Source organism: Xanthobacter tagetidis, assembly GCF_003667445.1.
GTDB lineage: Bacteria > Pseudomonadota > Alphaproteobacteria > Rhizobiales > Xanthobacteraceae > Xanthobacter > Xanthobacter tagetidis.
Genome location: NZ_RCTF01000009.1, coordinates 1 through 56,412 on the forward strand (window position 1 = coordinate 1; position 56,412 = coordinate 56,412).

The window sequence follows — 56,412 nt, forward strand, 5'->3', positions numbered from 1 at the left end:
GACTTCACCGTGTCGCCCTCCTTCTTCACCCACTTGGAGAGGTTGCCCTTCTCCATGGTGGGGGAGAGCGCCGGCATCAGGATGTCGATGGGCATTTTACTCACCCTCAGAATGATTAGGGCCCGGCCGGGCAGGGGACGCGCGTGTTCGCCTCGCCGCTCGCGCGCCGCCTCGCCAAGGAGAAGGGCATCGACATCGCCGCCGTGGCGGGCTCCGGCCCCCATGGGCGCATCATCGCCCGCGACCTCGACGGCGCCCGCGCCCAGCCGGTCCCGGCCGCGCCGGCCGCCGCGCCCGCGGCTCCGGCGCCACAGGCCGCCGCCCCCGCCGCCGCGCCGAAGCCGGCGCTCGCCACGGCGCCCGGCGCCGAGCAGGTGAAGGCCCTGTTCGAGGCGGGCACCTTTGAGGAAGTGCCGCTCGACGGCATGCGCAAGACCATCGCCCGCCGGCTCGTGGAGAGCGAGCAGGTGACGCCCATCTTCTTCCTCACGGTGGACTGCGACCTCGACGACCTCATGGCCCTGCGCGAGCAGGTGAACGCCGCCGCCGCCAAGGACAAGGACGGCAAGCCCGCTTATCGCGTCTCTGTGAACGACTTCGTCATCAAGGCCATGGCGCTGGCGCTCCAGAAGGTGCCGGGCGCCAACGCGGTGTGGGCCGAGGACCGCATCCTGCGCATGAAGCATTCGGACGTGGGCGTCGCGGTGGCCATCGACGGCGGCCTCTATGCGCCGATCGTCAAGAAGGCCGAGCTGAAGTCGCTGTCCGCCATCTCCAACGAGATGCGCGACCTGGCCTTGCGGGCCCGCAACAAGAAGCTGAAGCCGGAGGAATATTCCGGCGGCTCCACCTCGGTGTCCAACCTTGGCATGATGGGGATGCGCAACTTCACCGCCATCATCAACGCGCCGCAGTCCTCCATCCTCGCGGTGGGCGCCTCCGAGCAGCGCGCCGTGGTGCGCGGCGGCGAGGTGAAGGTCGTCACCCAGATGACCACGACGCTGACCTGCGATCACCGGGTGATGGACGGCGCGCTCGGCGCCGAGCTGCTCAGCGCGTTCAAGGGCTTCATCGAGAAGCCCATGTCCATGCTGGTGTGACGGCCGCCGGCCGGACGGCGATGCGGGCCGGGGCGGGGCAGATCAAATCGCGCCGCCCGCCCTTCGTGTAGCAGCAGCGTCATGGCGCCTTGAGGCGCCCGAACGCCAAAGCGAAGAGACAGACATGAGCCACACGCCCCACGAGCTTGCCGCCGACTTCCCGGAATATGCGGAGAAGATCAGCGCTCTCAAGCAGTCCGACGCGCACTTCGCCAAGCTCCATGACGAGTATCACGAGGTGAACCGAAAGGTGCACCGCGCCGAGACCGACGTGGAGCCCACCGGCGACGAGGAGATCGAGGCCATGCGCCGCGAGCGCGTGAAGCTGAAGGACGAGCTTTACGCCATCCTGGTGAAGTGAGGAGACCCCGGGGGCGCCGCAGGCGTGGCGCTCCCGGCCAAGGCGGCGCGAGCGAAAGGGCGCAAAGGCAGAAGACCGCATGAAGCTCTATCTGGCCGGCCCGGAAGTGTTCCTCGACGACGCCCGCGAGATCGGCCGGCGCAAGGTGGCGCTGTGCGCCCGGCTCGGGTTCGACGGCCTGTTTCCGCTGGACGGCGACCCGACCCTCGACGCGGCCGCCGGCGCCCATGCACGCGCCATCTTCGAGGCCAATCTCGCGCTCATGCGCGCTTGCGACGCGGTGCTGGCGAACCTCACCCCGTTCCGCGGCATCAGCGCCGATCCCGGCACCGCCTTCGAGGTGGGCTACGCGTTTGCGCTCGGCAAGCCCGTGGCGGCCTATTCCAACCTGCCGGGCGAACTGAAGCACCGCGCGCACGGCGCCATCGGCCCGGCAGCGCAGGGGCCGGCGAGCCTGATGGCGGACGGCCTCCACGTGGAGGATTTCGGCCATTTCGACAATCTCATGCTGGCGGAGGCGCTGGAGGCGTCCGGCCTGCCGGTGATCCAGGCGGCGGGCGCTGCCGCCGACCCGTTCCGCGACCTCGCGCTGTTCGAGCGCGCCTTGGCGGCGCTCGCCGACGCGCGCGATGCCGGCCGCCTCGCGCGGCCCCCCTTCCATCTGGAGCCCGCCGGACACACGCGCGGCGAGGAGACCTTCCATGGCTGACACCTACGACATCATCGTCATCGGCGGCGGGCCGGGCGGCTATGTGGCCGCCATCCGCGCGGCGCAGCTCGGCTTCAAGACCGCGGTGGTGGAGAAGAGCCACCTCGGCGGCATCTGCCTCAACTGGGGCTGCATCCCCACCAAGGCGCTGCTGCGCTCCGCCGAGATCTACCACTACATGGAGCACGCCAAGGATTACGGCCTCTCCGCCGAGAAGATCGGCTTCGATGCGGCCGCCGTGGTGAAGCGCTCGCGCGGCGTGTCCTCCCAGCTCGCCACCGGCGTGGGCTTCCTGCTCAACAAGAACAAGGTCGACGTGATCTGGGGCAAGGCCACCTTCACCGCCCCCGGCAAGCTGAAGGTCGAGGCGGCGCAGAACCCGCCGAAGAACGCCAAGGGCGGCGGCGACTACAGCGCCAAGCACATCATCGTCGCCACCGGGGCCCGCCCGCGCGCGCTGCCGGGCCTCGAGCCCGACAAGAAGCTGATCTGGACCTATTTCGAGGCCATGGTGCCGGAGAAGATGCCCAAGTCCCTGCTGGTCATGGGCTCGGGGGCCATCGGCATCGAGTTCGCCTCCTTCTACCGCACCATGGGCGTGGACGTGACCGTGGTGGAGGTGCTGCCGCAGATCCTGCCCGTGGAGGACGAGGAGATCGCCGCCATCGCCCGCAAGCGCTTCGAGAAGCTGGGCATGAAGATCATGTCCGGCGCGAAGGTCTCGGGCGTCACCAAGCATGCCGACAGCATCACCGCCCACATCGAGGACGCCAAGGGCGCCAAGCACGACATCACGGTGGACCGCATGATCTCCGCCGTCGGCGTGGTGGGAAATGTGGAGGGCCTCGGGCTTGAGGCCATGGGCGTGAAGATCGAACGCGGCATCGTCGTCACCGACGGGCTCGGGCGCACCAATGTGCCGGGCGTCTATGCCATCGGTGACATCGCCGGCCCGCCCATGCTGGCGCACAAGGCCGAGCATGAGGGCGTGATCTGCGTCGAGACCATCAAGGGCCTCCACACCCACCCCATGGACAAGAACAAGATCCCTGGCTGCACCTATTGCACGCCGCAGATCGCCTCCGTGGGCCTCACCGAGAAGAAGGCCAAGGAGGCCGGTCGCGAGATCAAGGTCGGCCGCTTCCCCTTCATCGGCAACGGCAAGGCCATCGCGCTCGGCGAGCCGGACGGCCTCGTGAAGACCATCTTCGACGCCAAGACCGGCGAACTGCTGGGCGCGCACATGGTGGGCGCGGAAGTGACCGAGCTGATCCAGGGCTTCGTCATCGCCATGAATCTCGAGACCACCGAGGAAGAGCTGATCCATGCGGTGTTCCCGCACCCGACGCTGTCGGAGATGATGCACGAGAGCGTCATGGCGGCCTACGGGCGCGCGATCCACGTCTGAGCGCGGGTGAGGGCAGGGGGCATCGCCCCCCGTGCTCACGTCTCCCGGTGCACCGCCGGGGGATCGCTGGCGGGGAAGCTCTCCTCCAGCGCCTCGTCGAGGCGGCCCGCCATCTCCTTCTGCGCCTCGGCCTCGGCCTGGTCGCGCTTCAGGGCGATGATCTGCGTCAGCAGGACGTCGCGCTGCGCCGCGAGTTCGGCGATGGAGCGGCCCGCCGCCGCCTCGATCACGCCGCGCACCAGTTCGGCCTGGAGTTCCGGCGTCATCTGCGGCGAGCCGAGGTCGGCCCACCAGCCTTCCACCGCCGGCAGCAGGTGCTCCAGGAAGTGGGCGAGGCCGCCTTGGCCGCCGCCAAGGTGGAAGGTCATGTGCTGGCCCATCAGCGCCCAGCGCAGGCCCGGACCTTCCGAGACCGCCGCGTCGATATCCTCCAGCGAGGCGACGCCCTCGGCGACCAGATGGATGGCCTCGCGCCACAACGCCGCCTGGAGGCGGTTCGCCACGTGGCCCTTCACCTCCTTGCGGATCTCGATCGGGCGCTTGCCGATGGCGGCGTAGAAGGCCATGGCGGTGTCCACCGCCGCCCGTCCCGCCGGCCCGTTGCCGAGAACCTCCACCAGCGGGATCAGATGCGGCGGGTTGAAGGGATGGCCGATGACGCAACGCTCCGGACGGGCGCACTGTTCGCTCATCCGGCTCAGCAGCAGGCCCGACGTGCTGGAGGCGATCACCGCATGGGGCGCCAGCACCGCGTCGAGGCGCCGGAGCAGAGGCTGCTTGATCTCGTAGCGCTCGGGCGCGTTCTCCTGCACGAAGTCGGCCCCGGCCGCGGCCTCCTCGGGGTCGGCGGAGAAGCGCCAGGCTGTGGGATCGGCGGTGGGCAGGGCGCCGAGCTGCTTGAGCGTCGGCCATGCCGTGTCGATGAAGCGCTGCGTCGCCGCCTTGGCGCTCGGGGCGGGATCGCTCACCGTCACCTCAAGGCCGCGGGACAGGAACAGCGCCGCCCAGCTGGCGCCGATGGTGCCGGAGCCGATGACGCAGACGCGGCGGATGTCGGAGGCGGGGAACATGGCAAACTCCTTGCGGCGCGGCCGCCGGTTCAGCGCGGGACCTGGGCGAGAAGCTCGCGCATGCCGAGCCAGGCGATCTCGACGCCGATGGCGAACAGGATGAAGGCGAACAGCCGCACCAGCACGTTGGTGCCGTTCTTGCCCAGCACCCGCTCCAAGGTCGGCGCCTCGCGGAACGCGAAATAGACGATCAGCGCCACCGCGATCAGCCCGGCCAGCGCGCCGATGAGACTGGAGAGCGATTCGACCAGGTCCACCTGCCATGTGGGCTTGTGGGTGGCCGAGAGCGCGATCGTGGTGGCGATGGAGCCGGGCCCCACCGTCAAGGGCAGGGTGAGGGGATAGAAGGCCTCGTTCTGCGCCTGCGTCTCGCTGAGCTCCTGGCTCGCGGTCCGGTCGGCCGGCTCGTCGCCCTGGTGCAGGATGCTCCAGCCGACCGCCATCACCACCGCGCCGCCGGCGACCCGCAGCACCGGCAGGCTGACGCCGAAGAACAGGAGAATCTGCGCCCCGAACAGCAGCGAGCCGAGCAGCAGGACGAAGCCGTAGATGGCCACCTGTCGCGCCACCTGCTCGCGCACCGTGGGCGAGCACTTGCGCACGAAGTTCAGGAAGATGGGCGCGCTGCCCAGCGGATTGACCACCGGGAACAGGGCCGCGAACACCATGACGAAGATGTTGATGGCGTTGGACACGTAGCTCACTTCGGGCCCCTCCCGAGCGCGCGCCTCAGGCACGCTTGCCCCACCCGGCGTCCTTGGTAGCCCGGCCGCGCGCGCGGCGCGAGCCCCAGGCCTCAGGCCTCAAGCCTCAAGCCTCCACCCGCTCCCAGCCCTGGGGCGAGAGGCGCTCCTGCGGCAGGAAGCGGCGCTTGTAGTCCATCTTCCTCGAACCCTGCACCCAATAGCCGAGATAGACGAAGGGCAGCTTCATCTCCCGCGCGCGCGCCACATGGTCGAGAATCAGGAAGGTGCCGAGCGAGCGGTGCGCCACGTTCGGATTGTAGAAGGAATAGACCATGGAGAGCCCGTCGGAGAGCACGTCCGTCAGGGCGACCGCCATCAGGTCGCCCGTGCCGCGGCCGAGGATACGGCTGTCGGGGCCGGCCTTGCGGTATTCCACGAGGCGGGTCTCCACATGGGTGTCCTCCACCATCATGGCGTAGTCGAGCACGCTCATGTCCGCCATGCCGCCGGAGCCGTGGCGGGCGGTGACATAGGAGCGGAACAGGCCGTACTGCTCGGAGGTGGGGGTCGGCGCCTTCATGGCGCCGACGAGGTCGGCATTGTCCGCCAGCACCCGCCTGAAGGACCGCCCCTCGACGAAATCGTCGACGCAGATGCGCACCGAGACGCAGGCGCGGCACCCTTCGCAGGCGGGGCGGTAGGCGATGGACTGGCTGCGGCGGAAGCCGCCCTGGGTGAGCACGTCATTGAGCGCGCCCGCCCGTTCGCCCACGAGGTGGGTGAACACCTTGCGCTCCTCCCGCCCCGGCAGATAGGGGCAGGGGGAGGGCGCGGTGAGGTAGAATTGCGGTGTATCGCGCGGATGTTCGCTCACGGTCCTACGCCTCGAACCGGTACAGCATCGCCGGAGCTTGCGGTCCGGTCAAAGGCGAAGGCGGGATTGCACGCAATTTTCAGCGGCGGCGGCGCAGCGTGGCGGCGCGGCTCTCGTTGTTCACCACCACGGTGCCGACCAGGAAATCGTGCAGCAGCCGGCGCCGGTCGTTGAACAGCGCCACCAGCAGCACCAGCGGCGTGGCGACCGAGATGGACACCCAGAAGCAGACCGCATGCACGGCGCCGAGCAGCGAGTAGCACGGCGCGCCGTACCAGGTGCGCATTTCGAGGTCCATGAGTCGCATGCCGAGCGTCGCCGAGGCTGGGGAGCCGAGCGTGATGGCGTTGTAGAGCACGGCCCAGATCACGAAGGCCGGCCCGAGCAGCGGGAACAGCATCCAGCCCAGACTCAGCGTGACGATGCCGAACACGAAGATGAAGATGGCGAGCAGCACGATCGGCCCGACGATCATCAGCGCATCGACGCAGAACGCCACGAGCCGGCGTGACAGCACGCCATCGAAATATTCCGGCTGCGTCACGGGATCGTAGGCGTGCGGGCGCGCCCCGTCGGACACGCCGATGCGGGGCGGTTCGCGGGTCTGGCTCGACGGGTCGCTCATGGCGCCAAGGCTCCTCGGCCCAGAATGGGCCATAACGGGAACGTGGGGAGCCGCGCCTGCGAGCGCAAGGGCTCGCGGCAAGGGCTCGCGGCAAGGGCGAGGGGCAATGGCGGGCGGCCAAGCGGGCGGGCGTGCCTACCAGTCGATGCCGCCGGCGCCGAGCCGCTGCACCGGCAGGCCCTCCGCCTCCAGCGCCGCCTCGATCGCCTGGGCGTGGGCCTGGTCGCGCGTCTCCACCGTGAGGTCGAGCCGCGTCCCTTTGGCCGGCACGTCGAGGAAGGTGCGGCGGTGGTGCACCTCCAGGATGTTTGCGCCGAGCTTGCCGAGCAGCGTCGCGATGCGCCCCAGCATGCCCGGCCGGTCGAGGATGGTGAGGCGGAAGGAGACGATACGCTCCTCGCGCTCCAGTTCGCGCAGGATGATGCCGGCGAGCATGCGCGGATCGATGTTGCCGCCGCACAGGATCAGGCCGACCGTGCGGCCGGCGAAGCGCTCGGGCTCGGTGAGCAGGGCGGCGAGGCCGGCGGCGCCGGCGCCCTCGGCGAGGGTCTTCTGGTTGGTGAGGAAGGCATTCACCGCCCGCTCCAGCGCCGTCTCGTCCACCAGCACGATGCTGGGCACCAATGCGCGGATGATGGTCCGGGTCAGCGCGCCCACATTGTGGACCGCGATGCCCTCGGCCAGCGTCGGGCCGCCGCAGGGGCGGGCGATGCCGGTCAGCGCGCTCCACATGGCCGGGTAGAGCGCGGCCTCGACGCCGACGATCTCGGTCTGCGGCGAGCGGCCGGCGAAGGCGAGCGCGACGCCGGAGGCGAGCCCGCCGCCGCCGATGGGCGCCAGCACCGCGTCGAACTGCGGTCCGTCCTCGATCATCTCCAGGCCGATGGAGCCCTGGCCGGCGATCACGTCCCGATCGTCATAGGGATGGACGAAAACACGGCCCTCCTCGCGCGAGATGCGCTCGGCCTCGCCCTGGGCGTCGGCAACCGTGTCGCCGTGGAGCACCACGTGGGCGCCGAACGCCTCCGTCGCCATCACCTTCACCTGCGGCGTGGTCTCCGGCATGACGATGGTGGTGGAGATGCCGAGCCTTGTGCCGTGGCAGGCCACCGCCTGGGCGTGATTGCCGGCCGACATGGCGACCACGCCGCGCCGCGCCTCCTCGGGCGACAGGCGGGCGAGCTTCACCAGAGCGCCGCGCTCCTTGAACGAGGCGGTGACCTGGAAGTTCTCGTACTTCACCCACACGTCCGCGCCGGTGAGGGCGGATAGGCGCGGCGCGCGGAGCGTCGGGGTGCGCAGGATGGCGCCGGCGAGCAGCGGCCGGGCCGCCTCCACGTCCGCGAGGGTGACCGGTAGGCCGGCTTCGGCGGCGACTTTCACGGACATGGCGCTTCCTTCGATGCCGCATCGGCGGCGGGCGGCCATCTGAAGGGAAAAGCGTTGCGATTGTCCATATGGCGCGGGCCGTATGGCCGCTGCATCGCGCACATTGGAGCGGCTCCGGACGGCATCCGGAAACGCGAAGGGGCGCGGCCCGGCGGCCGCGCCCCTTCCTTCCCATACGGCAGAAGCCCGTCGCGCGCTCAGCGGCGCTTGGACATGGCGGTGTAGTCGCGCTGGGTGGCGCCGGTATAGAGCTGGCGGGGACGGCCGATGCGCTGGCTCGGGTCCTCGATCATCTCCTTCCACTGGCCGATCCAGCCGACCGTGCGGGCGAGCGCGAACAGCACGGTGAACATGGTGGTGGGGAAGCCCATCGCCTTGAGCGTGATGCCCGAGTAGAAGTCGATGTTCGGATAGAGCTTCTTCTCGACGAAATAGTCGTCCGAGAGCGCGATGCGCTCCAGCTCCACCGCCACGTCGAGCAGCGGGTCGTCCTTGATGCCCAGCTCCGCCAGCACTTCGTGGCAGGTGCGCTGCATGATCTTGGCGCGCGGATCGTAGTTCTTGTAGACCCGGTGGCCGAAGCCCATGAGCCGGAACGGGTCGTTCTTGTCCTTGGCGCGGTTGATGAATTCCGGAATGCGGTCCACGTGGCCGATCTCGGAGAGCATCTTCAGCGCCGCCTCGTTGGCGCCGCCATGGGCCGGGCCCCACAGGCAGGCGATGCCGGCGGCGATGCAGGCGAAGGGGTTGGCGCCCGACGAGCCGGCGAGGCGCACCGTGGAGGTGGACGCGTTCTGCTCATGGTCGGCGTGGAGGATGAAGATCTTGTCCATCGCCTTGGAGAGCACCGGGCTCACCTTGTAATCCTCGCACGGCACAGCGAAGCACATGCGCAGGAAGTTCGAGGTGTAGTCCAGGTCGTTCTTCGGATACACGAAGGGCTGGCCGATGGAATACTTGTAGGCCATGGCAGCCAGCGTCGGCATCTTCGCGATCATGCGGATCGAGGCGATGAGGCGCTGCTGCGGGTCGGAGATGTCGGTCGAGTCGTGGTAGAAGGCCGAGAGCGCGCCGACCGACGCCACCATGATGGCCATCGGGTGGGCGTCGCGGCGGAAGCCCTGGAAGAAGCGCGTCATCTGCTCGTGAACCATCGTGTGACGGGTCACGGAATAGTCGAAGTCCGCCTTCTGCGCGGCGGTGGGCAGCTCCCCGTAGAGCAGGAGATAGCAGGTCTCCAGGAAGTCGCCGTTCTCGGCCAGCTGCTCGATGGGATAGCCGCGATAGAGCAGCACGCCCTCGTCGCCGTCGATATAGGTGATCTTGCTCTCGCACGACGCGGTGGAGGTGAAGCCGGGATCGTACGTGAACATCCCGGTCTGCCCATAGAGCTTGGCGATGTCCACCACGTCCGGACCGATGGTCCCCGGGTGGATCGGAAGATCCCAGCTCTTGTCCCCCACGGTCAGCTTTGCTGCCTTGGCCCCGGTATTGGTGGCGTCCATGGCTTCCTCATCCTTAGGGCGGACTGGCGCCCTTGTGTGAGCCCCGCGGCGGCGTTCGCGTGTGCGAAGTCGCCTCACCGCAGTCCTAAACCCTCCCCATTCCTGCCGCAAGCGTGACCATGGTTCAGGAGTGGGCAGAGAGGCGGGATCGAGCGATTTCAAGCTCTTGGGGGGAGTTCACATTGTAGAACGGGTCGTTTCCTCGGTCCGGCCAGGCGATTGCTGCGCCGCCGAGCAGTTCGATCACGAAGCCGACCCTGCGTTCGCCCCCCTCCAGCAGAAGGCGAAGCCGATCGCGCAGCGCAGCCGGCCACAGCGCGATCACCGGATGGCGCCGTCCTGCCGAGGCGGCGCAGGCCGGGCCGCCGCCCTCCGGCAGGCCGGCGAGGAGGCGTGCGGCGAGGTCCGCCGGCAGGAAGGGCGCGTCCGCGGGGGCGGTCAGCAGCAGGGCGCCGGGGGCCTGCGACGCGATCAGATCGAGCCCCGCCAGGACCCCGGCGAGCGGGCCGGGGCGGCCGGGCAGGGGGTCGGGCAGCACCGGCAGGCCGAGGGGGGCGAGCGCTTCGGCGTCATTGCCGCTCGCATAGAGCCGGGCGACCTGCGGGGCGAGGCGCTCCGCCACGTGCGCCGCAAGGGGGCGGCCGCCCAGCAGCACCATGGGCTTGGTCGCGGCACCGAGCGCCGGCGCGCCCATGCGGCTGCCGTGCCCGCCGGCGAGGATCAGGCCGATCACCGGGGTGCCGGCCGGCGCGGCGCCGGGCGAAGCCGCGTCAGAGGGATAAGGGGGAGCGGTCGGACCGGCCATGGCCCACCATAGCAGAACGCCCGGCGCGAGGGCCGGGCGTTCGAGGGGAGGGAGGCGGTGGGCGCGCCGCCTCGGCCTTCAGGCGCGGATCATTCCGCCACGGCGGGCGGCACCGGCCCGGCGGCCGGCAGGCCAAGCCGGCGCGGCAGCGCCGCGACCTTGGTGCGGAACGCCCGCAGGGTGGCGAAGTCGTTCAGCTTCGAGGGCTCGAAGGCGCCGATCAGCGCCGCCGCAACGAACGGCAGGCTCTGCACCATCAAAGCGATGCCGTAGAAGTTGATCTCGCGGATGTGGCGCCAGTCGTTCTTGGTCAGCGCCACGCCGGGCATGTTGTTGAGCAGCAGCAGGGCGATGCCGGCGAGCAGCAGCAGCGAGCCGATGACCAGCTCCGGCAGCGCCGGGAACGAGCGGGCCGCGCCGGCAAGCCAGTTGTTGCCCTTGGCCGTGCGGGCGAAGGCGAGGTCCTTGTAGCGGAACCCGTCCAGCACCGCCTTGGCCACCGTAAACTGCACCGCGCTCGCCGCGATGGCGGCACCCACCATGCGCATGGGCGTGGTGGCGACGCGCATCTTATAGAGGCTCACGAAGTGCAGCGCATAGACCAGGAAGGTGGCGACGATGGGCAGGGTCAGCACATAGGCCGGCACCGACACGCCGAACAGCAGCACGAACGGCACGAAGCAGAGCGAGGCGAGGGCCATGAACGCACCCACCGATTCCGAGCCCAGCCACGAGATCCAGCCGAGCACGAAGTGGCGCTTCTGGGCGGTGGTCAGGCGCGAATTGTTGGGCAGGAACCGGCGCCAGTGCTTCTTGATGATCTGGAAGCCGCCATAGGCCCAGCGGTGGCGCTGCTTCTTGAACGCCTCGAAGGTGTCCGGCAGCAGGCCATAGCCGTAGCGCTTGCGGGTGTAGTGGGTCTTCCAGCCGTTCTCGGCGATCGACAGGCCGAGGTCGGTGTCCTCGCAGATGGTGTCGGACGACCAGTTGCCGGCCTCCACCATGGCCGCGCGGCGGACCAGGCACATGGTGCCATGGACCACGATGGCGTCGTCCTCGTTGCGCTGGACCATGCCGATGTCGAAGAAGCCGGCATATTCGGCATTCATCGCCTCGTGCAGCGGGCTGCGGAAGCCGTCGCGGTGATCCTGGGGCGCCTGGACGAGGCCGACGGTCGGGTCGTCGAACACCGGCACGAGGTCCTTGAGCCAATCGGGCGTCACCGCATAGTCGGCATCGATCACGCCGATGATCTCGGCGTCGGGCGCGGTAGCGTCGAGCGCGATGCGCAGGGCGCCGGCCTTGAAGCCCGCCACCTTCTCGGCATTGATGAACTTGAAGCGCTCGCCGAGCAGCTCGCAATGGGCGCGCACCGGCTCCACCATCGCCGGGTCCGGCGTGTTGTTGACGATGATGATCGCCTCGAAGTTCGGATATTCCAGCCGGGCGAGGGCGTCGATGGTCTGCTTGAGCATCTCCGGCGGCTCGCGATAGGCGGGCACGTGGATGGAGACCTTCGGGAAGCGCGACGGGGTGGCGGGCTTCTGCGCCTCCACGAGGCGCGCCGGGCTGCGGCCGAACACCACCGCGGCCAGTTCCTCGATGCGGTAGAGCAGCACGAACACCAGCGGCACCAGCATCACCACGCTCAGCGCCAGGGTGATGTAGTCGCCGCCCATGACGTAGTGGTTCATCCAATAGTCCACCACCAGCGCCAGCCACGCGGCGACGCCGTTGCCCGCGCCCGCCAGAACGAGGCCCTGCGACACGGTGAGGTCGCGCATGCGCAGCAGCGGCAGGGTGAACAGCACGCCGAGCAGCAGAGCCAGGATGGCGGTCTGGTTGTAGGTGGCCTCGAAGATCGGGCCGGTCAGCGGGAACTTCAGGTTCCGGTCGGCGTCGAACACGCCCCAGTACTGGCCCACCGAGCCTTCGTTCTGCTTCTTGGGCAGGTCGAACGCCTCGATGATGTTGTACTCGATGCCGAGCGCGTCGGCCCGGGCCACGAAATCGCGGATGATCTTGGCCTGCCACATGGGATCGGGCACCGAGGCGCCGCGATTGTAGCCGTGGGAGGGCCAGCCGAACTCGCCGACGACGATGCGCTTGCCGGGATAGGCGGCGCGCAGCCGGTCGTAGGCGGCGATGGTGTAGTCCACCACCTGGTCCGCCGGCACGTCCTCCCAGTAGGGCAGGATATGGGCGTAGATGAAGTCCACCGACGAGGCGAGCTCCGGCGTCTCGAGCCACGTGTTCCAGATCTCGCCCGTGGTCACGGGCACGTTGACCTGGCGCTTGACCTTGCGGACCAGCTCGGCGAGCTCGCCTTCCTTCATGTCGCCGCGCAGCATGGTCTCGTTGCCGACCACCACCGCGTCCACGTTGCGGTTGCGGCGCGCCACCTCGATGACGTTGGCGATTTCCTTGTCGTTGCCCGCCTTGGCCTTCCGGTCGAGCTCGCCCTGCTTGTCGGTCTCGCGGTTGAGCCAGGCGCCCGCGGTCACGCGGATGCCCTGCTCGCCGGCGATCGAGGCGATCAGTTCCTTGCCGTGGGTCGAGGAATAGGTGCGGATGGCGCGGGTATAGGGCGCGACCGCCTTGACGTCGGACCGCACCTGGTCGGGATTGGTCGGCGCCTCGCCTTCCGGGCTCATGTGGCGGCTGAACGGAGCGAAGGACAGGCTCCGGAAGCGATCCGTGAGGTTCGCAGCGTCCGCTTCAGGACGCAGGGAAAGCCACATCGCGGCTTGGAACGAGGTCACAACCGCAATGATCGCTGCCGCAGCAGCAAGTCCGGGACGCATGGCGATGCCCACCCAAGAAGGGAAAGTTAGAACCTAAACGCTGGCTTAAGGCGCAGGTTCCGAAAGATGTATTGGGGCACCGTTTCGACCTGCCCCCGCAGTCGGCCGCGCACTTTTTTCGTTGCACCGCACCGAGAGACTAACACTCTCGAATAAGGAGATAAATGGGGAGTGTGGCAGCCGTTCGACAAGCGTGCGTCCGCCGCATGATGTCATTGCTGCGCAGGTGCGGCAATGAAATCAGGGTTAACCCAGCACTGGTGGACCCGGCTGTTGAGGTTGGCCTGGGCCTTCTGGTCGAGGTTTCCCTGCCGCACCAGGCATCGGAAAGCGAGCTTCAGGTGCTCGGTCGGGCAGCCGAAGCGCTCGTAGATCTCGATGTGGCGCTTGGCGGTGTCCACGTCGTCGCGCCACAGCAGCGCGGCGATGCGGCGGCCGGTCCACACGCATTCGGGCAGGCCCGCGGTGCCGGGCAGCTTGGCCGCCTCGTTGAATTCCTCCACCGAGCGGCGCTGGGCCTCCTGGGCCGCCTTCTGCTCGGCAGTCATCTCTTGGGCGGGCTTCTGGTCGTTGCCCTGGGTCTGGGCGGCGACGGGGGAGAGGCAGGCGAGAAGGACTGCGCCCGTAAGGAGCGAAAGGCGAAATCTGTGCATGTCGGCCATTTTCATCGGAAGGGAGCGGCGGTCCGCGGCAACACCCTAGGAGATGAGGGGGATTTTGTCAGCATGAGGACCGCGCCTTCCGTACGGAATGGATGACGCCCCGTCTTGCGCTTCACACCGGCAGGCGAAACCTCTATGTGGCACATCTGGTCCCGCCCCGGGAGAATTCCCCTTGTCCCTGCGAATGCCGATCGCTTCCGCTCTGGTCGTCAGCGCGCTGGTTGCCGCGCTGTGGACATTCGTCGGGCAGAAGGTGGAGATGCCGCCGTCCCCGCTCGCGGCGGGGGAGAAGCTGCCCTGCGTCTCCTACGCGCCGTTCCGCGACGGCCAGTCGCCGTTCGACCGGCCGCTGGCCATTCCCGAGGCGCAGATCGACGAGGATTTCGCCCGCCTCTCCACCCTCACGGCCTGCGTGCGCACCTATTCCATCGAGGCCGGGCTCGACAAGGCGCCGGCGCTGGCGCGCAAGCATAAGCTCGATCTGCTGATGGGGGTCTGGCTGAGCGCCGATCCCGAGCGTAACCGGCAGGAGCTGGAAGAGAGCATCCGCATCGCCAACGAGAACCGCGACGTCATCAAGGGCCTCGTGGTGGGCAACGAGGTGCTGCTGCGCGGCGAGATGTCGCCGATGGAGCTGTCGGACACGCTGAAATACGTGCGCGCCAAGGTGGCGCCGATCCCCGTCACCTATGCCGACGTGTGGGAGTTCTGGGAGCGCAACAAGGGCCTTTCTGCGGACGTGGACTTCGTCACCATCCACATCCTTCCGTATTGGGAGGACCTGCCGGTCTCCGCCGCCGAGGCCGGGCCGCACGTGGACCAGATCCGCCACGAAATGGCCGATGCCTTCCCCGGCAAGGAGATCCTGATCGGCGAGACCGGCTGGCCGAGCGCCGGGCGCATGCGCGAGGAGGCGCTGCCGTCGCCCGCGAACCAGGCGCTGGTGCTGCACGACCTCATGGCGCTCGCCAAGCGGCAGAAGTACCGGGTGAACTTCATCGAGGCGTTCGACCAGCCCTGGAAGCGGCGCAGCGAGGGCACGGTGGGCGGCCATTGGGGCCTGCTCGACGCCTATGCCCGCGCGCCCAAGTTCGCCTGGGGCCAGCCGGTGTCCAATTTCCCCGCCTGGCCGGTGAACATTCTCATCGGCGTCCTGGTGGCGGCCGCGGCGCATGCCGCCGCCGTGCACGGCGCGCGCGGCGGCGAGCGGTCGGCCCCCATGGGGACGCGCGAGTGGGCCGCGGTCGGGGCACTGGCGCTCGCCAGCGGTGCCACGCTCGGCCAGGCGGCGGCCAACCTGCCGCTGGAGAGCCTCGGCATGTTCGGCTGGCTGCGCAACGGGGCCTATTTCGTGCTGGCGATCGCCTGTGCACTGGCGCTGCCGTGGCTGGTGGGCCGCGGGCAGGGGCTGGTGCCGGTCTCCCACCTGCTCGATCCGGCGCGCCGCGGACGCGGCCGGGCGCCCGCCATGGTGGCGGCCCTGGTGCTCGCCGCCACCGTCACGGCGGTGGGCGTCGCCGCGCTCGAACTGGTGTTCAACCCGCGCTACAAGGATTTTCCGGACTTCGCGCTGACCGGTCCGGCACTCGGCGTGCTGCTGCTGGCGCTGGTCCTGCGGCCGGCCCGCACCGGCCTGTCGGCGACCGAGGAGATCGCGCGCTTCGCCTTCCTCGCCGCGGCGATCTACATTCCGCTCAACGAGACGCTCGCCAACTGGCAGGCCTTGTGGTTCGGCGGGCTGTGCCTCGCCGTCTCGCTCACGGTGTGGCGGGTCCTGGCCGTGCAAAGGACAGCATGAGCACCATGGCGGCGAGGGCGCCCGCCAGCTCGTTGTGGAACACCAGCGCAAGCCCGGCGAAGGCGAGGCCCACGGCGAACGCCGGAAGGCTCGGGCGGATGAGCTGCACCGCCGCCGACGCGAGGGCGATGGCACCGAACACGTCCCAATTGTAGAGCGCGAGCACTGCCGTGCGGGTGTAGCACTGGGCGCTTTCCAGCCCCGCCTCGCAGGCGAGCCGCACGAGCGCCGGCTCCAGCACCAGGTAGCGCACATAGAGCGCCCAGCCCACCGCGCCCATGCCGAGCGGGATCAGCCAGTTGAGGCTGCGCGGGCCGGGGCGGAACAGGGTGCTCCCGCCGGCCTCGATCCGTCCCTGGTCCGTGGTGCCGATGTCGCTCATGGTCCGTCCGCTGGTCCGTCCGCTGGTCCGGTGCGCCGCGCGGGGCGCCCCTGCCTCTTACGACGCCCGCTTGTGACGGTCCAGGCCCGGGGCGCAGCGTCCGCCGATGGGATGCTTTCCCAAACGCGCGGCGCGCACTAAGGGATTGTCGTCGGCACAATCGCTCGCGCCGTGATTCTGCGCCCCGCGCCGGGCGCGCCGGTCGAACAAGGTGGTCCGGCCAGGGGGCCAAGGGGGCCAGGGGGAATGCTCATGGGTGATCGCAGCCTGCTCGTCGTCGTGCTCGCCGCCGGTGAGGGCACGCGCATGGCCTCCAAGACGCCCAAGGTGCTGCACAAGGTGGCCGGGCGCACCATGCTGCACCACGTGCTCGCGGCCACCGCCGCGGCCGGCGCCACGCGCACGGCCGTCGTGATCGGCCCCGACCGCGACGACGTCGCCGCCGAGGCGCATCGGGTGGCGCCTGAGGCGCAGGTGTTCGTGCAGCGCGACCGGCTCGGCACCGCCCATGCGGTGCTTGCCGCCCGCGCGGCGCTGGAACACGGCGCGGACGACGTGCTCGTGCTCTATGCCGACACGCCCTTGGTGCGCGCCGAGACGCTCGCCCGCCTGCGCGCGCCGCTCGCCGCGGGGGCCGGGGTGGCGGTGCTTGGCTTCCGTCCCGACGATCCGACCGGCTATGGCCGGCTCGTCACCGAGGGCGACGCGCTGGTCGCGATCCGCGAGGAGAAGGACGCGAGCGCGGCGGAGCGCGCCATCACGTTCTGCAATGCCGGCCTGATGGCGCTGTCGGGCCGCGAGGCGCTCGCTTTGCTAGAGCGCATCGGCAACGCCAATGCCAAGGGCGAATACTATCTCACCGACGCGGTCGAACTCGCCCGCGCGGACGGCCGGGCGGCGGTCGCCATCGAGGCGCCGGTGGAAGAGGTGGCGGGCGTCAACAGCCGGGTCCAGCTCGCCGAGGCGGAGGCGATCCTCCAGGCGCGCCTGCGCCACGTCGCCATGATCGGCGGGGCGACGCTGATCGCGCCGGAGACCGTGTTCTTCTCTGCCGACACGACGCTCGGCCGCGACGTGCTGGTGGAGCCCCACGTGGTGTTCGGGCCGGGCGTGCGCGTCGGCGACGACGTGGTGATCCATTCCTTCTGCCACCTGGAGGGCGCGGTGCTGGAGGCCGGCGTCACCATCGGCCCCTATGCGCGCCTGCGGCCCGGAACGCGGCTCGACACCGGCGTGCGCATCGGCAACTTCGTGGAGACCAAGGCGTCCCACATTGAAAGCGGCGCCAAGGTGAACCACCTCTCTTATGTGGGCGACGCCCATGTGGGGGCCGGGGCCAATCTCGGCGCGGGCACCATCACCTGCAACTATGACGGCTTCGCCAAATACCGCACGGAGATCGGGGAGGGGGCGTTCATCGGCGTGAACTCCGCGCTCGTCGCACCGGTGCGGATCGGCAAGGGCGCCTATGTGGGCACGGGCGCGGTCATCACCTCGGACGTGCCCGAGGATGCGCTCGCGGTCGCCCGCGCGCGGCAGGTGGTGAAGGACGGCTGGGCCAAGGCCTTCCGCGCGCGCCGTGCCAAGCCCGGATCGTGACAGGAACCGAAAGGCGAAGTGATGTCCGCTCGGCATGGCTTCGCGCTAGAGAAGCATCGGTTCAGGTTTGCGTTGCATCATGAGGGGTGAGGCCTGCGGGGCGGCGGGCGCTTTCGATCATTGGGGGAGCGGGACGGCATGTGCGGCATCGTCGGCATTCTGGGCAAGAGCGCGGTCGCGGAGAAGGTGGTGGAGTCGCTGCGCCGCCTGGAATATCGCGGCTACGACTCGGCCGGCGTCGCGACCCTGGAGCACGGCCGCCTGGAGGTGTGCCGCGCCGAGGGCAAGCTCAAGAACCTTGAGCACAAGCTCGACAAGCATCCCATGGGCGGGCATTCCGGCATCGGCCACACCCGCTGGGCGACCCACGGCAAGCCCTCCGAGCGCAACGCCCATCCCCACGCCACCAAGCGCGTCGCGGTGGTGCACAACGGCATCATCGAGAATTTCCGCGAGCTGAAGACCGAGCTTGAAGCCGAGGGCGTGGTGTTCCGCAGCGACACCGACACCGAGGTGGTGGCCCAGCTGGTCGACCGGCAGATGCTGGCCGGCAAGAGCCCGGTTGCGGCCGTGGCCGAGGTTCTGCCGCGCCTCAAGGGCGCGTTCGCGCTCGCCTTCCTGTTCGACCGCGAGGCCGATCTGATGATCGCCGCCCGGCGCGGCTCGCCGCTCGCCATCGGCTATGGCGACGGCGAGATGTTCCTCGGCTCGGACGCCATCGCCCTCGGCCCGTTCACCGACCGCATCTCCTACCTGGAGGAGGGCGACTGGGCGGTGCTGACCCGCGAGGGCGTCGAGGTGCGCGACGAGAGCGGGCGCATCGTTGAGCGGCCGATCCAGAAGGTGCCGGCCGGCGCGCTGCTGGTGGACAAGGGCAACCACCGCCACTTCATGGCCAAGGAGATCTACGAGCAGCCGGAGGTGATCGCCCACACCTTCTCGCACTATCTCGACCTGTCCGCCGAGACCGTGGCGCTGCCCGATTTGCCGTTCGATCTCGCCGAGATCCAGCACATCTCCATCACGGCCTGCGGCACGGCGCTCTATGCGGGCGCGGTCGCGGAATACTGGCTGGAGCGCTTCGCGCGCGTTCCGGTCTCCACCGATATCGCCTCCGAGTTCCGCTACCGCGAGACGCCCCTGACGCCGGGTGGGCTGACCATCGTCATCTCCCAGTCGGGCGAGACGGCGGACACCCTCGCCTCGCTGCGCTACGCCAAGGAGTGCGGACAGAAGGTGCTGGCGGTGGTGAACGTGCCCACCTCCACCATCGCCCGCGAGGCGGACGCGGTGCTGCCGATCCTCGCCGGGCCGGAGATCGGCGTCGCCTCCACCAAGGCGTTCACCTGCCAGCTCGCGACGCTCGCCTGCCTGTCGGTCGCCATCGGCCGCGCCAAGGGCCTGCTCTCGCAGGAGGACGAGCACCGGCTGGTGCGCGCCTTCATGGAGGTGCCGCGCCTGATGACCGAGGCGCTCAAGCTTTCGCCCGAGATCGAGGTGCTCTCGCGCACCCTCGCCAAGGCGCGGGACGTGCTCTATCTCGGCCGCGGCACCAATTTCCCGCTGGCGCTGGAAGGCGCGCTGAAGCTGAAGGAAATCTCCTACATCCACGCCGAAGGCTACGCCGGCGGCGAGCTCAAGCACGGCCCGATCGCGCTGATCGACGAGACCATGCCCGTGGTGGTCATCGCCCCCCACGACCGCATCTTCGACAAGACCGTCTCCAACATGGAGGAGGTGGCGGCGCGCGGCGGCAAGATCATCCTCGTCACCGACCCGAAGGGCGCGGCGCAGGCCCATGTGGATGCGGTGCAGAAGCTGATCCTGCCGGAGATGCCGGCCACCGTCTGCCCCATGGTCTATTCCATCCCGGTGCAGCTCATCGCCTACCACACGGCCGTCATCATGGGCACGGACGTGGACCAGCCGCGCAACCTCGCGAAGTCGGTCACGGTGGAGTAGCCGCCCGTCGTCCCAGGAGCCGAGGCCCCGCCATGGCTGCCGCAACGCTGCCCATCGTCATGAACATCGCCCTCGCGGCGCTGTTCGCGATGAGCTACGTCGCGATCGCCGTGCTCCATCCCACGCAGCGCGCGGCGGCATGGTTCGCGGCCAGCTACTTCGTCGGCATGCTGACCCCGATCGGCATGCTGGGGCTTTCCTACACCAACCTGGTGCGTCCCTACGGCACCATGGTTTTCTTCGGCTTCGCCGGCGGCCTGCTGCTGATGGTGCCGGGACTCGCGGTGTTCTATCGCCAGCGGATTCCCTGGCGCGTGATCGCCGCGATCACGGCCGTGACGTTCGCTGCCGGCTATGCGCTGAACCAGATCGACCGCAACACGCTCCAGTACACCATGACCTACCAGCTCCCCTTCATGCTGGCGGCCGCGGCGAGCACCTGGATGGTCCTCAAGGGCAGCCCGCGCCAGGGCATCGACCTGGTGCTGGCGGCGCTGTTCGCGCTCATCACCCTGCATTTTCCCGTCAAGGCGGTGGTGGCCGCGATGCTCGGCACCGGGCCGACGCCCGCCCACTACATCCGCTCCACCTATGCGCTGCTGTCGCAGGTCAGCACGGCGATCCTGCTGGTGGCGACGGGCCTCACGCTGCTCATCAACGCCACGCTCGTCGTGCTGCGCGACAGCCAGATTGCGGCCGAGACCGACGCGCTTACCGGCATCCTCAACCGGCGCGGCTTCGAGGCGCGCGCGGCCCGGCTGCTGGAGCAGGCGCGCCGCAAGGCCATGCCGGCGGCTCTGCTTCTGGTGGACATCGACCATTTCAAGCGGGTCAACGACACGCTCGGCCATGCCGCCGGCGACCGGGCGATCCAGGCCCTGGCCGCCACCCTGCGCGATGTGACGCCCCAGTCGGCGGTGGTGGGACGCGTCGGCGGCGAGGAATTCGCAATCCTGCTCGACCGCGCGGGCTGGGAAATGGCGCGCCACCAGGCCGAGGCGGTGCGCGAGGCGGTGCTTTCGAGCCGGGAGGCTGGCATGCCCGCCCTCACGGTCAGCGTCGGCGTCACGGCGGTCGGCGTGGGCGACCAGCTTCTGACGGCGCTGGAGCACGCGGACGCCGCGCTCTACGAGGCCAAGCGCTCCGGCCGGAATCGGGTCTGCATCTTCCGTGAGGCGCCCGTGATCGTCGCGGGCCAGGACCTCGCGGCGCGCGGAGGCGAGGGCGGGTAGCCGCACGGCCGGCGAAAGCGGTATGAACGGGTGACCCTGTCACCCGAATCGGGCGCCATGACCGCCACACCGGACAAGCCGCATTTCGCGCGGGAGCTGTGCCTGCTGCTCCTCCTCGCCACCCTGTGGGGCGCCGCCTTCACCTTCATCAAGGTGGGGGTCCAGACCATCCCGCCGGTGACGCTGATCGCCGCCCGCACGCTGATCGCCGGCGCCATCCTCCTGGCGCTTCTCAACTGGCGCGGCATCGCCATGCCGCGCGACGGCGCCATGTGGGGCCGCTTCATGCTCCAGGCCTGCATCAACAGCGTCATCCCCTACGCGCTGATCGCCTATGCCGAGCAGACCACGGATGCCGGCCTCGCCGCGATCCTGAACTCCACCTCGCCCATCTTCGCCTTCCTGCTGACCGCCTTCGTGACGCGCCACGAGGTGGTGACGGGGCGCAAGCTGTTCGGCGTGGCGGCGGGGCTCGCGGGCACGACCCTCGTGATCGGCATGGGCGCGCTCAAGGGCATCGGCATCCAGTTCTGGAGCGAGCTGGCGCTGGTGGCCGCCGCCGCCTGCTACGGCGTCTCCGCCATCTTCGGCAAGGGCTTCCGCGGGCTGGATTCCATGGTCCCCGCCGCCGGCTCCATGATCTGCGGCGCGGTGGTTCTGGTGCCGGCGAGCCTGCTCATCGACCATCCCTGGACACTGTCGCCGTCGCGCGATTCGGTGCTGGCGCTCCTTGCGCTGTCGGTGTTCTCCACCGCGATCGCCTTCGTGATCTATTTCCGCCTGCTGCGCACGCTGGGCTCGGTCGGCGCCACGGCGCAGGCCTATCTGCGCGTGCCGATCGGCGTCGCGGTCGGCGTCGTCTTCCTGGGCGAGAGCCTGTCGGCCACAGCCTGGATCGGCCTTGCCTGCGTCATCGTCGGGGTGGCGGCCATGACGCTGCCGCAGAAGATCAGCGGTTCGGCCGCGAAAGCATGAACACCGCCAGCGCCGCGAACAGGGTGGCGAGCACGATCAGCAGCAGGCGCGGGGCATCGAAATACCAGGCGCCGGTCAGCGTGCCGACGAAGCTCATCATGGCGAACGCCTTCGCCACCGGCGGGACGGCGCCGGTGGCCTTCCAGCGGGCGACGCTCGGCCCGAGATAGGGATGGGCGAGCAGCCACGCCTCGAAGCGCGGCGAAGAGCGGGCGAAGCACCAGGCGGCCAGGATCAGGAACACCGTGCCCGGCAGCATGGGCACCACCATGCCGATGGCCCCCACCACCAGGAACAGGCACCCGGCGGCGTACAGCGCCCGGCGATAGAGCGCCTCGCGCGCGAACCAGCGGCGGATGGAACTTACGGGCGGAGCCGGATCGGCTTGCCGCGGGCCGGCGCGCATGTCCTCATTACGCATCGTCACGTTCGCTCTCGCCTCATCCCGCGCCCAGCAGGCGCATGGCCGCGTCGCGCTCATGCAGATAGAGCAGCGTGCGCAGCCTGTCCGCAACCGGCGTGGCCAAACCGGGATCCTGCCGCACCAAGGTGGCGGCGAGACGACGGGCGGTCTCCATGTCGGCGGAATGGACATCGAGCCGCGCCACCCGGAAGCCCGGCATGCCGCTCTGGCGCGTGCCGAGCACGTCGCCCTCGCCGCGCAGCCTCAGGTCTTCCTCGGCGATGCGGAAGCCGTCCTGGCTCTCGCGCAGGATGGCGAGGCGCGCCTTGGCGGTCTCGCCCAGGGGCGCACGGTAGAGCAGGAGGCAGGTGGACGGCTTGTCGCCGCGCCCCACGCGGCCGCGCAGCTGGTGCAGCTGGGCAAGGCCGAAGCGCTCGGCGTGCTCGATCACCATGATGGTGGCCTCGGGCACGTTGACGCCCACCTCCACCACGGTGGTGGCGACGAGAAGCTGGCACTCCCCGGCGGCGAAGCGGGCCATGGCGGCATCCTTCGCGGTGCCGGACATGCGGCCGTGGACGAGATCCACCCTCTCGCCGAAGCGCGCTTTCAGCGCCTCGAAGCGCTCGGTGGCGGCGGCGAGGTCCGAAGTATCGGTCTCCTCCACCAGAGGGCAGATCCAATAGGCGCGGGCGCCCGCCGCCATGGCGCGGCCGACCGCCTCCACCACCTCGTCGAGCCGGTCGAGGGGCACGGCCCGGGTGTCGATCTCCTGCCGGCCCGGCGGCTTCTCGCGCAATTCGCTCGCTTCCATGTCGCCGAACAAGGTGAGCACGAGGGTGCGCGGAATGGGGGTGGCGGTCATCACCAGCATGTCGACGGCCGCGCCCTTGCGGGCGAGCGCGAGGCGCTGCTCGACGCCGAACCGGTGCTGCTCGTCCACCACGGCGAGCGCGAGGTCGCGGAAGGCGACGTCGTCCTGGATCAGCGCATGGGTGCCGACCACGAGCCCGGTGCGCCCCTCCGCGAGCCCGGCGAGGATGTCGGCGCGGGCGCGCCCCTTCTCGCGGCCGGTGAGCAGCACGACTTCGATGCCGGCGGCCTGTGCCAGCGGGGCGATGGTCTCCAGATGCTGGCGCGCCAGGATCTCGGTGGGCGCCATGATGGCCGCCTGCCGCCCGGCCTCCAGTGCGACGGCGGCGGCGAGCAGCGCCACCACCGTCTTGCCCGAGCCGACATCGCCCTGCATCAGGCGCAGCATGCGGGTCGGGGCGGCGAGGTCGGCGGCGATGGCCGCGAGCGCCTGTTCCTGCGCGCCGGTGAGGGCGAAGGGCAGAGCCGCACGCAGGCGCGCCGCAATCCGGCCGTCGCCGCTCGTTTCCCGGCCGCCGGCCTTGATGTCGCGCGCGCGGGCGAGCGCGAGGCTCACCTGGTGCGCCAGGAGCTCGTCGAGGGCGAGGCGCCGCCAGGGCATGCCGGTCGGCTGCGCGTCCGCGGGGGTCTGCGGCCGGTGCAGGCGCTCCAGCGCCTCCCGGAAGGAGGGCAGGGCACTGCCCGGCGAGACGCTGGGCAGCCATTCCGCGAGGTCCGGCACCCGCCCGAGCGCCGACGCCAAGGCACGGCGCAGGTGTCCGGCATGGAGGCCCTCCACCAGGGGGTAGACCTGTTCCACCGGCGGCAGGCGCGCGAGGCCCGCGGCATCCAGCACCCGGTCGGGATGCACCATCTGGCGCAGCCCGTCATAGCGCTCGATGCGCCCGCACAGCCAGCGCGTCGCGCCCTCGGGCAGCATGTGGGCCATGCGCGCGGAATCGGCCTTGAAATGCACCACCACCATGTCGCCGGTGGCATCGGAGACGAAGGTGCGGTGCGGCGCGCGGCTGCCCGGCGGCGGGGCCTGATGCCCGTCGACGCGCACCTCCAGCGTCACGTCCTCGCCCTCGCGCGCCTCGGCGATGGTGGGGCGGGCGCGACGGTCTACGAAGCCGGAGGGCATGTGGAACAGCAGGTCCACCACCCGCGGCGTCTCCCGGCCGAGCAGGCGCGCGAACGGGCGGACGGTCTTCGGGCCGATGCCGTCGAGGCTGGTGAGCGGGGCGAACAGGGGATCGAGGGCGGCCGGGCGCATGGCCGCGGGAGGGTGGCCGAGCCGGGCCGTTGACGCAAGCGCCGGCGCGGCCATTGGACGGACGGTCGCGTGCCGAACCTCCGGTGGAACTTGAACCGGGGGTAAATCTGTTATGTTTTCCGCCGGTCATTGGTGCGTATGAGCAAGCATGATGAATCACATGGAGCCGGAAGGCGCGGTGGTGGATGGCGAGAAGGCCGAACGGATGGGCTTCATCCTCGGCCTGCGCCAGCGCGGCCTGCGCGACGTGGCGGTGCTGCGCGCCCTGGAACTGGTGCCGCGCCCGCTGTTCGTCGACCCGGCGCTGCGCCGCCACGCCTATGACGACGTGGCGCTGCCGATCGCCTGCGGCCAGACCATGTCGCAGCCGAGCCTTGTGGCGGCCATGACCGAGGCGCTCGGCGTGACGGCGGACCATACGGTACTGGAAGTGGGCACCGGCTCCGGCTACCAGGCCGCGGTGCTGGGGCACCTTGCGGCGCGGGTGGTGACGGTGGACCGCTATCGCTCGCTTGTGGCGGAGGCGCAGACGCGGTTCGAGGTGCTGGGCCTGAAGAACGTCACCGCTTATGTGGGCGACGGCATGCTGGGGATGCCCGCGCGCGCGCCGTTCGACCGCATCATGGTGACGGCGTCGGCCCCCGACATCCCCATGGCCTTGGTGGACCAGCTGAAGCTCGGCGGCGTCATCGTCATGCCGGTGGGCGCGCCGGACGAGCCCCAGTCTTTGGTGCGCTACGTGAAGGAGCAGGCGGGCCGCACCCGCACCGAATTCATGAAGGCGCGCTTCGTGCCGCTCGTCCCTGGCGCTGCGGCCACACTCTGACACAACTTTCGGTTCGCTGGTGCCGGGGTAGCTAGGCCCCTTGGCAAGGCCCGACCGCTCCACTATCCACCGGCCGGAAGTCCGGTCCGGAGTGGAAGGTGCGCATCTTGCGCCGTTGGCGTTCTCTCATCGCATGCGTGCTGATCGCGGGCCTTGCCGCCGGCTGCGCCAGCCGGCCCGTGGGCGTGCTGATCCCGGTTCCCGATACGGTCGCCGGTACCGGCCGCGTGAACATGGTGGTCGCCACGGTGCGCAAGCGCGTGGATACGCCGGACATCTTCTCGGGCGAGCGGGGCTGGAATCCCTCTTACGCCGAGGTGACGGTCTCGATCCCGCCGGACGGCGCCCGCAAGGTGGGCGACGTGCAGTGGCCGCGCTCGGTGCCGGGCAACCCGGCCACCGACTTCGTCACCACCAAGCTCGATGAGCTGACCCAGGCGCAGGCGGTTTCCTGGTTTCACGACCGCATCAAGAAAACGCCCGGCCGGCAGGCGCTGGTGTTCGTGCACGGCTTCAACCAGCGCTTCGACGACGCCGTGTTCCGCTTCGCGCAGATCGTCCACGATTCCGGGGCGGACGTGACGCCGGTGCTGTTCACCTGGCCCTCGCGCGGCTCCCTCCTGGCCTATGGCTACGACCGGGAGAGCACCTCCTATTCGCGCGACAGCCTGGAACGCCTGCTCACCTTCATGGCGAAGGACCCGAACGTGGGCGAGATTTCCATCCTCGCGCACTCCATGGGCAACGTGGTGACGCTGGAGGCGCTCCGGCAGATGGCGATCCGCAACGGCCGCATCCTGCCCAAGATCAAGTATGTGATGCTCGCCGCGCCGGACGTGGACGTGGACGTCTTCCACACCATCCTGCGCGAGCTGGGCGAGCCCCGGCCGCAATTCACGCTGTTCGTGTCGCAGGACGACAAGGCGCTGGCGGTGTCCAAGCGGGTGTGGGGCGACGTGCCGCGCATCGGCCAGGTCAACCCCGAGGTCGAGCCCTACCGCACCGAGTTCGAGCGCTACAAGATCAACGTGCTCGATTTGACCAAGCTGAAGACCGACGACCCGCTCGCCCACGGCAAGTTCGCGGCGAGCCCGCAGGTGGTCCAGGCCATCGGCGCCCGGCTCGCCGAGGGGCAGACCATGACCGACAGCCGGGTGGGGGTGGGCGAGCACATCGTCGAGTTCACCACCAACGCCGCCTCCACGGTGGGGCAGGCGGCGGGCCTCGTGATCGCCGCGCCGGTGGCGGTGGTGGACCCGACCACCCGCGAGAACTACGGCCGGCACATGGAGAATCTGGGCAACGTCGCCTCCGACACGGCGAGTTCCGGCAAGCACGTGATGACCACCGCCCCCGGCCAGTGAGGCCGGGGGCGGTGGTCATCTGATCCCGACATCCGGGAAACCTGCCGTTGATCGAAGTTCATGCGATCTTGTAGCCAATTTCGCGAACATATTGTTTTATTGTAATAAAATCAGCCCCCGCGGCGGATCTGACCGAAAACGACCGGGGCGTTCCTGCGGTGCCGCGGCAAATATAGCGCGGCCCATGTCACACCGGCGACCGCCGCCTCGTCTTGTCCGCGTGATCCACGAGGACGGAGACCAACATGACCACGCCGCGAATCGCCAATTCCTATTCGCTCGCTCCCGAGACCATCAAGGCCATGATGGGCGTGGAGGCGACCCTCGTCGCCAGCGGCCTCGACCACACCCTGCTCGAACTGGTGAAGCTGCGCGCCTCGCAGATCAACGGCTGCGCCTTCTGCATCCACATGCACGCCACCGACCTGCGCAAGCACGGCGAGAGCGAGATGCGGCTCTACATGCTCGACGCCTGGCGTGAATCGAGCCTCTATTCCGAACGCGAGCGCGCCGCGCTCGGCTGGACCGAGGCCCTGACGCGCCTTGCGGAAACCGGCGCGCCGGACGAGGATTTCGCCCGCGTCCATGCGGTTTTCACGGAGAGCGAAGTGGTGCGGCTGACCCTGGCCATCGGCGCCATCAATGTCTGGAACCGGCTGCAGGTCGGGCTCAGGGCCGCCCATCCGGTCGATCCGGGCCATGCCGGCTGACGCGGCCGCGCGGTCGTTCGAGGCGCACCGGCCTGGATTGGTGCGCCTCGCTTACCGCATGCTCGGCTCCATGGCGGAGGCGGAGGACGTGGTCCAGGAAGCCTGGCTGCGCTGGAGCCGCGCCGAGCGGGATGAGGTGCGCGAGCCCAAGGCCTGGCTGCGCCGCACCGTGACGCGGCTTTGCCTCGACGTGCTGAAGTCCGCCAAGGCGCGCCGCGAGAGCTATGTAGGCAGCTGGCTGCCCGAGCCGGTGATCGAGCCGGAGGACGAGGCCCTGCGCGCCGACGAGATCACGCTGACGCTGATGCTGGCGCTAGAGCGCCTCTCGCCGCTGGAGCGGGCGGCCTTCCTGCTGCACGACGTGTTCGCGGTGCCGCTCGACGAGGTGGCGCAGACCCTGGAGCGCCAGCCCGCCAGCGTGCGGCAGCTCGCGGTGCGGGCGCGGGCGCACGTGCGGGCCGCCGCGCCCCGCTATCCGGTGGACAAGGCGGAGGGCGAGCGCATCGCCAAGGCCTTCTTCGCGGCGTCCACCACCGGCGATGTGGCGGCGCTGCGCGCCATGCTCGCCGAGGGCGTGGTGCTGCGGGCGGACGGGGGCGGCAAGGTGATGGCGTTCCTCAATCCCATCCACGGCCTCGCGCGGGTGCTGCGCCTGTTCGCCGGTCTCCACCGCAAGCACGCGCACGAGCCGGCGCGGTTCGTGCGCGCCGCCGTCATCGACGGACTGCCCGGATATGTCAGCCGCGAGCGCAACGGCCTGCTCCAGACCACCGCGCTTGAGCTGGAGGCAGGGCGGATCGTCGCGATCTACATCACGCGCAACCCCGACAAGCTTGCGCGGGTGGCGCAGGCGGTGGCGGCGGACGGGACGCCGCGCGGGCCCTGAGAGCCGCGCCGCCCGAGCGGACACGCCGCGCCTTGGCGATGATAGAGTGCGGCCAACGACGTGATTCATCGAGGTCGCGTTCGGACCCGCACTGCCGCTTAGGGGCCGCCTATGATTTCCCGCCGCCGTCTCCTCCACACCCTTCTCGCCGCCGCTGTGCCGGCGTCGGCCGCCGCGGCGCTGACCGGCCGGGCGGAGGCGCAGCAGTGGCGCCCGCCGAGCCAGCGTTCCAACGCACCCTCGCTCACGCCGCCGCCGCTGCCGCGCTACGAGCGCCTGCCGCAGCCCCGGCCCGGCTATGTCTGGGTGTCGGGGCACTGGATCTGGAGCAGCCGCCAACGGCGCTATGTCTGGGTGGACGGGCGCTGGGCGCGCAACCGGCCGGGCTTCCGCTATGCCGGGTCGCGCTGGGTGTTCCGCAACGGCGAATGGCACTTCATCCCCGGGCAGTGGGTGCGGTAGGGCTCAGACCTCCAGCTCAGACCTCGAGGAACCGCGTCGCGCGGGTCGGGTCGGCGTTCAGCTCCGCGGTGGTGCCGGTCCAGGCGGGCCGGCCGCCCTCGATCACCACATGCCGGTCGGCAATGCGCAGCAGCGCCTTCAGGTTCTTGTCCACCACCAGGATGGCGAGGCCGTCCGCGCGCAGCGCCGCGAGGGCGGACCAGATCTCGGCGCGGATCACCGGGGCGAGGCCCTCGGTCGCCTCGTCGAGCACGAGAAGGTCGGGGTTGGTCATCAGCGCGCGGGCGATCGCGAGCATCTGCTGCTCGCCCCCGGACAATTGGGTGCCGAGATTGCCGCGCCGCTCCTTCAGCCGCGGGAACAGGGCGTAGGCGCGCTGAAGGGTCCAGCCCTGCGGCCGGGCGCGCGCGGTGGCGCGGAGATTTTCCTCCACGGTCAGGCGCGGGAAGATCTGCCGCCCCTCGGGCACATAGCCGAGCCCCGCGCCGGCGACGCGGTGCGGCGCCGCGCCGGTCAGGTCGCGGCCCTTCACGCGGATCGCGCCGGCCTTCGGCTTCAGCAGGCCGAACAGCGCCTTGAGCGTCGTGGTCTTGCCCATGCCGTTGCGGCCCATGAGCGTCACCACCTCGCCCGGCATCACGTGGAGCGCCATGGCGAACAGCACCTGCGCCTCGCCATAGGCGCAGTCGAGCGCTTCGATCTCCACCAGCGGCGTCATCAGACCGCCTCCTCGTCGCCGAGATAGGCCTGCCGCACCACCGCATCGGCGCGCACCGTCTCGGGCGTGCCGGTGATGGCGATGGCGCCGGAGATGAGCACGCTGATGCGGTCGGCGAGCGCGAACACGGTCGCCATGTCGTGCTCCACCAGGAGGATCGGGATGCGGCCCTTGAGGCCGGCGAGCAGCGCCGTCAGCCGCTCGCTTTCGGCCCGCCCGGTGCCGGCCATGGGCTCGTCCAGCAGCAGCAGCTTCGGCTCCTGCACCAGGCACATGGCAAGCTCCAGCGCGCGCCGTTCGCCGTGGGAGAGCGCGGCGGCGGGAGTCGCCATGCGGTCGGCGAGGCCGACGCGCTCCAGCATGGCGCGCGCCTGCTCCAGTGCCGCGCGGTCGGAAAGGGCCGGGCGCCAGCAGCGGAAGGTCCGTCCGCCGGCGACGATGGCGGCGAGCGCCACGTTCTCCAGCGACGTGAACGCGCCGACCACGTTGGAGATCTGGAACACCCGCCCGAGCCCGCGCCGGGCGCGCCGGGCCATGCCAAGGCGTGTCACGTCGGCGCCGGCGAACAGGATGCGTCCGGCATCCGGCGCCAGCGCCCCGGCGATCTGGGCGATGAGGCTGGTCTTTCCGGCGCCGTTCGGGCCGATCAAGGCGTGGACCTCGGCGGGGCGCACGTCGAGCGTCACGTCGCGCGTCACGGTGAGCGCGCCGAACGACTTGCTCAGGCGTTCGAGCGCGAGGACGGGGGCTTGGGGCGACGCCGGCTCAGCCATGGGCCGTGCCCCGGATGAGCTGCGTCAGGTCGGCACCGCGCAGCAGCACCGCGCCGAGGATGACGAGGCCCAGCCCGAACTTCCAGAACTCGGTGAAGTGGCCCAGAGTCTCGTCGATCACCATCACCGCCACCGCGCCGAGCACCGCGCCGCCGAGCCGCTTCGTGCCGCCCAGCACCACCATGACGATCAGCTCGCCCGAGACGTGCCAGTTCATGGTGGCGGGCGAGACGTATTCCACCTGGTTCGCCAGCAGCACCCCGGCGATGCCGGCGATGCCGCCCGCCGCCGCCAGCGCGACCAGGCGATGGACGAACGGGTCGAGGCCGAGCGAGGCCAGCTTCTCTTCATTGGCCCGTCCGGTGCGCAGCATCAGCCCGAACGGCGCGGCGGAGAGGCGCTCCAGCACCAGCAGCGTCACGCCGAGGGCGGCGATGGCGAACACCGCGAGGTCGGTGTCGGTGCGCAGGAAGCGCTGGCCGAAGAATGTGGCGCGGGCTGCGATGCCGAGCCCGTCGTCGCCGCCGAATGCCGAGAGGCTGCCCGCCACGTAGAACAGCATCTGGGCGAAGGCGAGGGTAATCATGATGAAATAGACACCGCGCGTCCTCAGCGCGATGACGCCCGTCGCGGCGGACCAGAGCGCGGCGGCGGCAAAGCCCAGCGGGAACAGCACCAGAGCGTTGGTCACGCCGTATTCCCCGGCGATCAGCACCGCATAGGCGCCGATGCCGAGCGGCGCGGCGTGGCCGAAGCTCACCAGACCCGCCTGGCCGATCAGGAAGGAGAGCGAGACAGCCGCCAGCGCGAGGATCGCGGTGCGGGCGATGATGGTGGGTGCATAGCCCGAGCCTGACCAGACCGCCACGGCGAGCGCCAGCGCGAACAGCGCGATGAGAACCGCCGGCCTGAAAAGGAAGGCGAAGCCGGCGCCACCGCCCGCCGCCCGAGCGCTCACGAGGGCCTCCCGCCGAACAGGCCGGACGGGCGGAAGCTGAGCACCAGCGCCATCAGCAGATAGATCAGCATGGAGGAGAGGGTGGGGCCGGCGGTGGCGGCGGCCGACTTGCCGACCAGCGTCCGCAGGAGGTCCGGCAGGAAGGCGCGGCCCACCGTATCCACCAGCCCGACGAGGATCGCGGCGACGAACGCCCCCTTGATGGAGCCGATGCCGCCGATCACCACCACCACGAAGGCGAGGATGAGCACCTTGTCGCCCATGGTCGGCTCCACCGAGACCAGCGGCCCGGCCATGGCGCCGGCCAGCCCCGCCAGCATGGCGCCGAAGGCGAACACGAACAGGAACAGCCGGTCGACGTCGACGCCCAGCGCCGCCACGGTCTGCGGGTGGGTGGAGCCGGCCCGCACCAGCATGCCGGCGCGGGTGCGGTTGACCAGCACCCACAGCAGCACCGCGACCGCGACCCCGACCGCGAGGATGACGAGGCGCCAGACCGGATAGTTCAGCCCCTCGAACAAGGTGACGGTGCCATTCAGCGCCGCCGGCACGGGGAAGGGCAAAGGCGCCGAGCCGAAGATCATGCGCACGCCTTCCGTCACCACCAGGATCAGGCCGAAGGTGGCGAGCACCTGCTCCAGGTGGTCGCGCCGCGTCAGGTGCCGGAACACCAGCACCTCCATGACGAAGCCCAGTGCCAGCGCGGCGAGGAGGCCGGCGGCGAGCCCGAACGCGAAGCTGCCGCTCCAGGCGGACAGCACGGCCACGAGATAGGCGCCCAGCATGTACTGCACGCCGTGGGCGAGGTTGATGAAGTCCATGACGCCGAACACCAGCGTCAGCCCGGCGGCGACCAGGAACAGGATCACGCCCAGCTGCAGGCCGTTGAGGAGCTGGGAGAAGAACAAGGCCGCAGTCATGGGCAATGGTGCCGGGGGCTCGCGGTGGGCTTCAGGTGGGCTTCAAACGAAAAGGCGCGCGGGCCGATCGGGTCCGCGCGCCTCCGGAAAGGAACGGCCTACTTCAGCGGGCACTCGGCCACATAGGCGTCGGCCGCATTGTCGAACACCTTGGACTGGATCTCGGTGGCATAGCGCCCGTCGGGCCGCTTCACCGCCTTCACCACATAGAAGTCCTGGATCGGGAAGCCGTTGGTGTTGAAGGAGAAGTCGCCGCGGACCGATTTGAAGGGCGCGGACGCCAGCGCCTTGCGGAACGCCTCCTTGTCCGAAACCTTGCCGCCGGTGGCCTTGAGCGCGCCGTCGATCAGCATGGCGGCGTCATAGCCCTGGGCCGCATAGAGCGAGGGCACGATGCCGTATTCCTTCTCGTAGGCGGCGACGAAGGCCTTGTTCTGCGGCGTGTCGAGGTTAGGCGCCCATTCCGCGCCCGAGAGCAGCCCGACCGCGGCGTCCTGGGTGGCGGGCAAGGTGGTCTCGTCGATGGTGAAGGACGACAGGAACGGAATCTGCCCGGCAAGGCCGGCCTGCTGGTACTGCTTCACGAGGTTCACGCCCATGCCGCCGGGCATGAAGGTGAAGATGGCGTCGGGCTTGGCCGCCTGGATCTTCGCCAGCTCGGCGGAGAAGTCGAGCTGGCCAAGCTGGGTGAAGATCTCCTCCACCACCTCGCCCTTGAAGTTGCGCTTGAAGCCCGCCATGGCGTCCTTGCCGGCCTGGTAGTTGGGCGTGATGAGGATCACGCGCTTGAAGCCCTTGTCCTGGGCGTACTGGCCCATGACCGAGTGCACCTGGTCGTTCTGGTAGGAGGCCGAGAAGAAGAAGGGCGAGCAGCCCTTGCCGGCGAGCGGGGAGGGGCCGGCATTGGCCGAGATCAGGAAGGTCTCGTTGGCCAGCACCGGCTTCTGGATCGCCATCAGCACGTTGGAGAACACCGTGCCGGCGACGATGTCCACCTTGTCGCGCTCCATCAGCGCCTTGACCTTGGAGACCGCGACGTCCGGCTTCAGCTCGTCGTCCACCACAATCACCTCGGTGGGCTGGCCGCCGAGCTTGCCGCCCAATTCCTTCACCGCCAGCAGGAAGCCGTCGCGCATATGCACGCCGAGCGCCGCCGGAGGGCCGGAGAGGGTGGAGACGAAGCCCACCTTGACCGGGTCGGCCAGCGCGGCCGCCGGGGCGGCGAGGGCGGTGGCGGCAAGGGCGGTGGAGGCGAGGGCCAAGGCGACAAGGCGCCGGGTCGGCGAAGCGGGCATCGTGCGTGTCCTTCCGTTCGGGAGCGGGCCCGCCTGCGTCGCCGCGCCGTCACGGTGCCGAAGCGGCACCATGGCGTCGGCGGGACGGAAGCGCCGGCCCGAAGAGACCTGTGGGTCTGCTATAGAAGGTTTTCGCGCAGTCCGGGAGGGGCGGCGGCGATGCGGCAGGCGAAGGTCGCGCGCGGGGCGCGGTGCGGCCGGCCGAGGCGGGCCAACCCCGGCGGTGGCCGGCGCTTGTGGAGCGAACAGGCACCCGCTAAGACTCGATGGCCTCAGGTTCCGGTCCGGCGGTCCCTGCCTTCTGCCGCGGCGTCAGCCGCCAGCGCGGGGTCTGGTGCCGGATCGCGACGGTGGTGCGTATCGGGGGGCGGCGTGGTGATGCGATCGAGGACAGTGTCGCTCTTTCTTGTGAGCGGCGGACCGTTCGTGCGCCAGTCGGTCGACGCTCCGAATGACGCCGCCGGGACCCGGGCGGAGGGCGGCCGGCTCTCGGACCTCCCTCAGGCGGAGCCGCGCGCGGTCGCGGCGCCGGTTGTCCAGGCCGTTCCGGCGCCGGCCGATTGCCGCACGCTGGCGCGCGGCGGCTTCGGCCAGCTCGGCGACACGTTATGCGCCCCCGGCCGTACCCGGCTGCCCGCGTCCGCATGAAGCGGATCGCGGTGCCCGCGCGACCCGACTGGGAAGACACCGCCCGCCGTCTCGGCTTCGCTCATCATGAGCGCTACTGGACCGACGACGCCTGCTACCTGTTCCAGCGATCCGCGATCGAGACGCTGCTGCGGCCGGCGGTCGACGAATTGTGGCACATGGCGCTGGAGGTGGTGGAGCGGGCGAGCCGCGACGACGAGGTGCTCGCCACCATCGGCGTGCCGGCGGCGGCGTGGGACGGCGTGCGCCAGAGCTGGCGGCGCGGCGATCCCTCGCTGGTGACGCGGTTCGACCTCGCTTTCGACGGCGCGGCACCACCCAAGCTGCACGAGTGCAACGGCGACACGCCTGGCGCCCTCTATGAGGCCGCCGTCTTCCAGTGGCTCTGGTTCGAGGACCAGATGGCCCATGGCCACCTGCCGCAAGGCTGCGACCAGTTCAACCGCCTGCACGATGCTCTGGTGGAGGCCTTCGGCCGGATGCCCCAGGCGACGCCGATCCATTTCGCCGCCTCCGCCCGAAATGCCGAGGACCGGGTGTGGGCGCTCTACCTCGCCGATTGCGCGCGCCAGGCGGGGCGTGAGGCCGCGGCGCTCGACATCGAGGCGATCGGCATCGACGGGGCCGGCGGGCTCACCGATCTCGAAGACCGGCCCATCCGCTGCCTCGTGAAGGCGTATCGCTGGCAGCTTCTGCTTCAGGAGCCGTTCGCCGGGGCGCTGGGCGGGCCGGCCGCGCCGGCGGCGATCGAGCCGCTCTGGAAGCTGGTGCTCGCCTCCAAGGGGGCGCTGGTGTGGCTGTGGCGGATGTTTCCGGGCCATCCCAACCTGCTGCCGTGCTGGTTCGAGGGCGAGGCCGCCGCGGCGCCGGCGGCGTGCGCCGTCAAGCCGCTGTTCTCCATCAAGGGCCACAACGTACTGCTGCGCGATCCGGCGCTGCCCGGCGGGCGCGCCGAGACCGCGGGGCCCTACGGGGCGGAGGGGCGGATCGTCCAGGCGCTCCATTACCTGCCGCGGTTCGACCGTTCGTGTGTCCCGGTCTGGGCCACGGTCGGGGCCTGGATCGTCGGCGGACGGCCGGAGGGGATCGGCGTGCTGGAGGCGCCGGCCCCCATCATCCAGGATCACGCATGCCGCTTCGTGCCGCACGCGGTGGTGAACTGACCGGGCTCCGTCCGCCCCTAAGTGAGGGCCTTGCCGAGCGGCGTCATTGTCCTCTAAGACTGAATTGTAACAACGATAAGAACGGGAGCGGACGCCATGGGGGGCGCGGACTGCCGCACAGCATCCGACCCGCGTTTCGGGCCGCCGCGGAGCTGGAGAACGGTCGCGCCGGCGTCCGGAGCGCCCCCCATGGCCGACGGCCCGGCCCTGATCGCGCGGCCGCTCACCGGCGAGCGCACCTACCAGTTCGGGGCCGACATCCTCGACGCGATCATCGCCCATTGCGACGCCCGGCACGACATGCTGCTCCAGCTCAAGGTGCCGGCGCCCTGCGCCATCGAGATCGTCCGCGATCCGCCGCCCGCCGGCGCCGATCTGTGCGGGAGCTTCCGCCATGGCACCGCCGGGCGCGTCGAACAGGTCTGGCTGCGCCTGAGGCCGGATCTGCCCATCACCGTGCGCGAGGCCACCGACGATGCGGACGTGACCGCCCAAGCCCGGTTCGAGGGGGATCGCGCCGAACTGCCTGCGGGCGGCCCCGGCACGTTCCTGCAGCGTGCGGTGCATCTGGCGGTCGCGCTCGCGATGCGCGAATATCCGAAGGACTACTGGCGCATGCCCGAGATCGCCTGCGCGCGGACTCCGCCCGACGACCACGCGGCGGTGTCCGTGATCCTGCGCCACCGGGTAAGCGGCCGCTTCTGGAAGATGGAGATCGGCGCCGACGGCGCGCCGTTCGGCACGCTCATCCTGTCGCGCGTGATCGCGCCCAAGGTACCAGTCTGACCGGCCTGGCGTTCATTGTATGGTGAGGGGTGGGGGCGATGGCGGGGATGGACGAGGCGGCCGTGCGGCGCGCCATTGGAGAGGCGGTGGACCGGCCCATGGTGGCGAGCCTGGAGCCGGACACCGACTTCTACGAGGTCGGCCTCGATTCCCTCGACCATGCGCAGATCCTGATGCGGATCGAGGAGGTTCACGGGCTGGTGGTGGCCGACACCGACTTCGATCTCTGCCGCTCGATCTCGGCCATCGTCGCCTACGGGCAGGCGTCCGCGGGGAGGGACTGAGCCGATGCCCCAGCCTGAACCGGACGAGACCGATCTATCTCCCTTGGCGCGGATCGGCCGCGACGGCCCGCGCGACATCCATGCCGCGCATCTCGCCCGCCAGCAGCCGATCGGGCATCTGCGGCTGACCCTTGCGGCGGCGCAATTCGCCCGGCGCGTCGCGCGCCGTCCCGACGCCATCCCGGAGCCGTGCAGCGGGCGCGACCAGTTCATGATGCTGAACGCCTTGCTGGAGCTTGGCCATATCGACGCCGCCCGCGCCTTCGTCGACCGCACGCCGGACACCGGCGTGACGCTCGCCGGGCTCCACAGCCTGCGCGCACTCACCCACGCCGCGCCGCGCCGCGATCCGGACGCCCCGGGGCCGGACGTGGTGGATGAGCCCGATCGCGACGTGGCCGTGGCGGCGCGGCCGGGCGCGCCGCTCGCCGTGTTCGTGTTCACCGGTGCCGCCCGCCGGTTCGCGGCGCCGGTGCCGCTCGCCCACGAATGGTTCCGGCGCCTGCCGGCCTCCATCATCTATGTGCGCGATGCCTACGACATGTTCTATCTCGCCGGCATCCGCGGCTTCGGCGCCGGCTACCGGGCCGCGGCGGATGGGCTCGCCGGGCTCGCTGCGGACCTCGGCGCGCGGCGCATCGTGTGCATCGGCAACTCGGCGGGCGGCTACGGCGCCCTGCGCTTCGGCCTCGATCTCGGCGCCGCGCGCGTCGCCTGCCTGTCGGGTCCGACCATCATCGACGCCTCGCTGCCCCGGCTGCGCGAGCGCCGGCGCAAGGAAGGGCTGGCCGCGGACGACCTCGACGCCGGGACGCTGGACCTCGCCGCCCTCTACGGCGCGGCCGCGCGCCGGCCGAGCCTCAGGCTGGTGTTCGGCGCCGACAATGCCGGCGACCGCGCCGAGGCGGAGGGCATGGCGAAGGTGCCGGATGCCCTGCTTCTGCCGCTCGACGGCGTCGCCGCCCACGGCATCCTGCCCGACCTCGTGGCGCGCGGCGGGTTCGAGCCGCTGCTCGCCTGGCTGACGGGCGAGGACGCCTGAGGGCGCCGGCCGCCTACTTCTTGACGAGCGGGCAGGTGGAGAGCGCCAGCGGCTGGAACGCCTGGTCGCCCGGAATGGTGGCGATCAGGTTGTAATAGTCCCACGGACCCTTGGATTCCGAAGGCTTCTTGACCTGGAACAGGTACATGTCGTGGACCATGCGGCCGTCCACGCGGATCTTGCCGTTCTTGTAGAACACGTCGTTGACCGGGATCTCCCGCATCTTGCGCATCACCGCCTCGGTCTCGTCGGTGCCGGCGGCCTCCACCGCCTTGAGGTAGTGCAGGGTCGCCGAATAGGTGCCGGTCTGGAGCATGTTCGGCATCGCCTTCATCTTCTCGAAGAAGCGCTGCGACCACTTGCGGGTCTCGTCATTCATGTCCCAGTAGCTCGCCTCGGTGATGGTGAGGCCCTGCGCCTCCTTCAGGCCGAGGCCGTGCACGTCGTTGATGAAGCCGGCGAGCGTCGCCAGCTTCTGGCCGCCCTGGGTGATGCCGAACTGGGCCGCCTGCTTGATCGAATTGATGGTGTCGCCGCCGGCATTGGCGAGCGCCACCACCTTGGCGCCCGAGCCCTGGGCCTGGAGCAGAGCCGAGGCGAAGTCGGTTGTGCCCACCGGCAGGCGCGTGCTGCCCACCACCTTGCCGCCATTGGCGGTCACCACGTCGCCGGTGTCCTTGGCGAGGCTGTGGCCGAAGGCGTAGTCGGCGACGATGAAGTACCAGCTGTCATTGCCCTGCTTCACCAGCGCCGTTCCGGTGGAATGGGCGATGGCGTAGGAATCGTAGGCCCAGTGGATCACATAGGGCCCGCAGGCATCGTTGGTGATGCGGATCGAGCCCGGCGAGCTGAGCGCGATGATCTTCTTCTTGTCCTTCGCCACTTCAAGCGCGGCCAAGGCAGGGGAGGAGGAGGCGACGTCCAGGATCGCGTCCACATTCTCGGAATCGAACCACCGGCGCGCGATGGCGCCGCCGATGTCGGCCTTGTTCTGGTGGTCGGCGAACACCACCTCGACGGGCTTGCCGAGCACCTTGCCGCCGAACTCCTCCACCGCCATCCGCGCGGCGGTGACGGCTCCCATGCCGGTGATGTCGGCATAGACGCCGGACATGTCCTCGATCAGGCCGATCTTCACCACGTCGTCAGACACCTTGGGCGCTTGCGCGGCCGCGGGAAACGCCGCGGCCAAAGCCAGCGGGGCGAGGGCTGCCGAGACGGCGAAAGCGTGGCGAAGGCGGGTCATCCGGCGATTGTCCATGGGTCCATCCCTTTTGGCTTATTGTCGGCCGATGCCGGCGCGGCGAAGGCGCAAGGCGCTGCGGCGATTGCAGAAATCTTAGGGACTGCGGAACGTCCCCTTCAATGTGCGAAAGCCACAGGCCGGGCGCCTTCCGGTATGGCGGGCCGACATAGGGGAGGGCTGGTGCCCCTGCGTCAGTCCTTGGCGCGCGCGGCGCGGCTGGCGAAGGCGGCGAGCCCGCGTCGCGCGTCCTCGCTGGTGAAGGTGCGCTGGCCGAGCGCCGCCTCTCGGGCGAAGGCCTCGTCCCATGGCGCATCCTGGAGCGTCAGCGCCGCCTCCTTGATGGTCTGGACGGCGGAAGGGCTCAGCGCGGCGATGCCGGCCGCGATCTCCTGCGCCCGCGCTTCGACCGCCTCGGGCGCCACCACCTGGTTGACCACGCCGAAGCGCACCATCTCGTCCGGCGAGAAGCGTCGGGCGGTGAGCATGATCTCCATGGCGTGGGCATAGCCGATCTGCCGCACCAGCCGCACCAGCGTGCCGCCCGCCGGCACGAAGCCGTGCACCGGCTCGGGCAGCTGGAACACCGCGTCGGTCGAGACGATGCGGATGTCGCTCGCCAGCATGATCTCGAACCCGCCGCCGATGCACAGCCCGCGCACCGCGCAGACGAGCGGCTTGTGGAAGCGCTGACCCTTGAGATGGGCCGGGTCCCAGGCGCTGATGTCGAACGCGCCGCTGGCGAGCGCCGGGATCGATTCGGTGAGGTCCGCGCCGACGCAGAAGGCGCGCTCCCCCGCGCCGGTCAGCACCACGGCGTTCACCGCGTCGTCGTCCCGCGCCTCTGCGAACGCCGCGCCCAGGTCCTGGTACATCTGGAGCGAGAGCGCGTTCAGCTTGTCGGGACGGGCGATGCGGATGGTGGCGACGGCGCCGTCCTTGGTGAATTCGATCGCCACGTCAGATCACCCCTTCGTCCGCCAGCCGCGCGAGCTCGTCGGCCGAGAGACCGGCGAGGCGGCCATAGACCAAAGCGTTGTGCTCGCCCACGTCCGGCGCCTTGGCATAGGTGGTGGTGGGGGTGGCGGAGAGCTTCACCGGCTGCCCGAACATGCGCACCATCTGCGCTCCCAGCGGCACGTTGACGATCATGTCCCGCGCCGCGATGTGCGGGTCCTCCACCACCTCGGCGATGGTCTTGATGGCGCTGAGCGGAATGGTGTCGCCCGCCATCTCCTCCAGCTCCGCCTTGGTGTAGGCGGAGAACCAGCGCTCCAGGATCGGCCGCACGCGGGTCTCGGCCACCACCGGGTCGAAGCGCTTCTCCATGGTGTCGATGGCGGGATCGGCGGCGACCTCGGGCGCGCCGAACAGCTGGCAGGTCAGGCGCCAGAACTTGTCCGTATAGCCGCCGAAGAAGACGTAGCCGTCCTTGCACGGGAACTGGCCGTAGGGCCGCACGAACGGATGCTCGCTGCCGAGCGGGGAGGCGACCTCGCCCTTGGTGGTGTAGCGCACCACCGCGTTCTCGGTGAGGCTGAGCACCGAATCCTGCTGCGAGACGTCCACCACCTGGCCGGCGCCGCCGCGCTCCACCACCCGCAGCGCCGCCAGCGTGCCGATGGCGGCATAGAGCGAGGCCGCGAGGTCGCCGATGATGGTGCCCACCCGGACCGGCGGGCGGTCGGCATAGCCGTTCATGGACCACAGCCCGCCCGCCGCCTGGCCGGTATTGTCGAAGGCCGGGCGCGAGGCGTTCGGCCCGGTGCGGCCGAAGCCGCTGATGGCGGTGTAGACCAGCCTTGGATTTTCCTGCCGCAGCACCTCGTAGCCGAGGCCCAGCTTGTCCATGGTGCCGGGGCGGAAGTTCTCGATCAGCACGTCCGCCTCGCGCACCAGGCGCTTGAGCAGGGCCTTGCCCTCGGCCGTCTTCATGTTGAGCGAGATGCCGAGCTTGTTGCGGTTGTACTGGGTGAAGAAGGCGCTCAGCCCGGCCGCATCCTCGCCCACGAAGGGCGGGAAGGTGCGGGCATAGTCGGGATCGTCCGGGTGCTCGACCTTGACGACGGTCGCCCCGAGGTCGGCCAGCAGCATCGCGCAATAGGGGCCGGCGACGACCCGGGTGATGTCCAGCACCTTCACCCCCGCGAGCGGCCCGTCCGACGCCTTGCCCGCGGCATGATCCAGTTCCGCCGCAGCGGAAACGCCGATCGCCATGCCTTCCTCCCGTTTTGACCTTGTTGGCTGCGGGCCGCGCCGACCCGCCGCAGGTTTCACCACGATCGCGATGCTTTCGATAGCGCGCCCGATGCCGGGCACGCCGGCGCCATGGCGTCCGGCGGGCCTTTCCCCGCCGCCAGTGTGGGATGGCGCGGAAGGGCACGGAATATACCAGGACGCCATTCAAGCGCGCACGATATGTGCGATAGCTACATTTGCGTGCCGGCAAACCGTGCCACAGTCGCGCAGCGCGCGCGGCCGGACGGCCGAAGATGACGCAAGGGAGGATGATGTGGGAGTCCAACTCACCCCCAAGGGGCCGGACCGGTCCCTCGACCCGACCGCGCCCTACCGGCGCCTGCTGCGCCTGCTCGCCGACAATGCGCCCATGTCGAGCTTCGACCGCCTGGCCGAGGAGATCGCCTCAGGTCCCGGCGCGGCGGCCGGGCCGGACCTGCTCGCCGACATCGCCGTCGCCGCCCGGCTGCGCGACACGGCGGAGCAGAAGCGCAAGCGCGAGGGCGAGCTGACCGCGCTCTACGAGACCGCGCGGGACTTGGCGGGACTGCGCGATACCGACCAGGTCCTGCGCGCCATCGTGCAGCGGGCCAAGCAGCTGGCGGGCAGCGACATCGCCTACCTTTCAGCGGCCGACGACGAGCACGGCGATTTCTACGTCCGGGCGACCGAAGGCGTGATTTCGCGGGATTTCGCCACGATCCGGGTGCCGCGGAACATCGGTGTGTGCGGCAGCGTCGCGAAGAGCCGCAGCCCGTTCCAGTCGAGCAACTACCCCGCCGACACCCAGTTCGACCACGACCGCGGCATCGACCGGGCGACGGCGGGGGAGGGGATCGTCTCCATCCTCGGCGTGCCGCTGGCGCTGGAGACGCAGGTGATCGGCGTGCTGTTCGTCGGCGATCGCTATGCCCGCTCCTATACGCCGCACGAGATCGCTGTGCTCTCCTCGCTCGCCACCTTCGCAGCCTTGGCCATTGAGAATGCGCGGCTTTTGGAAGAGGCGCAGCGCGCTTTGCGGATGGCGCGGCAGGCCAATGCCGCGCTCCAGGCCAAGGCGGAGGATGTGGAGGAGGCGGCCGTCGCCCACGAGCAGCTCACCGAATTGATCGCCCGCGGCGGCTCGCTGGAGGACCTGACCCGGCGCGTCTCCAACCTGCTCAGGGGCGAGGCCTGCATGCTGGACGACCGCCGCCGCCTCACCTGCGGCCAGCTTCCGGTGCAGCTTTCCGACGAGGATATCGCCAAGGCGATCCGCGACAGCGCCGTGCTCGGCCGCTCGGTGCCGCTCCAGGGAAGCGACGGGACGGTGACGCGGGTGGCGGCGGTGATGGGCGGCTCGGCGCGGCTCGGCGCGCTGCTTCTGACCCGGCCGAAGGAGCTTTCGGGTTCGGAGATCCGCACGCTGGAGCGCAGCGCGCTGGTCTCCGGCATCGTCCTGATGTCGCTGGAGCGGGTGGCGCAGGCCACGTACCGCACCGTCGCCGACCTCGTCGCGGCCCTGCTGCGCGGCGCCACCGATCCGTTCTCGCCGGAATGCGCGCGCCAGCTGCCGAGCGGCGTCTCGCTGTCGTGGCCGATCACGCTGCTGCTGGTGGATGCGGGCGAGGTGCCCGCCACCCGCATCTCTTCCGCTTTGCGCTCCGCGCTCAGCGCCCGCGATACCATCCTGGCCGAATTCAACGGCGACGTAGTGATCGTCACCAGCGCCGGCAATCCCTCCGGCCTCGCCGACCGGGTCTGCGAGGTGCTGGACGAGGCGTTCCACGCCCGGTTCAGCATCGTGATCTCGGCGCCCATTCCGGCGCTGGAGGGCGTTCCGGTCGCCTATCACGCCCTGCGCCGCGCCTGCGGGCTGATGGGCACGCTGGGCCAGCAGGGGCGGATCGTGTTCGAGAAAACGCTGTCCATCTATGCCATGCTGTTCGAGCGCAAGGGCGAGGATGCGATCGAGCAGTTCGTGATGTCGGCGGTGGGGCCCATCATCGCCCACGACCGTCGGCGCAAGAGCCGGCTCGCGGCGACGCTGCTCGCCTTCATGGACAACGGCCACAGCCTGCAGAAGGCCGCCGCCGCCATGGGCATCCACGTCAACACCATGCGCCAGCGCCTGGAGAGCATCGGCGAGATCGCCCCGAACTGGAACGAGGCCGGCCGCACCCTCGACATCCATCTGGCGCTGCGCCTCCACGCCATCGGGCGGGGCGCCTGAGGCCGGCACCGGTGTCGAAAATCGACGCCCGCGCGCCGCGCGGGTGTGAGCTGGCCACATTGTTTGCGGGCGAGGGCACCCCTTAGGCTTCCGCGCAATCGCTAAGCCCGGGAGGCCGAACCATGACCGTCAACAGCCGCATTCCGCAGTTCTACAAGCTTTCGCCCGCGGAACGCCTGAAGACGGTGCTCGAAACCTGCGGCATCAAGGACGAGGACCTGACCCGCATCGGCCGCACCGACGCGGAGATGCTCTCCATCGCCGACCACATGATCGAGAACGTGGTCGCCACCCTGCCGGTGCCGCTCGGCATCGCCGCCAACTTCACCGTGAACGGCCGGGACTATCTCGTGCCGATGGCCACCGAGGAGCCATCGGTGGTCGCCGCCGCCAGCAACATGGCGGGCGTCGCGCGGCTGAAGGGCGGCTTCACCACCTCCAGCAGCCAGCCGATCATGATCGCGCAGGTCCAGGTGGTGGACGTGCAGGACCCGTTCGGGGCGCGGCTGCGCCTGTTCGAGCGTCGGCAGGACCTGCTCGACCTCGCCAATGCCCAGGACGCGTTCCTGGTGAAGGTGGGCGGCGGCGCCAAGGACATCCAGGTGCGCATCGTCGATGCGGGCGCGCGGACCTTCGTGGTGCTGCACCTCATCGTCGACGTGCGCGACGCCATGGGCGCCAACGCCGTGAACACCATGGCCGAGGCGCTGGCGCCGCTGGTGGCGGAGATCACCGGCGGGCGGGTGCGCCTGCGCATCTTGTCCAACAAGGCCGACATGCGCCTCGCCCGCGTGCGCGCCACCTATGACCGCGACGCGCTGGGTGGCGCCGACGTGGTGGACGGCATTCTCGATGCCTATGCCTTCGCGGCGGCGGACCCCTACCGCGCCGCGACCCACAACAAGGGCATCATGAACGGCGTCACCGCCGTGGTGCTTGCCACCGGCAACGACACGCGGGCGGTGGAGGCCGGCGCCCATTCCCACGCCGCCGCGGGCGGGCGCTACACCTCGCTCTCGCACTACGAGAAGGACGCCGACGGAAACCTCGTGGGCACCATGGAAATGCCTATGGCGGTAGGGCTGGTGGGCGGCGCCACCAAGACCCACCCGGTGGCGCAGGCGGCGGTGAAGCTGCTCGGCGTGACCAGCGCGAGCGAGCTGGCCGAGATCATCGTCGCGGTGGGTCTGGCGCAGAACACCGGTGCGCTGCGGGCGCTGGCGGCGGAGGGCATCCAGAAGGGCCACATGTCGCTCCACGCCCGCAACATCGCGGTGACGGCCGGTGCCAAGGGCGACGAGATCGAGGCCGTGACCGCGCGGCTGAAGGCCGGCGGCAAGGTCCGCCTCGACACAGCGCTGGAAATCCTCGCCGAACTGCGCGGCTGAGCTGCTCCGGCAGCGGACAGGTGCGGCCGCGCGCGGCGTCCGCCAAGGCTCCCGCTGGTAAACAACGACTGGAGCCGGCGCTGCCATGCGCTCATCACCGCACCCAACATGCCGTAACGTAAGGATAAAGTGTGCATTTGCCCGCGCGGTGTCATGCGCTAGTTTGCAGGGTGGAAGGGTGTGCGTAATTGACAAGCCAGGCTTGCAGGGAGACCTGACTTGCGAAGCTAATAGCCACCTTAAAACATGGGCTTAGGAGAGTTCGGGTGCTCGATCGCGTGTTTCGTCCGGCGGGCCCCGGCATCATCTTCAAGGATTTCGGGGACGAGATGGTGGTGGCCAATCTCGACACCGGCCTGTTCTACAGCCTCGGCGGCTCCGCGCCGGTCCTGTGGGAGAAGCTCTCCGCCGGCCATTCCGGGCGCCAGATCGCGGCCGCCTTCAGCGGCGATGCGGCGAGCATCGAGGCGGCCATCGGCGCACTGATCGCGCAATTCCAGGCCGACGGGCTGCTGGAGCCGGCGGAAGGCCTTGAGGCCGCAGCGGCGGCGCTGGCGTGCGGCACCTTCGAGGCGCCCTCCGTGGAGCGGTTCGACGACCTCCAGGGCCTTCTGCTGGTCGACCCGATCCACGACGTCGCAGAAGCCGGGTGGCCGGTGATGCCAGACGCGCCGGCCTCCTGACCCCCATGGACTGCGCCGTTCGCCGCGCCATTGCGGAGACGACGGCCGGCATCGCGTCCGGCATCGCGCATGGTATCGCGGCCGCCGCCGGGCCGCTGCGCCTGCGCATCGATTTTGCGACGCCCGAGCTTGCGGCCGCGTTCGCTCGCGCGTTCGCTGGCGCGACGCCGGCGGCGGCCGATCCTGCGGATGACGCGGGCGTCTGGCGGATCACCGTCGCGAGCGGCAGCGGCGGTACGCCGGTTCCTTCGCTGGTGCCGGCGGAGCGGGGCGGCGACATGCGGCTCGGCGCCGGGGCTGAGGCCTATGTGCTGTGGATGGGCCGCCATGCCCCCACGCTCTATGCCGTGGACCTGGAACGCCGCCAGGCGCTCTACTGGGTGGAGGACGCGGCGGCGATCCCGGCCTGGGAGCGCTCGCGCCCCTTTTTGCCGATCATCCAGGTGATGCTGGACGCCACGCCCTGGATCGCGGTGCACGCCGCGGCCATCGCGCGGGACGGCGGTGCCGTGATGCTCACCGGCCCCGGCCGCGCCGGCAAGACGACGCTCTCGCTGGCGGCGCTCAAGGCCGGCTGGCGCTATTCCGGCGACGATTATGTGCTGCTGCGCACCGACGTGCCCGAAGTGGCGTCGCTGTTCGCCACCGCGCGGCTGCGCGACGACATGGCGGCACGCTTTCCCTGGATCGGCGCGGTGCTGCGCGAGGTCTCGCAGGAACTGGGCGAGCGGCGGCACGAACTGGTGCTGGGCGGCGGGCAGGGGGGCGGCGGCGCCCTCGGCGGCGCGGCGCTGAAGGCGGTGCTGCTGCTCGACCGGCGCGGCGCGCAGGCGCCGCAGTTCGGGCCTGCCACCCGCACCGCGGTTCTCTCGACCCTGATGGCCAACACCCTGGTGGCGACGCCCGGCTACGAGGCCGCGCGCACGGCCAAGGTGATGCGCCTTCTGGCGATGCTGCGCCCGCGCCGCTTCGATCCCGGCGCGGACTTCGCCCCGGCCCTCGATGCGCTTGCCGGGGAGCTGGCATGAGCGGAGCGTCCATCAGCGCCATCGTTCCGGTCCATAACGGCGCGGCCCTTATCGCCGAAGCGCTCGCGAGCATCCGCGCCCAGAGCGTCCCGGTCCGCGAAGTGATCGTCGTGGATGACGGCTCGGACGACGGCACCGCCGAGATCGTCACCAAGGCCGATCCGGCGGCGATCCTGATCCGCACCGCGCGCGGCGGCCCGGCGGCGGCGCGCAATATCGGTGTCGCCCGCGCCACGGGCGAATGGCTCGCCTTCCTCGACCACGACGATCTCTGGCCGCCGGAGCGCACCGCCGCGCTTCTCGCCGCCGTCGAACGGGCGCCTGACACCGACTATGCCTATGGACGCTTCCGTCTCGAAGAGATGGCGGGCGCGGTTCCCGACCTGCGCCTGCGGCAGGCAGACGGCACGGCGGTACCGTTCCTGCTGCACGCCTCGCTGATCCGGCGCCGGCTGTGGCAAGCGCTAAGCGGGCTCGATCCCGCGCGCGACCGGGCGGAGGACCTCGATTTCTATCTCCGCGTGCGGGATGCCGGCGCGGTCCTGACCGAGGTCGATGCGGTGACGCTGGTCTACCGCCAGCATGGCGGCAACCGCTCGCGCGCGGCGGCGCTCGGGCAGGCGCCGATGCTGGAAGCCATGTGGTCCGCCATCCGCCGCCGCCGCAGCGGGGGCTGAGCCCATGCGCGTCTCGGTGCTCATCGCCTGCTGGAATGCGCAAGCCTATATCGGCGAGGCGATCCGCTCGGCCCTGGATCAGGACCCGGCGCCGGCCGAGCTGATCGTGGTCGACGACGGCTCCACAGACGCCAGCGCGGACGTCGCCGGGGCGATCGGCGGCGTCACGCTGCTGCGGCAGGCGAACCAGGGGGTCGGCGCCGCGCTCAACGCCGCCGCCGCACAGGCGAGCGGCGATGTCCTCGCCTTCCTCGATGCGGACGACCTGTGGTGCCCGGGCAAGCTCGCCGCGCAGACCGCCGCGCTCGCGGCGGAGCCGGAGCTGGACGCCGTGTTCGGCCATATGGCCCCATTCGCCAGCCCCGATCTGCCCGAGCAGGAGCGGGCCGGCCTGCGCATCGGCACCGCGGCGGAGCCCGGCTTCGTGAAAGGGACGATGCTGCTGCGGCGCGCCGCGTTCGAGCGGCTCGGGTCCTTCAACGAAACCCGGCTCTTCGCCGACTTCATCGCTTGGTACGCCCAGGCCTGCATCGCCGGGTTCCACTGGCGCATGCTCGACCACCTCGTCCTGCTGCGGCGCATCCATGGCGCCAACATGGGCCGGCGTGAGCGGCCCCGGCAGCGCGAGGACTATCTCGGCATCATGAAGGCGCTCATCGACGCGAAGCGCGGAGCCCGCTCGTGACGCAAGCCCTCGGCCTCACGCAAAGGGAGCGTGCCCTCCTCGTCGCCTGCCTCGGCAGCGGCGCCGCCGCGCGCGACGCCTTCGCCGCCTGGCGCCCGTTCGCCAGCCCCGCCGACATGCATGGCCGCGAGCTGCGGTTGATGCCGCTGCTGCTGGCGAACCTGCGCCGGGAGGGGATCGACGATCCGATCCTGCCCTGGCTCAAGGGCCAGGCGAAGCTGATCTGGCTCACTGGCATGATGCGCCAGCGTGCGCTCGCCCGCGCGCTCGACGCGCTCAGCGCCGCCGACATTCCGGTGATGCTCATCAAGGGCGCGGCGCTGCTGGTGCGCTGGCCCAAGGCGGTGGAAACCCGCCCCATGGGCGACTTCGACCTGCTGGTGCCGCCCGGGCAGGCGCGCGCGGCGCTGGATGCGCTGATCGGCGCGGGCTGGACCGGCGCGCGGGGCTCGCAGCTCTCCGACGACGACCTCGACCGGTTCCACGCCGTCGGCCTCGTGAGTGCCGGTGCCGACGGCTCCACGCGGGGCGGAACGCAGATCGACCTGCATTGGCGCGCGGCGGAGGCCATCGCCGACCCGCGCCACAGCGAAGGGCTGCGGGCGCGCGCCGTCGCGGCGCGGTTCGACGGACGGCCGGTGGCGGTGAGCGGCCTTGCCGACCACCTGTTCGTGCTGCTGGCCCATGCCTTCCACGACACCGTCATGCAGCGCTACGACTGGGTGGCGGAGGCCGCGCTGCTGCTGGAGGCCGGCGCGCCCGACGCGTGGGACTGGCCGCTGTTCCATGACCTCTGCCGCCGCTACGGCCTGGAGGCCTGGGCCGTAGCGGCGCTGCGCGAGGTGTCCGCGATCACCGCCCGCCCGCTGCCCGATGGGGCCGATTTCGCCGACGACGTGGTCGCAGCCCTCAGATCCCGCCCACCGTCCAGCGACGCCGAGGCGGCGGCCGATCAGGCCCTTGCGTCCCTGGACCTCGCGATGGAGCGGGTCAAGGCGCTGGTCGGCGATCCCTCGCGCCTCGCCGAACTGGGCTATGAGGCCATCGATCTGTGCCGCACCGGCGTCGGCGCTTCCATGGTGGACGGCTGGTCGGTCCCGGCGGGGGATGGGCGCTGGAGCGACGGCGGCACCGCCATCCTCGCCTTCCGCGCGCCGCGATCGCGGATCGGCGAGACCGTGGCTCTGCGCCTGTGGCTGCAGCCCTACCTCGCCACGCAGATCCCGCGGCTCAATGCCCGCGCCTGGGCCGGCGCCGGTGTGGCGCACTGGTCCTTTGTCGCGAGCGACAGGGACGGCGGTTCCCGGACCGTCGAGGGGCGGGTGCTCGATTGGGACGGCGTCCCCGTGGTCGTCGTCGCCATCCGCTTCGATGCGCTGATGAGCGGCGCCGAGCGCCGCCGCCTGGGCCTCGACCATCGCCGGATCGGCCTGCTCCTGAGCCAGATGGCGATGACGTGTCCTGAGGCGGCGCCGGTGATCGAGACCAGGCTGGCGCTCAGGGATCCGGGCGCCGATCTCGTCGCCTGGTCCGGCTGGGGCGCCGCTGGGGAGCGCGGCCGCTGGACCGTGGGGGAGGAGGCGGTGGTGCACGTCCGCCTGCCTGCGGGCAAGGCGGTGCGCGCCATCCGCTTTGAGGTGCCGATGGTGTTCTGCGCGGCCGGGGTCAGGCAGGCGATCACGGTGGCGGTGAACGGCACGACCTGCCGGGACATCGTCCTCCCGCGCAAGGCCCGCCCGATCCAGGCGGGCAGCTTCCAGGGCGCGACGTTCGATGTCGAACTGCCGGACGGGATCGCGGGCGGCGCGTACGTGGAGATCCGCCTGCGCATCGCCCATCCCACGGTGCCGGCCGATCACTGCGGCTCCGCGGACACCCGCCGCGTGGGCGCGCTGGTGGCCGCGCTTTCCCCCGTGCGCGGCCACCGCTGGGGGGTGAAAGCCTTGGCCGACCGCCTGTCCTCCGCCTTGGGCAGGCGGCGCGGCTGAGAGGGGAGCCGGGCGCCGGCCGGGAAAAAGCGGGCGCGCTGTCGGCCCGGCACGGCCCCGCGCGTCCTCGGGGCGACACATCGACCCTGGAGGAAGACCATGTCCACCACTGCCCATACCCCTGCCGTCGCCAAGAACACCATCTGCCTCTGGTTCGAGCGGGACGCGGAGGCGGCGGCGCGCTTCTACACCGCCACCTTCCCGGACAGCGTGATGGGGGCGGTCCATCTCGCGCCAAGCGACTATCCCTCCGGCAAGGCGGGCGACGTGCTCACCGTTGAGTTCACGGTCGCCGGCATCCCGTGCCTCGGCCTCAATGGCGGTCCGGCCTTCCGGCACAGCGAGGCGTTTTCGTTCCAGATCGCCACCGACGACCAGGAGGAGACCGACCGCTACTGGAACGCCATCGTCGGCAATGGCGGGCAGGAGAGCGCCTGCGGCTGGTGCCGCGACCGGTGGGGCATCTCCTGGCAGATCACGCCGCGCGTCCTGATCGAGGCCATGATGGCGGGCGGCGCGGAAGCCAAGCGGGCGTTCGAGGCGATGATGACGATGCGCAAGATCGATGTCGCCGCCATCGCGGCGGCCCGGCGCGGTTGATCGCGCGGGACCGGTTCAGGGGAAGGCCACCCCGGCCAGCTCCTGCGACACCTCCCACAGCCGCGCGGCGACGGCGCCATCCAGCGCCTGCGGCGGCGGCGCCTCTTCGGTGGGATAGCCGCGCACGCCGGCGAGCCGGTGCGGCCCGTAATGGCCGCCATCCCGCGCCGCCGGGTCGGTGGCCGCGAAGAGCGTGGGCAAGGCGCCCTGCCAGGCCGGCTGAAACAGGAACGGCAGGTTGCGGCGAATGCGCACCCGGATGCTGCCCGGCGGAGCGGAATTGGCGATCAAATCGGTGCGCGTCAGTCCGGGATGCGCCGCCAAGCTTTCCACGCCCCAACCCGCTGCTCTGCTGCGCCGGCTCAGCTCGAAGGCGAACATGATGCAGGCGAGCTTTGACTGGCCGTAGAGCGCGAACGCATGGTAGGCCCGCAGGCCCTGGAGATCGTCGAAGTCGATCTTGCCGCGGCGGGCCGCGATGCTGCCGAGCGTGACGACGCGCGCGCTGCCGCCCTTCCTCAGCAGCGGCAGCAGATGGGCGGTGAGCGCGAAATGGCCGAGATAGTTCGTGCCGAACTGCAGCTCGAACCCGTCGCGGGTCTCGCCGCGCACCGGAGGGGTCATGACAGCGGCATTGTTGATGAGAAGGTCCAGCCTGTCCTCGTGGTCGGCGAGCCGCGCGGCGAAGGCGGAGACGGATTCAAGGCGCGCAAGGTCCATCTCCGCGAAGCGCACCTGCGCGCCCTCGACCTGCGCCGCAATGGCCGCGACGGCCTGCGCCCCCTTGGCGTGACTGCGCCCGGCGATCACCACGCGCGCCCCGGCGCGGGCGAGGGCCAGCGCATCCTCAAATCCGAGTCCGCCGGTTCCGGTCACGACGGCGGTGCGGCCGTGCTGGAGCGGGATGTCCTTGGTGGTCCAGTGGGTCATTGATCCTCAAGCCTTCCGGCCGCCCGAGCGCCGTGTGAAGCGCTCGGGCGCGTTGCCTATTTCTGCGAGCGTGGAAGGGGGCGGTCTCAGCGGGTGCGCTGGAGAACCACGGTCTGGCCGAGCAGGGGCGTGCCCATATAGCCGCGCAACTCCATCTTCCCGCCGACCAGCGTCACCTGGGCGGACAGGGTCCGGCCGGACTGGGCATCATAGACGGCACCGTCGTCCCAGCGGCCTTCGGCGGCGTTCCATTTGAGGCTGCTCAGGAACACGATGCCCTGGAGCGAGCGGTCGCGGAGCGCGGGATCGGGGTTCTGGGCGTCCTTCTTGAAGGTCTGCCCGTCCGCCTCCATCAGGCGCGCGCCATAGATGACGCGGGCGGCATAGGTGCCGCCGGCATCGAACATTTCAAGCTTGAGTTGGCGGTTCTCGGTTTCCCAGACGCCGACGATCTCGCCGGGCCCGGCGGCCTGCGCCAGCGCGCCGGCGACCGGCAGACCCGTGAGCCCGGCCGCGAGCGTGGCGGCCAGCAGGCTGTTCCTTGCGGACATGAGCATAGTGCGATCCTTTCCGACGGCCGGGGTGCGGCGACCGGCGGAGCCCTCTTCTCCCGCCCCGCGGGGGAAAGCGCCGCGCCGGTCCCGTCCCCCGACCTTGCACCGCGACGCTACGCGGCGGTGGCCGGGAGGCGAATGTCGGAAAGCGCGAACAACTTGCCCGATCCTGCAAATTGCGCGGCGCCGCCGGCGCGCCGGATTCCGCGCCGACGGTCGCTGGCGCGGCGCCTAGGAGCTGGTTTGGAGGCCACTCAAGATCGGGGGGCGACGCAGTTTCGCCGTCATGGCCGGGCTTGTCCCGGCCAAGCCCGGCCACGACCGCTGAGAGGACGCGCGGCGCTGTGAAAGGCGCCCTACTTGGCGTTTCCGAACCGGCGCTAAACGGTCGGCAGTTCGCGGCCGGTCAGCGACCGGTAGAGGCGATGCTGGTTCATCACGTCGCGCTTCGGCGCGACGCCGAACGTGCGCGAATATTCCCGGCTGAACTGCGAGGCGCTTTCATAGCCGACCTGATAGGCGGCTTCGGCGACGGTGGCGGCCGCGGAGATCATCAGGCGCCGCGCTTCAAGCAGGCGGAGCTGCTTCTGGTATTGCAGCGGCGACATGGAGGTCAGCGCCTTGAAATGCTGGTGGAAGGAGGAGGCGCTCATGCGCGCGGCCTCGGCCAGCTGCTCCACCCGCAGCGTCTGCGTGAAATTGGACCGCAGCAGCTGGATCGCCTTCACCACCCGCTCGGTGCTCGATTCCGGCAGGGCGAGCTTGCAGATTTCGCCGCCGTGCGGGCCGCTCAGCAGCCAGTAGTAGATTTCGCGCATGACCGAGGGATAGAGGATCGGAACGGATTTCGGATTGTCCGCCATCCGCACGAGGCGCTGGATGCAGTCGGACAGGGGCTCGTCCACGTCGGCCACGAACACGCAGGGCCTGGCGCCCTGGGACGGGGTGAGCCCGTCCATCTCGCGCAAGAGCTCGTGGATCACGGACACGTCGAAATCGATGGTGACGCCGAGAAACGGCTCGTCGGGTGCGGCCTTCACGATCCGCCCGCTCGCCGGCAGCTCCATGCTCACCACGAGGCACTGCATCTCGCCATAGTCGAGCGTGTCCTCGCCGAAGAGAATCTGCTTGGCGCCTTTCAGGACGACGCAGAGGGAAGGACGGTAGATCTTCCTGTGCGGCATCATCTCCTGGAAGGAGCGGATGACGTTGACGCCTTCCATGGCGGTGGGAAAAAGGCCCTGGCCGCCGCCCTTGCTCTCGACATAGGCGGTGACCGTCTCAAGAAGCGATGATGACACGCTATGCTCCTGTTTGGCTTGCAGCCAGCGCTCCCCATGCCCCACAGGATGTAACGTAACGTCATTTATAGGATCAGGCAATTTTATTGAGGTTTCCGGCATTCGGATCAGTCCTCGCTCCGCCTAGCTTGATGCTGCCAATCCAAGCCCGGAGCCATTCAAGTATGACAGATTTTTCTGCCAGATCAATTCAAAATGGTCCGAGAAATGAGCCGCTGTTCATCGCTGTACGTGATGAATACGTGGAGGGATGGCGCGTTGTTGTCCTTCTGGGCGCCTTATTTCTTGTCAGTGCCATCTCGCAGGTCGACCGGATCATGCCATTCATCATGGCGGAGGCGATCAAGTCGGAACTCCGCCTGAGCGACACGCAGGTCGGCCTGCTCACGGGTGTCGCCTTCGCGGTCTGCTATTCGCTGCTGTCGCTGCCGCTCGCGCGCATGGCCGACCGCGGCTCGCCGCGCCTCGTCCTCGTCGCCTGCATTCTCGCCTGGAGCGCGATGACCGCGTTCGGCGGGCTTGCCGCTAGCTTCCTGATGCTGGGCCTCTCGCGGTTCGGCGTCGCCTTCGGCGAAGCCGGCGCGACACCGGCGGGACATGCCATCATCGCCCGCAGGATCAGGCCGGAGCGCCGCGGCCTGGCGATCGGCCTGTTCGCCCTGGGCATTCCGATCGGCACCATGGTGGGCTTCGCCGCCGGCGGGGCGATCAGCGACGCGTTCGGCTGGCGCACCGCTTTTATCGGCGCCGGCGTCATCGGCGCGGGGATCGCCGTGCTCACCTTCGCCGCGGTCGGGTCCACCCCGCCGCTCGCGGCGCCGACCGCGGGCCGCGAGCCCTTCCTGCGGTCGAGCCTTCATCTCCTGAAGTCGGAAGGTTTCCGCTGGCTGTTCATCGGCGCGATCCTCGCCAGTTTCGCCGCCGGCCCGTTCTATGCCTTCGCCGCGCCGTTTCTGATCCGCACTTATGGATTCACCGCCAGTGAAGCGGGGCTCGCCTTCGGGCTGCTTCAGGGGCTCATGGGCATCCTCGGCGCGCTGGTCGGCGGGCGCGGTTTCGATCGCGCGGTGGCCTCGGGCACCGGCCGGGTGCTCGGGCCGCCCGGCCTGCTGTTCCTGGTCGCAAGCATCAGCGCGGCCGGAGCGTGGTTCGCCCCGGTGGGATGGGTCTCGGTGCTGCTGATGGTGCCGACCATGCTGTCCTTCTCGTTCATGCTGCCCTGGGGCTTCGGCACCGCCCATCTTCTGGCCGGCAAAGGGCGCGAAGGGATGGCGACGAGCCTGGTGATGGTCGGCTCCGGATTGCTCGGCCCCGCGCTCGGTCCGCTGATCGTCGGTCTCGTCAGCGATGCCGCGACCGCGGCGGACCTGCCCAATGGGCTGGCGCTGGGATTGCTGATGGTGCCGATCGCGAGCCTCTTGACCGGCGCTGCGTTGCTGGTCGCAAACCGGCGCGTGGCGGGGGTGCTGCGGCAGCCCGAGCACATGATCCCGGCATAGCGAGATCGGATCAGGGAATATCGCCCCCGTTCCCGCTGATCCGATGGAGGCCGCCCGATGCCGCAAGGCGATGGCGGCCAGAGCGGCCACCGAAGGCAAGCCCCCGCAACCGGGCCCCTTTGGTGGCCGCATCCGCTTGAACGCGATGACGCGCGGCCGGCGGATGCGGCCTTAGGGCAGCCATCCGATGACGCGCCACCACAACAGGTTGAGCGGCCAGATGATGAACACGGAGAGGATGGCGAGCCGGAAGCAGAAGCCGACCAGCAGCCGGCCAATGCCGGGATTGACCTGCATCGCAACCGCCAGCGGAGGCGCCTGATAGGGCAGGAACACCGTCGAGAAGCCCACCACCTGCGTCATCGCCACGGTTTCCACGGGCAGCCCGGTCATCGCCGCGACCCCCGGAGCGATCGGCGTCAGGATCGCCGGGACCGCGACGATGGTGACGAGGAGGCCGAGCGCGGTCGCGATGGCCATCAGGATCAGGACCGTCACGGCGGGATCGCTTCCCCCCCAGGCGACCAGCCGTCCGGTCAGTGCCGCCAGCTCGTGGCCGATGCCGGACGCCTCCAGAACCGCACCGACGCCGACGACGGCCGCGACATAGAAGATCGGATCGAGGTTGACCGCGCCCAGGCCCTTCTCCGGCATCAGGCCCGCGCTCGGCCAAAGGCAGACCACCGCGGCTGCCATGCCGACCCAGGCGGGCGAGACGTGATGCCAGGCATCGCTCAGCCAGGCGAGGATGGTGATGGTCAGGACGACAAGGAGCCGGATCTCCCCGGCTGCGAAGGGGAGGCGGCGCGGCGCGGCCTGCCGGCCGGGCATTGCCGGCTCGCGCCGGTAGGTGAACGCCAGCATGGCGATGATCAGCGCAAGCTTCGCGAGGCCGAGGACCGGGTAGTGGAGTGCGAGATAGCCGGCGAATGACGGTGCGCCGATCCCTGTCGTCTCCAGCAGTCCGGCGAGCACGTTGTTCGGCACGTTGGCGGGAAGCACCGCCATCGCCGGAAAGAAGGTGCCGACCATGCCCGCCAGCACGATCGCTCCTGCGCGGCGATCGCGCGCCTCCAGGCCGGCCGCGGCGACGGTCGCCTCCAGCATGGGCATGACCAGCAGGATGCGGCCCATGGCGGACGGCATCAGGAACACCAGGCCGGCACCAAACAGGACGACACGGGCGAGGAACAGGGGAAAGCTCATGGGCCGGCGGCCCGCCAGCGCTTCGCCCAGCCGCTTGGCAAGGCCGGTATGGCGCAGCGCCGCGCCCATGACCGCCCCGGCGATCACCAGCCAGACCGCCGACCCGGCGAATCCGGACAGTACCGTCGTCGCCGGCGCGATCCCGCCGACGATGCAGGCGACGAAGAACATCAGCGCGGAGAGATATTCCGGCAGGGCCCGCGTGGCGAACAGCGCCATGGTCGTCCCGCACACCAGGAGAACGCCCAGCTGGTGGGTGGTGTCGAACCGGCCAGCCAGAACGCCGGCCAGCCCAAGGGCGCAGATCAGGCCCGCCAGCATCGCGGGCGACACGAGGGTGCCCCGGCTCATCGGGCAGGCCAAACGCTGCGCCGCGGCGCGGGCGTCATGGGAATTCGGCCGGCCATGGGAACTCCGGGAAGCGGGAATCGCTGGGCCGGGAATATACCCGCAACCTCCCGCCGGCGTCGCGCCGGGCGTAGGAAAATTGTGCGCGCCGGCCATCCGGCAGCGGCGTCCGGCACACGGCCGGCGACGGCCTGCCGGGCCTTGCAGGCAGCCGCGCAATGCTGGCTTACGCGGGCCCGGCGGGTCACCCGCCGGTGCGGGCGGCGCTCCGGGGCCGGGCTCAGTCGAGAAAGGCGATCGGATCGCCCGGCGCGATGCGCCCGCCCTTCACCACCTCCGCATAGACGCCGAGGTCGGTGTGGCCCTGATAGTCACGGATGGCGAGCGGCAGGTTCACGTCGCGCACGGCGGTCGAGGGATCGACGCTGGTGGCCGCGCAGCGCCGGGTTCGACGCACCACCTTGAGCACCGCATCGCCGACCGACAGGCGCCGCTCCACCCAGTCCAGCTCCGACCAGGC

General features: G+C 70.2%; 51 protein-coding genes and 1 pseudogene (1 of these 52 only partly in view). 27 read left to right on the plus strand and 25 right to left on the minus strand.

Going from position 1 to position 56,412, the window contains the following annotated elements; translation table 11 throughout:
• Window positions 1-122: 122 nt before the first annotated feature.
• From D9R14_RS12100 to lpdA, 4 genes and pseudogenes are all read left to right on the plus strand, one after another.
• Window positions 123-1,100, plus strand: a pseudogene (locus tag D9R14_RS12100) (2-oxo acid dehydrogenase subunit E2); the annotation flags it as partial.
• A 124-nt stretch (window positions 1,101-1,224) separates the two neighbouring features.
• Window positions 1,225-1,461, plus strand: a complete 237-nt coding sequence (locus tag D9R14_RS12105; RefSeq protein WP_121623596.1) for an HP1242/YdcH family protein — start codon at window positions 1,225-1,227, stop codon at window positions 1,459-1,461.
• 79 nt (window positions 1,462-1,540) lie between these two features.
• The gene (locus D9R14_RS12110) at window positions 1,541-2,170 is read left to right on the plus strand and encodes a nucleoside 2-deoxyribosyltransferase (protein ID WP_121623597.1); all 630 of its coding nucleotides are present in this window, start codon (window positions 1,541-1,543) and stop codon (window positions 2,168-2,170) included.
• The gene (gene lpdA / locus D9R14_RS12115; RefSeq protein WP_121623598.1) at window positions 2,163-3,578 is read left to right on the plus strand and encodes a dihydrolipoyl dehydrogenase; all 1,416 of its coding nucleotides are present in this window, start codon (window positions 2,163-2,165) and stop codon (window positions 3,576-3,578) included. The genes D9R14_RS12110 and lpdA overlap by 8 nt, the downstream gene beginning before the upstream one ends.
• Before the next feature lie 35 nt (window positions 3,579-3,613).
• On the opposite strand, the gene D9R14_RS12120 is transcribed toward lpdA, so the two are convergent.
• The 9 genes from D9R14_RS12120 to D9R14_RS12160 form a co-directional block, all read right to left on the minus strand.
• A complete protein-coding gene (locus D9R14_RS12120; RefSeq protein WP_121623599.1) occupies window positions 3,614-4,648 on the minus strand; it encodes a 3-hydroxyacyl-CoA dehydrogenase NAD-binding domain-containing protein in 1,035 nt (344 codons plus the stop codon).
• 29 nt (window positions 4,649-4,677) lie between these two features.
• Window positions 4,678-5,352, minus strand: a complete 675-nt coding sequence (locus D9R14_RS12125; RefSeq protein WP_245420777.1) for a MarC family protein — start codon at window positions 5,350-5,352, stop codon at window positions 4,678-4,680.
• A gap of 106 nt (window positions 5,353-5,458) precedes the next feature.
• The gene (locus tag D9R14_RS12130; protein ID WP_121623600.1) at window positions 5,459-6,208 is read right to left on the minus strand and encodes an arginyltransferase; all 750 of its coding nucleotides are present in this window, start codon (window positions 6,206-6,208) and stop codon (window positions 5,459-5,461) included.
• Between the two features lie 79 nt (window positions 6,209-6,287).
• Window positions 6,288-6,833: an RDD family protein gene (locus tag D9R14_RS12135; RefSeq protein WP_121623601.1), complete on the minus strand. Its 546-nt coding sequence runs from the start codon at window positions 6,831-6,833 to the stop codon at window positions 6,288-6,290.
• A gap of 135 nt (window positions 6,834-6,968) precedes the next feature.
• Entirely contained in the window at window positions 6,969-8,222 is a 1,254-nt protein-coding gene (locus tag D9R14_RS12140; RefSeq protein WP_121623602.1) for a threonine ammonia-lyase, read from the minus strand.
• Window positions 8,223-8,419: 197 nt separating this feature from the next.
• Entirely contained in the window at window positions 8,420-9,727 is a 1,308-nt protein-coding gene (gltA, locus tag D9R14_RS12145; RefSeq protein ID WP_121623603.1) for a citrate synthase, read from the minus strand.
• A gap of 124 nt (window positions 9,728-9,851) precedes the next feature.
• A complete protein-coding gene (mobA, locus tag D9R14_RS12150) occupies window positions 9,852-10,532 on the minus strand; it encodes a molybdenum cofactor guanylyltransferase MobA (RefSeq protein WP_121623604.1) in 681 nt (226 codons plus the stop codon).
• 89 nt (window positions 10,533-10,621) lie between these two features.
• The gene (locus tag D9R14_RS12155; RefSeq protein ID WP_245420779.1) at window positions 10,622-13,186 is read right to left on the minus strand and encodes a glycosyltransferase; all 2,565 of its coding nucleotides are present in this window, start codon (window positions 13,184-13,186) and stop codon (window positions 10,622-10,624) included.
• Window positions 13,187-13,548: 362 nt separating this feature from the next.
• Window positions 13,549-13,989, minus strand: a complete 441-nt coding sequence (locus D9R14_RS12160; protein ID WP_245420780.1) for a hypothetical protein — start codon at window positions 13,987-13,989, stop codon at window positions 13,549-13,551.
• 181 nt (window positions 13,990-14,170) lie between these two features.
• Here D9R14_RS12160 and D9R14_RS12165 point away from each other — a divergent pair, with 181 nt between their 5' ends.
• A complete protein-coding gene (locus D9R14_RS12165) occupies window positions 14,171-15,796 on the plus strand; it encodes a glycoside hydrolase family 17 protein (RefSeq protein WP_245420782.1) in 1,626 nt (541 codons plus the stop codon).
• Here D9R14_RS12165 and D9R14_RS12170 read toward each other — a convergent pair.
• Window positions 15,756-16,178: a hypothetical protein gene (locus tag D9R14_RS12170; protein WP_121623606.1), complete on the minus strand. Its 423-nt coding sequence runs from the start codon at window positions 16,176-16,178 to the stop codon at window positions 15,756-15,758. The two genes, D9R14_RS12165 and D9R14_RS12170, sit on opposite strands and share 41 nt — an antisense overlap.
• 252 nt (window positions 16,179-16,430) lie before the next feature.
• Between D9R14_RS12170 and glmU the strand changes: the two genes are divergently transcribed.
• The 4 genes from glmU (at window position 16,431) to D9R14_RS12190 (ending at window position 21,946) form a co-directional block, all read left to right on the plus strand.
• Window positions 16,431-17,777, plus strand: coding sequence for a bifunctional UDP-N-acetylglucosamine diphosphorylase/glucosamine-1-phosphate N-acetyltransferase GlmU (glmU, locus tag D9R14_RS12175; protein ID WP_121623757.1), 1,347 nt, complete (start codon window positions 16,431-16,433; stop codon window positions 17,775-17,777).
• 138 nt (window positions 17,778-17,915) lie between these two features.
• Window positions 17,916-19,739 carry a glutamine--fructose-6-phosphate transaminase (isomerizing) gene (gene glmS, locus D9R14_RS12180; RefSeq protein WP_121623607.1) on the plus strand — a complete coding sequence of 608 codons (1,824 nt, stop codon included), beginning with the start codon at window positions 17,916-17,918 and terminating at the stop codon, window positions 19,737-19,739.
• A gap of 32 nt (window positions 19,740-19,771) precedes the next feature.
• Window positions 19,772-20,971, plus strand: coding sequence for a GGDEF domain-containing protein (locus D9R14_RS12185; RefSeq protein ID WP_121623608.1), 1,200 nt, complete (start codon window positions 19,772-19,774; stop codon window positions 20,969-20,971).
• 57 nt (window positions 20,972-21,028) lie between these two features.
• The gene (locus tag D9R14_RS12190) at window positions 21,029-21,946 is read left to right on the plus strand and encodes a DMT family transporter (protein ID WP_121623609.1); all 918 of its coding nucleotides are present in this window, start codon (window positions 21,029-21,031) and stop codon (window positions 21,944-21,946) included.
• On the opposite strand, the gene D9R14_RS12195 is transcribed toward D9R14_RS12190, so the two are convergent.
• Complete coding sequence (locus D9R14_RS12195; protein ID WP_121623610.1) at window positions 21,921-22,367, minus strand: YbaN family protein; 447 nt, start codon at window positions 22,365-22,367, stop codon at window positions 21,921-21,923. The genes D9R14_RS12190 and D9R14_RS12195 overlap by 26 nt on opposite strands.
• A 19-nt stretch (window positions 22,368-22,386) precedes the next feature.
• Window positions 22,387-24,477: an ATP-dependent DNA helicase RecG gene (gene recG, locus D9R14_RS12200; RefSeq protein WP_121623758.1), complete on the minus strand. Its 2,091-nt coding sequence runs from the start codon at window positions 24,475-24,477 to the stop codon at window positions 22,387-22,389.
• A 148-nt stretch (window positions 24,478-24,625) separates the two neighbouring features.
• Between recG and D9R14_RS12205 the strand changes: the two genes are divergently transcribed.
• The 5 genes from D9R14_RS12205 to D9R14_RS12225 all read left to right on the plus strand — a co-directional run bounded on the left by D9R14_RS12205 (window position 24,626) and on the right by D9R14_RS12225 (window position 28,725).
• A complete protein-coding gene (locus D9R14_RS12205) occupies window positions 24,626-25,303 on the plus strand; it encodes a protein-L-isoaspartate(D-aspartate) O-methyltransferase (protein WP_245420784.1) in 678 nt (225 codons plus the stop codon).
• Window positions 25,304-25,410: 107 nt separating this feature from the next.
• Window positions 25,411-26,667: an alpha/beta hydrolase gene (locus D9R14_RS12210; protein WP_210313935.1), complete on the plus strand. Its 1,257-nt coding sequence runs from the start codon at window positions 25,411-25,413 to the stop codon at window positions 26,665-26,667.
• A gap of 245 nt (window positions 26,668-26,912) precedes the next feature.
• A complete protein-coding gene (locus D9R14_RS12215; protein ID WP_121623612.1) occupies window positions 26,913-27,377 on the plus strand; it encodes a carboxymuconolactone decarboxylase family protein in 465 nt (154 codons plus the stop codon).
• Complete coding sequence (locus D9R14_RS12220) at window positions 27,367-28,263, plus strand: sigma-70 family RNA polymerase sigma factor (protein WP_121623613.1); 897 nt, start codon at window positions 27,367-27,369, stop codon at window positions 28,261-28,263. Before D9R14_RS12215 ends, D9R14_RS12220 begins: the two co-directional genes overlap by 11 nt.
• A gap of 111 nt (window positions 28,264-28,374) precedes the next feature.
• The gene (locus D9R14_RS12225; RefSeq protein ID WP_121623614.1) at window positions 28,375-28,725 is read left to right on the plus strand and encodes a YXWGXW repeat-containing protein; all 351 of its coding nucleotides are present in this window, start codon (window positions 28,375-28,377) and stop codon (window positions 28,723-28,725) included.
• Between the two features lie 16 nt (window positions 28,726-28,741).
• Here the strand turns inward: D9R14_RS12225 and D9R14_RS12230 are convergent, their stop codons facing one another.
• The 5 genes from D9R14_RS12230 to D9R14_RS12250 all read right to left on the minus strand — a co-directional run bounded on the left by D9R14_RS12230 (window position 28,742) and on the right by D9R14_RS12250 (window position 33,389).
• Window positions 28,742-29,434 (minus strand): ABC transporter ATP-binding protein, encoded by a 693-nt coding sequence (locus tag D9R14_RS12230; RefSeq protein ID WP_121623760.1) that lies wholly within the window; start codon window positions 29,432-29,434, stop codon window positions 28,742-28,744.
• Window positions 29,435-29,442: 8 nt separating this feature from the next.
• Complete coding sequence (locus D9R14_RS12235; protein WP_121623615.1) at window positions 29,443-30,216, minus strand: ABC transporter ATP-binding protein; 774 nt, start codon at window positions 30,214-30,216, stop codon at window positions 29,443-29,445.
• Window positions 30,209-31,174 carry a branched-chain amino acid ABC transporter permease gene (locus tag D9R14_RS12240; RefSeq protein WP_121623616.1) on the minus strand — a complete coding sequence of 322 codons (966 nt, stop codon included), beginning with the start codon at window positions 31,172-31,174 and terminating at the stop codon, window positions 30,209-30,211. Before D9R14_RS12240 ends, D9R14_RS12235 begins: the two co-directional genes overlap by 8 nt.
• Window positions 31,171-32,094 carry a branched-chain amino acid ABC transporter permease gene (locus D9R14_RS12245; protein WP_121623617.1) on the minus strand — a complete coding sequence of 308 codons (924 nt, stop codon included), beginning with the start codon at window positions 32,092-32,094 and terminating at the stop codon, window positions 31,171-31,173. The genes D9R14_RS12240 and D9R14_RS12245 overlap by 4 nt, the downstream gene beginning before the upstream one ends.
• Before the next feature lie 98 nt (window positions 32,095-32,192).
• Window positions 32,193-33,389 (minus strand): ABC transporter substrate-binding protein, encoded by a 1,197-nt coding sequence (locus D9R14_RS12250; protein ID WP_121623618.1) that lies wholly within the window; start codon window positions 33,387-33,389, stop codon window positions 32,193-32,195.
• 659 nt (window positions 33,390-34,048) lie between these two features.
• On the opposite strand from D9R14_RS12250, the gene D9R14_RS12260 reads away from it, so the two are divergent.
• From D9R14_RS12260 to D9R14_RS12275, 4 genes are all read left to right on the plus strand, one after another.
• On the plus strand, window positions 34,049-35,200 hold the full coding sequence (locus D9R14_RS12260; protein ID WP_170168590.1) for a glutathionylspermidine synthase family protein: 1,152 nt from the start codon (window positions 34,049-34,051) through the stop codon (window positions 35,198-35,200).
• Between the two features lie 189 nt (window positions 35,201-35,389).
• Complete coding sequence (locus tag D9R14_RS12265; protein WP_121623621.1) at window positions 35,390-35,986, plus strand: hypothetical protein; 597 nt, start codon at window positions 35,390-35,392, stop codon at window positions 35,984-35,986.
• A gap of 47 nt (window positions 35,987-36,033) precedes the next feature.
• Complete coding sequence (locus D9R14_RS12270) at window positions 36,034-36,270, plus strand: acyl carrier protein (protein WP_170168591.1); 237 nt, start codon at window positions 36,034-36,036, stop codon at window positions 36,268-36,270.
• Between the two features lie 4 nt (window positions 36,271-36,274).
• On the plus strand, window positions 36,275-37,312 hold the full coding sequence (locus D9R14_RS12275) for a hypothetical protein (protein WP_147453014.1): 1,038 nt from the start codon (window positions 36,275-36,277) through the stop codon (window positions 37,310-37,312).
• A 13-nt stretch (window positions 37,313-37,325) separates the two neighbouring features.
• Here the strand turns inward: D9R14_RS12275 and D9R14_RS12280 are convergent, their stop codons facing one another.
• The 3 genes from D9R14_RS12280 to D9R14_RS12290 all read right to left on the minus strand — a co-directional run bounded on the left by D9R14_RS12280 (window position 37,326) and on the right by D9R14_RS12290 (window position 40,772).
• Window positions 37,326-38,558, minus strand: a complete 1,233-nt coding sequence (locus D9R14_RS12280; RefSeq protein ID WP_121623761.1) for an ABC transporter substrate-binding protein — start codon at window positions 38,556-38,558, stop codon at window positions 37,326-37,328.
• Between the two features lie 191 nt (window positions 38,559-38,749).
• Window positions 38,750-39,514 carry an enoyl-CoA hydratase/isomerase family protein gene (locus tag D9R14_RS12285; RefSeq protein WP_121623624.1) on the minus strand — a complete coding sequence of 255 codons (765 nt, stop codon included), beginning with the start codon at window positions 39,512-39,514 and terminating at the stop codon, window positions 38,750-38,752.
• 1 nt (window position 39,515) lies between these two features.
• Entirely contained in the window at window positions 39,516-40,772 is a 1,257-nt protein-coding gene (locus D9R14_RS12290) for a CaiB/BaiF CoA transferase family protein (protein ID WP_121623625.1), read from the minus strand.
• Between the two features lie 295 nt (window positions 40,773-41,067).
• On the opposite strand from D9R14_RS12290, the gene D9R14_RS12295 reads away from it, so the two are divergent.
• The 8 genes from D9R14_RS12295 to D9R14_RS12330 all read left to right on the plus strand — a co-directional run bounded on the left by D9R14_RS12295 (window position 41,068) and on the right by D9R14_RS12330 (window position 50,054).
• Window positions 41,068-43,005, plus strand: a complete 1,938-nt coding sequence (locus D9R14_RS12295) for a helix-turn-helix domain-containing protein (RefSeq protein WP_170168592.1) — start codon at window positions 41,068-41,070, stop codon at window positions 43,003-43,005.
• A 122-nt stretch (window positions 43,006-43,127) separates the two neighbouring features.
• Window positions 43,128-44,393: a hydroxymethylglutaryl-CoA reductase, degradative gene (locus D9R14_RS12300; protein WP_121623627.1), complete on the plus strand. Its 1,266-nt coding sequence runs from the start codon at window positions 43,128-43,130 to the stop codon at window positions 44,391-44,393.
• 266 nt (window positions 44,394-44,659) lie between these two features.
• Window positions 44,660-45,076 (plus strand): PqqD family protein, encoded by a 417-nt coding sequence (locus tag D9R14_RS12305; RefSeq protein ID WP_245420786.1) that lies wholly within the window; start codon window positions 44,660-44,662, stop codon window positions 45,074-45,076.
• 5 nt (window positions 45,077-45,081) lie between these two features.
• The gene (locus D9R14_RS12310) at window positions 45,082-46,104 is read left to right on the plus strand and encodes a phosphoenolpyruvate carboxykinase (ATP) (RefSeq protein WP_121623628.1); all 1,023 of its coding nucleotides are present in this window, start codon (window positions 45,082-45,084) and stop codon (window positions 46,102-46,104) included.
• Complete coding sequence (locus D9R14_RS12315; RefSeq protein WP_121623629.1) at window positions 46,101-46,781, plus strand: glycosyltransferase family 2 protein; 681 nt, start codon at window positions 46,101-46,103, stop codon at window positions 46,779-46,781. Before D9R14_RS12310 ends, D9R14_RS12315 begins: the two co-directional genes overlap by 4 nt.
• Before the next feature lie 4 nt (window positions 46,782-46,785).
• Window positions 46,786-47,466: a glycosyltransferase family 2 protein gene (locus D9R14_RS12320; protein WP_170168593.1), complete on the plus strand. Its 681-nt coding sequence runs from the start codon at window positions 46,786-46,788 to the stop codon at window positions 47,464-47,466.
• Window positions 47,463-49,454 carry a nucleotidyltransferase family protein gene (locus D9R14_RS12325; protein WP_121623631.1) on the plus strand — a complete coding sequence of 664 codons (1,992 nt, stop codon included), beginning with the start codon at window positions 47,463-47,465 and terminating at the stop codon, window positions 49,452-49,454. The genes D9R14_RS12320 and D9R14_RS12325 overlap by 4 nt, the downstream gene beginning before the upstream one ends.
• A gap of 99 nt (window positions 49,455-49,553) precedes the next feature.
• Window positions 49,554-50,054 (plus strand): VOC family protein, encoded by a 501-nt coding sequence (locus tag D9R14_RS12330; protein ID WP_121623632.1) that lies wholly within the window; start codon window positions 49,554-49,556, stop codon window positions 50,052-50,054.
• Window positions 50,055-50,069: 15 nt separating this feature from the next.
• On the opposite strand, the gene D9R14_RS12335 is transcribed toward D9R14_RS12330, so the two are convergent.
• From D9R14_RS12335 to D9R14_RS12345, 3 genes are all read right to left on the minus strand, one after another.
• Window positions 50,070-50,984 carry an SDR family oxidoreductase gene (locus tag D9R14_RS12335; protein ID WP_121623633.1) on the minus strand — a complete coding sequence of 305 codons (915 nt, stop codon included), beginning with the start codon at window positions 50,982-50,984 and terminating at the stop codon, window positions 50,070-50,072.
• A gap of 86 nt (window positions 50,985-51,070) precedes the next feature.
• A complete protein-coding gene (locus D9R14_RS12340; RefSeq protein WP_342634785.1) occupies window positions 51,071-51,535 on the minus strand; it encodes a DUF2147 domain-containing protein in 465 nt (154 codons plus the stop codon).
• Between the two features lie 383 nt (window positions 51,536-51,918).
• Complete coding sequence (locus D9R14_RS12345; RefSeq protein WP_121623635.1) at window positions 51,919-52,839, minus strand: AraC family transcriptional regulator; 921 nt, start codon at window positions 52,837-52,839, stop codon at window positions 51,919-51,921.
• A gap of 164 nt (window positions 52,840-53,003) precedes the next feature.
• Between D9R14_RS12345 and D9R14_RS12350 the strand changes: the two genes are divergently transcribed.
• Complete coding sequence (locus tag D9R14_RS12350) at window positions 53,004-54,338, plus strand: MFS transporter (protein ID WP_121623636.1); 1,335 nt, start codon at window positions 53,004-53,006, stop codon at window positions 54,336-54,338.
• Between the two features lie 171 nt (window positions 54,339-54,509).
• On the opposite strand, the gene D9R14_RS12355 is transcribed toward D9R14_RS12350, so the two are convergent.
• Together D9R14_RS12355 and D9R14_RS12360 are read right to left on the minus strand one after the other, a co-directional pair.
• Window positions 54,510-55,895: an SLC13 family permease gene (locus tag D9R14_RS12355; protein WP_170168594.1), complete on the minus strand. Its 1,386-nt coding sequence runs from the start codon at window positions 55,893-55,895 to the stop codon at window positions 54,510-54,512.
• A 277-nt stretch (window positions 55,896-56,172) separates the two neighbouring features.
• Window positions 56,173-56,412 carry the 3' end of an MOSC domain-containing protein gene (locus D9R14_RS12360; protein ID WP_121623638.1) on the minus strand. Its footprint extends 528 nt past the window's final position, so 240 of the gene's 768 nt are visible here — the last part of the coding sequence; its start codon lies off the right edge, out of view; it ends in the stop codon at window positions 56,173-56,175.

Coding starts and splice junctions, on each gene's coding strand:
- D9R14_RS12105 (WP_121623596.1), top strand. CDS start 1,225: ATGAGCCACACGCCCCACGAGCTTGCCGCCGACTTCCCGGAATATGCG.
- D9R14_RS12110 (WP_121623597.1), top strand. CDS start 1,541: ATGAAGCTCTATCTGGCCGGCCCGGAAGTGTTCCTCGACGACGCCCGC.
- lpdA (WP_121623598.1), top strand. CDS start 2,163: ATGGCTGACACCTACGACATCATCGTCATCGGCGGCGGGCCGGGCGGC.
- D9R14_RS12120 (WP_121623599.1), bottom strand. CDS start 4,648: ATGTTCCCCGCCTCCGACATCCGCCGCGTCTGCGTCATCGGCTCCGGC.
- D9R14_RS12135 (WP_121623601.1), bottom strand. CDS start 6,833: ATGAGCGACCCGTCGAGCCAGACCCGCGAACCGCCCCGCATCGGCGTG.
- D9R14_RS12140 (WP_121623602.1), bottom strand. CDS start 8,222: ATGTCCGTGAAAGTCGCCGCCGAAGCCGGCCTACCGGTCACCCTCGCG.
- gltA (WP_121623603.1), bottom strand. CDS start 9,727: ATGGACGCCACCAATACCGGGGCCAAGGCAGCAAAGCTGACCGTGGGG.
- mobA (WP_121623604.1), bottom strand. CDS start 10,532: ATGGCCGGTCCGACCGCTCCCCCTTATCCCTCTGACGCGGCTTCGCCC.
- D9R14_RS12155 (WP_245420779.1), bottom strand. CDS start 13,186: ATGAGCCCGGAAGGCGAGGCGCCGACCAATCCCGACCAGGTGCGGTCC.
- D9R14_RS12160 (WP_245420780.1), bottom strand. CDS start 13,989: ATGCACAGATTTCGCCTTTCGCTCCTTACGGGCGCAGTCCTTCTCGCC.
- D9R14_RS12170 (WP_121623606.1), bottom strand. CDS start 16,178: ATGAGCGACATCGGCACCACGGACCAGGGACGGATCGAGGCCGGCGGG.
- glmU (WP_121623757.1), top strand. CDS start 16,431: ATGGGTGATCGCAGCCTGCTCGTCGTCGTGCTCGCCGCCGGTGAGGGC.
- glmS (WP_121623607.1), top strand. CDS start 17,916: ATGTGCGGCATCGTCGGCATTCTGGGCAAGAGCGCGGTCGCGGAGAAG.
- D9R14_RS12185 (WP_121623608.1), top strand. CDS start 19,772: ATGGCTGCCGCAACGCTGCCCATCGTCATGAACATCGCCCTCGCGGCG.
- D9R14_RS12190 (WP_121623609.1), top strand. CDS start 21,029: ATGACCGCCACACCGGACAAGCCGCATTTCGCGCGGGAGCTGTGCCTG.
- D9R14_RS12195 (WP_121623610.1), bottom strand. CDS start 22,367: ATGCGTAATGAGGACATGCGCGCCGGCCCGCGGCAAGCCGATCCGGCT.
- recG (WP_121623758.1), bottom strand. CDS start 24,477: ATGCGCCCGGCCGCCCTCGATCCCCTGTTCGCCCCGCTCACCAGCCTC.
- D9R14_RS12205 (WP_245420784.1), top strand. CDS start 24,626: ATGATGAATCACATGGAGCCGGAAGGCGCGGTGGTGGATGGCGAGAAG.
- D9R14_RS12215 (WP_121623612.1), top strand. CDS start 26,913: ATGACCACGCCGCGAATCGCCAATTCCTATTCGCTCGCTCCCGAGACC.
- D9R14_RS12220 (WP_121623613.1), top strand. CDS start 27,367: ATGCCGGCTGACGCGGCCGCGCGGTCGTTCGAGGCGCACCGGCCTGGA.
- D9R14_RS12225 (WP_121623614.1), top strand. CDS start 28,375: ATGATTTCCCGCCGCCGTCTCCTCCACACCCTTCTCGCCGCCGCTGTG.
- D9R14_RS12235 (WP_121623615.1), bottom strand. CDS start 30,216: ATGGCTGAGCCGGCGTCGCCCCAAGCCCCCGTCCTCGCGCTCGAACGC.
- D9R14_RS12245 (WP_121623617.1), bottom strand. CDS start 32,094: ATGACTGCGGCCTTGTTCTTCTCCCAGCTCCTCAACGGCCTGCAGCTG.
- D9R14_RS12250 (WP_121623618.1), bottom strand. CDS start 33,389: ATGCCCGCTTCGCCGACCCGGCGCCTTGTCGCCTTGGCCCTCGCCTCC.
- D9R14_RS12265 (WP_121623621.1), top strand. CDS start 35,390: ATGGCCGACGGCCCGGCCCTGATCGCGCGGCCGCTCACCGGCGAGCGC.
- D9R14_RS12270 (WP_170168591.1), top strand. CDS start 36,034: ATGGACGAGGCGGCCGTGCGGCGCGCCATTGGAGAGGCGGTGGACCGG.
- D9R14_RS12275 (WP_147453014.1), top strand. CDS start 36,275: ATGCCCCAGCCTGAACCGGACGAGACCGATCTATCTCCCTTGGCGCGG.
- D9R14_RS12280 (WP_121623761.1), bottom strand. CDS start 38,558: ATGACCCGCCTTCGCCACGCTTTCGCCGTCTCGGCAGCCCTCGCCCCG.
- D9R14_RS12290 (WP_121623625.1), bottom strand. CDS start 40,772: ATGGCGATCGGCGTTTCCGCTGCGGCGGAACTGGATCATGCCGCGGGC.
- D9R14_RS12300 (WP_121623627.1), top strand. CDS start 43,128: ATGACCGTCAACAGCCGCATTCCGCAGTTCTACAAGCTTTCGCCCGCG.
- D9R14_RS12310 (WP_121623628.1), top strand. CDS start 45,082: ATGGACTGCGCCGTTCGCCGCGCCATTGCGGAGACGACGGCCGGCATC.
- D9R14_RS12315 (WP_121623629.1), top strand. CDS start 46,101: ATGAGCGGAGCGTCCATCAGCGCCATCGTTCCGGTCCATAACGGCGCG.
- D9R14_RS12320 (WP_170168593.1), top strand. CDS start 46,786: ATGCGCGTCTCGGTGCTCATCGCCTGCTGGAATGCGCAAGCCTATATC.
- D9R14_RS12330 (WP_121623632.1), top strand. CDS start 49,554: ATGTCCACCACTGCCCATACCCCTGCCGTCGCCAAGAACACCATCTGC.
- D9R14_RS12335 (WP_121623633.1), bottom strand. CDS start 50,984: ATGACCCACTGGACCACCAAGGACATCCCGCTCCAGCACGGCCGCACC.
- D9R14_RS12340 (WP_342634785.1), bottom strand. CDS start 51,535: ATGTCCGCAAGGAACAGCCTGCTGGCCGCCACGCTCGCGGCCGGGCTC.
- D9R14_RS12350 (WP_121623636.1), top strand. CDS start 53,004: ATGACAGATTTTTCTGCCAGATCAATTCAAAATGGTCCGAGAAATGAG.
- D9R14_RS12355 (WP_170168594.1), bottom strand. CDS start 55,895: ATGAGCCGGGGCACCCTCGTGTCGCCCGCGATGCTGGCGGGCCTGATC.